This is a genomic window from Xanthomarina sp. GH4-25 (assembly GCF_045363175.1).
GTDB lineage: Bacteria > Bacteroidota > Bacteroidia > Flavobacteriales > Flavobacteriaceae > Xanthomarina.
The window spans coordinates 461,374-519,044 of the sequence record NZ_JBJFLO010000001.1 but is presented as its reverse complement, the minus strand read 5'-3'; the positions used below and the strand labels follow the sequence as shown (position 1 = coordinate 519,044).

At 35.1% G+C, this 57,671-nt stretch carries 46 protein-coding genes (2 of these 46 only partly in view); 21 read left to right on the top strand and 25 right to left on the bottom strand.

Going from position 1 to position 57,671, the window contains the following annotated elements; all coding sequences use genetic code 11:
• The 3 genes from ACI5KZ_RS02395 to ACI5KZ_RS02385 all read right to left on the bottom strand — a co-directional run.
• Positions 1–1,228, bottom strand: partial view of a polysaccharide ABC transporter ATP-binding protein gene (locus ACI5KZ_RS02395; RefSeq protein WP_406846767.1) — the 5' portion only. The gene continues 2 nt to the left of window position 1, outside the view; 1,228 of the gene's 1,230 nt are visible here — the first part of the coding sequence; it begins with the start codon at positions 1,226–1,228; the stop codon is cut by the window's left edge — 1 of its three bases falls inside, at position 1.
• A gap of 97 nt (positions 1,229–1,325) precedes the next feature.
• Positions 1,326–2,171, bottom strand: coding sequence for an ABC transporter permease (locus ACI5KZ_RS02390; RefSeq protein ID WP_406846766.1), 846 nt, complete (start codon positions 2,169–2,171; stop codon positions 1,326–1,328).
• A gap of 495 nt (positions 2,172–2,666) precedes the next feature.
• Positions 2,667–2,864, bottom strand: a complete 198-nt coding sequence (locus tag ACI5KZ_RS02385; RefSeq protein WP_406846765.1) for a hypothetical protein — start codon at positions 2,862–2,864, stop codon at positions 2,667–2,669.
• 781 nt (positions 2,865–3,645) lie between these two features.
• Between ACI5KZ_RS02385 and ACI5KZ_RS02380 the strand changes: the two genes are divergently transcribed.
• The gene (locus ACI5KZ_RS02380) at positions 3,646–4,395 is read left to right on the top strand and encodes a hypothetical protein (protein WP_406846764.1); all 750 of its coding nucleotides are present in this window, start codon (positions 3,646–3,648) and stop codon (positions 4,393–4,395) included.
• Between the two features lie 1,254 nt (positions 4,396–5,649).
• Here the strand turns inward: ACI5KZ_RS02380 and ACI5KZ_RS02375 are convergent.
• From ACI5KZ_RS02375 to ACI5KZ_RS02360, 4 genes are all read right to left on the bottom strand, one after another.
• The gene (locus ACI5KZ_RS02375; protein WP_406846815.1) at positions 5,650–6,630 is read right to left on the bottom strand and encodes an SDR family oxidoreductase; all 981 of its coding nucleotides are present in this window, start codon (positions 6,628–6,630) and stop codon (positions 5,650–5,652) included.
• Positions 6,631–6,721: 91 nt separating this feature from the next.
• Positions 6,722–8,011, bottom strand: a complete 1,290-nt coding sequence (locus ACI5KZ_RS02370) for a nucleotide sugar dehydrogenase (RefSeq protein WP_406846763.1) — start codon at positions 8,009–8,011, stop codon at positions 6,722–6,724.
• Between the two features lie 114 nt (positions 8,012–8,125).
• Entirely contained in the window at positions 8,126–10,600 is a 2,475-nt protein-coding gene (locus ACI5KZ_RS02365; RefSeq protein ID WP_406846762.1) for a polysaccharide biosynthesis tyrosine autokinase, read from the bottom strand.
• Positions 10,601–10,603: 3 nt separating this feature from the next.
• Positions 10,604–11,398: a polysaccharide biosynthesis/export family protein gene (locus ACI5KZ_RS02360; protein WP_406846761.1), complete on the bottom strand. Its 795-nt coding sequence runs from the start codon at positions 11,396–11,398 to the stop codon at positions 10,604–10,606.
• 107 nt (positions 11,399–11,505) lie between these two features.
• Between ACI5KZ_RS02360 and ACI5KZ_RS02355 the strand changes: the two genes are divergently transcribed.
• From ACI5KZ_RS02355 to ACI5KZ_RS02330, 6 genes are all read left to right on the top strand, one after another.
• Positions 11,506–13,368, top strand: a complete 1,863-nt coding sequence (locus ACI5KZ_RS02355; RefSeq protein WP_406846760.1) for an ABC-F family ATP-binding cassette domain-containing protein — start codon at positions 11,506–11,508, stop codon at positions 13,366–13,368.
• Between the two features lie 205 nt (positions 13,369–13,573).
• Positions 13,574–14,341: an O-methyltransferase gene (locus ACI5KZ_RS02350; protein ID WP_406846759.1), complete on the top strand. Its 768-nt coding sequence runs from the start codon at positions 13,574–13,576 to the stop codon at positions 14,339–14,341.
• Between the two features lie 197 nt (positions 14,342–14,538).
• A complete protein-coding gene (locus ACI5KZ_RS02345; protein WP_406846758.1) occupies positions 14,539–15,111 on the top strand; it encodes a cob(I)yrinic acid a,c-diamide adenosyltransferase in 573 nt (190 codons plus the stop codon).
• Between the two features lie 160 nt (positions 15,112–15,271).
• The gene (locus ACI5KZ_RS02340; RefSeq protein WP_007648604.1) at positions 15,272–15,493 is read left to right on the top strand and encodes a DUF2795 domain-containing protein; all 222 of its coding nucleotides are present in this window, start codon (positions 15,272–15,274) and stop codon (positions 15,491–15,493) included.
• A 161-nt stretch (positions 15,494–15,654) separates the two neighbouring features.
• The gene (secA, locus tag ACI5KZ_RS02335; RefSeq protein WP_109307913.1) at positions 15,655–19,011 is read left to right on the top strand and encodes a preprotein translocase subunit SecA; all 3,357 of its coding nucleotides are present in this window, start codon (positions 15,655–15,657) and stop codon (positions 19,009–19,011) included.
• Positions 19,012–19,228: 217 nt separating this feature from the next.
• Positions 19,229–24,136, top strand: coding sequence for a malectin domain-containing carbohydrate-binding protein (locus ACI5KZ_RS02330; RefSeq protein ID WP_406846757.1), 4,908 nt, complete (start codon positions 19,229–19,231; stop codon positions 24,134–24,136).
• A gap of 127 nt (positions 24,137–24,263) precedes the next feature.
• On the opposite strand, the gene ACI5KZ_RS02325 is transcribed toward ACI5KZ_RS02330, so the two are convergent.
• From ACI5KZ_RS02325 to ACI5KZ_RS02315, 3 genes are read right to left on the bottom strand one after another with little or no spacing between them, the layout of a single operon-like run.
• Positions 24,264–25,736 carry a hypothetical protein gene (locus ACI5KZ_RS02325; RefSeq protein ID WP_406846756.1) on the bottom strand — a complete coding sequence of 491 codons (1,473 nt, stop codon included), beginning with the start codon at positions 25,734–25,736 and terminating at the stop codon, positions 24,264–24,266.
• 13 nt (positions 25,737–25,749) lie between these two features.
• Complete coding sequence (locus ACI5KZ_RS02320; protein ID WP_406846755.1) at positions 25,750–26,340, bottom strand: hypothetical protein; 591 nt, start codon at positions 26,338–26,340, stop codon at positions 25,750–25,752.
• A complete protein-coding gene (locus tag ACI5KZ_RS02315) occupies positions 26,324–26,875 on the bottom strand; it encodes an RNA polymerase sigma factor (RefSeq protein ID WP_109307909.1) in 552 nt (183 codons plus the stop codon). The genes ACI5KZ_RS02320 and ACI5KZ_RS02315 overlap by 17 nt, the downstream gene beginning before the upstream one ends.
• Positions 26,876–27,050: 175 nt before the next feature.
• Here ACI5KZ_RS02315 and ACI5KZ_RS02310 point away from each other — a divergent pair, with 175 nt between their 5' ends.
• From ACI5KZ_RS02310 to ACI5KZ_RS02290, 5 genes are all read left to right on the top strand, one after another.
• Positions 27,051–27,605, top strand: coding sequence for a DUF2911 domain-containing protein (locus ACI5KZ_RS02310; RefSeq protein ID WP_109307908.1), 555 nt, complete (start codon positions 27,051–27,053; stop codon positions 27,603–27,605).
• A gap of 150 nt (positions 27,606–27,755) precedes the next feature.
• Positions 27,756–28,826, top strand: coding sequence for a methylmalonyl Co-A mutase-associated GTPase MeaB (gene meaB / locus ACI5KZ_RS02305; protein WP_406846754.1), 1,071 nt, complete (start codon positions 27,756–27,758; stop codon positions 28,824–28,826).
• Between the two features lie 143 nt (positions 28,827–28,969).
• The gene (locus ACI5KZ_RS02300) at positions 28,970–29,683 is read left to right on the top strand and encodes a glycosyltransferase family 2 protein (protein WP_109307906.1); all 714 of its coding nucleotides are present in this window, start codon (positions 28,970–28,972) and stop codon (positions 29,681–29,683) included.
• The gene (locus ACI5KZ_RS02295) at positions 29,683–30,303 is read left to right on the top strand and encodes a lipid-A-disaccharide synthase N-terminal domain-containing protein (RefSeq protein WP_109307905.1); all 621 of its coding nucleotides are present in this window, start codon (positions 29,683–29,685) and stop codon (positions 30,301–30,303) included. Before ACI5KZ_RS02300 ends, ACI5KZ_RS02295 begins: the two co-directional genes overlap by 1 nt.
• The gene (locus ACI5KZ_RS02290; RefSeq protein ID WP_406846753.1) at positions 30,300–31,937 is read left to right on the top strand and encodes an ArnT family glycosyltransferase; all 1,638 of its coding nucleotides are present in this window, start codon (positions 30,300–30,302) and stop codon (positions 31,935–31,937) included. The genes ACI5KZ_RS02295 and ACI5KZ_RS02290 overlap by 4 nt, the downstream gene beginning before the upstream one ends.
• Positions 31,938–31,967: 30 nt before the next feature.
• Here the strand turns inward: ACI5KZ_RS02290 and ACI5KZ_RS02285 are convergent, their stop codons facing one another.
• From ACI5KZ_RS02285 to ACI5KZ_RS02275, 3 genes are read right to left on the bottom strand one after another with little or no spacing between them, the layout of a single operon-like run.
• Entirely contained in the window at positions 31,968–32,549 is a 582-nt protein-coding gene (locus ACI5KZ_RS02285; protein WP_109307903.1) for a phosphatase PAP2 family protein, read from the bottom strand.
• Between the two features lie 29 nt (positions 32,550–32,578).
• Positions 32,579–32,806 carry a hypothetical protein gene (locus ACI5KZ_RS02280; RefSeq protein WP_109307902.1) on the bottom strand — a complete coding sequence of 76 codons (228 nt, stop codon included), beginning with the start codon at positions 32,804–32,806 and terminating at the stop codon, positions 32,579–32,581.
• Between the two features lie 39 nt (positions 32,807–32,845).
• The gene (locus ACI5KZ_RS02275) at positions 32,846–34,222 is read right to left on the bottom strand and encodes an MATE family efflux transporter (RefSeq protein WP_109307901.1); all 1,377 of its coding nucleotides are present in this window, start codon (positions 34,220–34,222) and stop codon (positions 32,846–32,848) included.
• 120 nt (positions 34,223–34,342) lie between these two features.
• Here ACI5KZ_RS02275 and ACI5KZ_RS02270 point away from each other — a divergent pair, with 120 nt between their 5' ends.
• Positions 34,343–35,281 carry a TolB family protein gene (locus tag ACI5KZ_RS02270; protein WP_406846752.1) on the top strand — a complete coding sequence of 313 codons (939 nt, stop codon included), beginning with the start codon at positions 34,343–34,345 and terminating at the stop codon, positions 35,279–35,281.
• A gap of 5 nt (positions 35,282–35,286) precedes the next feature.
• Here ACI5KZ_RS02270 and ACI5KZ_RS02265 read toward each other — a convergent pair whose 3' ends face one another.
• The 12 genes from ACI5KZ_RS02265 to bshC all read right to left on the bottom strand — a co-directional run bounded on the left by ACI5KZ_RS02265 (position 35,287) and on the right by bshC (position 51,383).
• Positions 35,287–36,228: a nitronate monooxygenase family protein gene (locus tag ACI5KZ_RS02265; protein ID WP_109307899.1), complete on the bottom strand. Its 942-nt coding sequence runs from the start codon at positions 36,226–36,228 to the stop codon at positions 35,287–35,289.
• Entirely contained in the window at positions 36,228–37,829 is a 1,602-nt protein-coding gene (locus ACI5KZ_RS02260) for a S8 family serine peptidase (RefSeq protein ID WP_406846751.1), read from the bottom strand. Before ACI5KZ_RS02260 ends, ACI5KZ_RS02265 begins: the two co-directional genes overlap by 1 nt.
• Positions 37,830–37,853: 24 nt before the next feature.
• Complete coding sequence (mnmA, locus tag ACI5KZ_RS02255; RefSeq protein ID WP_406846750.1) at positions 37,854–39,047, bottom strand: tRNA 2-thiouridine(34) synthase MnmA; 1,194 nt, start codon at positions 39,045–39,047, stop codon at positions 37,854–37,856.
• Between the two features lie 292 nt (positions 39,048–39,339).
• A complete protein-coding gene (locus ACI5KZ_RS02250; RefSeq protein ID WP_406846749.1) occupies positions 39,340–40,044 on the bottom strand; it encodes a toxin-antitoxin system YwqK family antitoxin in 705 nt (234 codons plus the stop codon).
• Positions 40,045–40,132: 88 nt separating this feature from the next.
• Positions 40,133–42,037, bottom strand: coding sequence for a membrane protein insertase YidC (gene yidC, locus ACI5KZ_RS02245; protein ID WP_406846748.1), 1,905 nt, complete (start codon positions 42,035–42,037; stop codon positions 40,133–40,135).
• A 107-nt stretch (positions 42,038–42,144) separates the two neighbouring features.
• The gene (locus ACI5KZ_RS02240; RefSeq protein ID WP_109307894.1) at positions 42,145–43,785 is read right to left on the bottom strand and encodes a CTP synthase; all 1,641 of its coding nucleotides are present in this window, start codon (positions 43,783–43,785) and stop codon (positions 42,145–42,147) included.
• 125 nt (positions 43,786–43,910) lie between these two features.
• On the bottom strand, positions 43,911–44,141 hold the full coding sequence (locus ACI5KZ_RS02235; RefSeq protein WP_406846747.1) for a DUF3820 family protein: 231 nt from the start codon (positions 44,139–44,141) through the stop codon (positions 43,911–43,913).
• A gap of 2 nt (positions 44,142–44,143) precedes the next feature.
• Positions 44,144–44,701 carry a hypothetical protein gene (locus tag ACI5KZ_RS02230; RefSeq protein WP_406846746.1) on the bottom strand — a complete coding sequence of 186 codons (558 nt, stop codon included), beginning with the start codon at positions 44,699–44,701 and terminating at the stop codon, positions 44,144–44,146.
• A gap of 52 nt (positions 44,702–44,753) precedes the next feature.
• On the bottom strand, positions 44,754–46,670 hold the full coding sequence (locus tag ACI5KZ_RS02225; protein ID WP_406846745.1) for a LysM peptidoglycan-binding domain-containing protein: 1,917 nt from the start codon (positions 46,668–46,670) through the stop codon (positions 44,754–44,756).
• A gap of 141 nt (positions 46,671–46,811) precedes the next feature.
• Complete coding sequence (gene guaA / locus ACI5KZ_RS02220) at positions 46,812–48,347, bottom strand: glutamine-hydrolyzing GMP synthase (protein WP_406846744.1); 1,536 nt, start codon at positions 48,345–48,347, stop codon at positions 46,812–46,814.
• Positions 48,348–48,403: 56 nt separating this feature from the next.
• Complete coding sequence (locus ACI5KZ_RS02215; protein WP_109307889.1) at positions 48,404–49,774, bottom strand: aminotransferase class V-fold PLP-dependent enzyme; 1,371 nt, start codon at positions 49,772–49,774, stop codon at positions 48,404–48,406.
• A 4-nt stretch (positions 49,775–49,778) separates the two neighbouring features.
• The gene (gene bshC / locus ACI5KZ_RS02210) at positions 49,779–51,383 is read right to left on the bottom strand and encodes a bacillithiol biosynthesis cysteine-adding enzyme BshC (RefSeq protein WP_406846743.1); all 1,605 of its coding nucleotides are present in this window, start codon (positions 51,381–51,383) and stop codon (positions 49,779–49,781) included.
• Positions 51,384–51,500: 117 nt separating this feature from the next.
• Between bshC and ACI5KZ_RS02205 the strand changes: the two genes are divergently transcribed.
• The 8 genes from ACI5KZ_RS02205 to ACI5KZ_RS02170 all read left to right on the top strand — a co-directional run.
• Positions 51,501–52,082, top strand: a complete 582-nt coding sequence (locus tag ACI5KZ_RS02205; protein WP_406846742.1) for a tRNA-(ms[2]io[6]A)-hydroxylase — start codon at positions 51,501–51,503, stop codon at positions 52,080–52,082.
• 104 nt (positions 52,083–52,186) lie between these two features.
• Entirely contained in the window at positions 52,187–52,723 is a 537-nt protein-coding gene (locus tag ACI5KZ_RS02200; protein ID WP_406846741.1) for a DUF2975 domain-containing protein, read from the top strand.
• 3 nt (positions 52,724–52,726) lie between these two features.
• The gene (locus ACI5KZ_RS02195; protein ID WP_109307885.1) at positions 52,727–52,933 is read left to right on the top strand and encodes a helix-turn-helix transcriptional regulator; all 207 of its coding nucleotides are present in this window, start codon (positions 52,727–52,729) and stop codon (positions 52,931–52,933) included.
• Positions 52,934–53,259: 326 nt separating this feature from the next.
• Positions 53,260–55,005, top strand: coding sequence for an amidohydrolase family protein (locus ACI5KZ_RS02190; RefSeq protein WP_406846740.1), 1,746 nt, complete (start codon positions 53,260–53,262; stop codon positions 55,003–55,005).
• A gap of 33 nt (positions 55,006–55,038) precedes the next feature.
• On the top strand, positions 55,039–55,914 hold the full coding sequence (locus tag ACI5KZ_RS02185; RefSeq protein WP_406846739.1) for an AraC family transcriptional regulator: 876 nt from the start codon (positions 55,039–55,041) through the stop codon (positions 55,912–55,914).
• Between the two features lie 288 nt (positions 55,915–56,202).
• Complete coding sequence (locus ACI5KZ_RS02180; protein ID WP_109308133.1) at positions 56,203–56,916, top strand: pirin family protein; 714 nt, start codon at positions 56,203–56,205, stop codon at positions 56,914–56,916.
• A 42-nt stretch (positions 56,917–56,958) separates the two neighbouring features.
• Positions 56,959–57,243 (top strand): GNAT family N-acetyltransferase, encoded by a 285-nt coding sequence (locus ACI5KZ_RS02175; protein ID WP_406846738.1) that lies wholly within the window; start codon positions 56,959–56,961, stop codon positions 57,241–57,243.
• 25 nt (positions 57,244–57,268) lie between these two features.
• Positions 57,269–57,671: the 5' portion of a YceI family protein gene (locus tag ACI5KZ_RS02170; protein WP_406846737.1), read on the top strand. The gene runs 119 nt beyond the window's last position; only the first 403 of its 522 coding nucleotides appear in the window; it begins with the start codon at positions 57,269–57,271; its stop codon lies off the right edge, out of view.

Sequence of the window (57,671 nt, the reverse complement as noted above, 5' to 3'; positions counted from 1 at the left end):
AATTTAAAATATTTTCAAATGTTGATTCCAAATAAAAAGGAGGCCAAATTTCTTCTTCGTCCAATACTTGAAAAGACAAGACACCATTAATGCGCAACATAGGTTCTTTGGAGCTTTTTTTAGCAACAGAAATATTTATGGTATAAATACCTTTAGATAATTGAATCTTTTTGTGCAAGATAGCAAAAGAGATGGTGTTATTATAAATTTTTAAATCGGTTTCCTTATTGCTTTTTAACAAGGCTACTGGTCTTTGTTCTTTATCGAAAATGGAAACAAAAAACAATGGCATATCGATATCATACGCCAGTTTAAAAGTAAATTTAAGTTTTAAATCTGCTCCCCAATGTAACTGTGGTATCACATTCTCAGTGTTTTGGTTACAGTCTAATTTAGCTTCCAATAAAGATATTTGATGGTCTGTAAAAACAACATTGGTGTCGTTATTTGTAAACCTAGTATAATATAAATCAATAGCTTTACCAACATCCAACCCTTGAAACTGAGAGATACCATGATCCATTAAAATCACTTGGTTGCAAATACGAGATATCATTGGCATAGAATGAGAGACAAAAAGAATGGCAGTTTGTGGCAAAATAGTATCAATGGTTTTAAAACACTTTAGCATAAAACCCAAATCCCCTACAGCCAATACCTCGTCTATAATCAAGACATCTGGTTCCATTTGTGCAGCTACGGCAAAACCCAAACGCACTTTCATCCCAGAACTATAGTTTTGCACAGGCATGTCTATAAACTCTTGCAGTTCTGCAAAATCTATAATGGCCTCTAGCTTCGAATCTATTTCTTTTCTTGAAAAGCCTAGAATAGCCCCATTATTATAAATATTTTCACGGCCACTTAAAATAGGGTTGAAACCGGCACCCAATTCAATAAGGGCTCCTACGCGTCCTTTTATGGTTACTTTACCAGCATCTGGATTAATAAGCCCATTTAATATTTTTAAAAGAGTTGATTTTCCAGCCCCATTATGACCTATCAAACCCAAACACTCCCCACGACGTAACTCAAAGCTAATATCTTTTACTGCCCAAAATTCTTTAGGCCTAAGCTGTCTTTCAGCTTTATTACCGGTAATATTAGAAAACAAATCTTTAACACCATACCACAAACTGGTCTTCAAATCTTTACAGTACTTTTTGCTTAAGTTTTCTACTTTTACAAGCACTTCGTTATCAATTATTTTAGGCGTTTCTTTAGACATGCATATATCCTTTTTATTTCTCTTAAATCTTAAATTTTAAATTCATAATTCTGCAGCAAATTCAACTAGTCCCTTATCCCTTTTCACTTTTTCCTTCCTAGGCACTCAATCGCTCAACTATTATAGGTATAGATATTTTATAAAATAATAAAGACAAAATGCCTAACGGAATACAACATCCTAATACCAATAAAAAATAGCCAAGATGTTCTGGTGTATGACCTACAATAAGATCTCTCCCCGTCAATATAACTGGCGTTAAAGGATTTAATTCCATTAGTGTTTTCATAATCCCTTCTTTAGGAATAGCATAAACAACGGGAGTGACATACATAACAAACTGCATTCCAAACTTAACTATTCTACCTATATCTGTATATAGAATACCAATAGGCGTTAAAAACAAACCAATGGTTGTTCCAATAATAATAGCTCCTAAAATAGCTAATGGAAACAACAACAAGCTCCAATGAAAACCAACGCCATAAATAAAAACAAATACTAATAATAAAAGTATTTTTATGGAAGTTGTAAACAATAACTTATAAATACCAGAAATAATTAAAGCCTCTTTAGGAAAATTTATTTTAGATAAAATAGAACGTGCCCCATTGGTACTGGCTGTAGGCGAGTCTATAGAGTCTGTTAATATAGACCATAATAAGGTGCCTGAAAAGGCATATAGAGGATAAGGAATTCCGGTATCTGTAAGTTGAACCGTTCCTGAATTATTTAAAAATATCCAAACAAAAGCTGTTGCTAGAGGCATGACAAAAGCCCAAAACACACCAAGGTATGATTGTCTGTATTGTGCCTTAATATCTCTTGTGGCCAATTGTCTGGCTAAAAACCTTGAACTGTAAATAGCAGTAACACTTTCTTTTAACAGTTTTGCTAAATTTATATTATTTTCTTTTTGGTAAACCCGAGTTTCTAGAGCCATGAAAATTTCTTGATGCTTTAATACTAGTGCAATTTTTTGCTTTTGGCTAATATAAACAAAGCCATTTTAAAAATAAAACATTACCAAGATTAGAATTGAAAATTATTAAATCCCCCTTTGCCAGCCATGTCATTGCGAGCAGGATCGAGGGTTAAGTAATAGTCCAGTGGACTATTTTACCGAAGAGGCCAGATGGCGCAGTAGAAAAGCAAAGAATCCCCTTGTCATTCAGAGCAGGATCGAGCGTTAAAAAATAGTCCTGTGGACTATTTTAGCGATGAGGCCAGATGGCGCGTTGGAAAATTAAAGAATCTCTAATGTCATTCAGAGCACCATTGTCATTCAGAGTGAAACGCAGTGGAACGAAGAATCTCTAATGTCATCCAGAACATCATTGTCATTTAGAGTCTCCTTGTCATTTAGAGTCTCCTTGTCATTCAGAGCGTAGCGAAGAATCTCTACTTCTTTTTTCAATAGAAAACAGAAAACAGACAACTACCCCTCCTTGACCCCCTTATTAATCATTAAAAATACATCTTGATAGGGCAATCCCAAATAATCACAAGCTTCACGAATGGTTACTAATTGGTGTTTGTCTTTTTTATGTAAAAGCTTAATATCCCGAATCACATCACGAGCATACCTATCACCTTTCCCGGTAATAAAAGCAATCTCTTTGCTATAGATACACATACGATAATACATAGAAAACAATAAATAGGTTCTACAAAATCCATGATTTTGATTAGTTTTTAATCTTAGTTTATTTCTTAGGGAGGAGTGTTTCTATTACTATTTTCAACGTAATAAATAATCATTTTCTTACATTATTAAGAAATATTTAACACGACCAAAATACAATTCCTAATTTTTACCTTAAAATTCAAAGTATAAAGCCAATCATTAACGAATACGGCGACTTAACAACACACAACCCAAAACTGATAACTGACATCTCACAACCGATAACAGATAACACATAACAGAAAACCGACTCCCCACGTCACTTCGAGTGAAACCGAAGAATGAGGTTTTGTATCGAGAAGCAACTCTCAACAGAAAACCCACAACCAATAACCTATATGAATGCTTCATAGATACTGTATGGATACTGTATGGATAATGTATGTGATATCCCATTCATACAAAAGACTACAAAATGGTATAAAACGGTAAAAACAGGCACGGTTATCAGCAAAAGTAAAAAAGCAACGGTAACAGGAATATCTGAACCTTTTCCTACGATATCAATCAAAACATACGTCATCAATCAAAAACAAGCAACTCGGCAATTCCAACATGGAGGTAAAGCTCTTTCTATATAACTTTAAATGACAGTTACAAAAATAGAATTCAGTAATTAAAAACAGCGATCGATGTTTAGTGCACCTGAAAGACATTTGGTAACAAAAAATAATGTTTAACAAAGCGACTCACAGAAACAAAAAGTGATTCGTGATAATTCATAAAAATTATGCCAAAATTAAAAAGCATAATCAAGATCGAAGGAACCCTGGACGATCTTACCTTTTACAAGGGCAAAGAAGGGTATTTAGTTAGAACCAAAGGAGGCGTGAGCAAAAAAAGAATCAATAGCGATCCAGCTTTTGCTAGAACTCGTGAAAATGGGACGGAGTTCGGACATTGCGCTACTAGTGGTAAAACACTAAGACGTGCTATTATTAGCCTGTTATCAGATGCAAAAGATGATAGAGTAACATCGCGTTTAACACAAACGATGTCTTTAGTTAAAAATCAGGATCTAATATCTGCTCGTGGACAAAGACAAGTCTCAATTGGTTTAGCAACCCCTCAAGGGAGAGCAGATTTAACAGGGTTTGATTTTAATATAGAGGCTATTTTAAGCTCTGTATTGTTATCCGATTACACGCTTAACCCAGCTAATGGGGAAGTAGAAATTATTGATTTCATGCCCATCCAGAATCTACATACCCCAGAAGGTGCAACACACGTGAGTTTCACCTCTGGATTTTTAAATTTAGATTTCGCTACAGGCGACAAAGACTTACAACTAAGTCCGGTGCAAAATATGATTATTGATGGCACAACATCAAATGTCGTATTAACACCAGCTGGAGTCCCTGTAGGTACTGGAAACGAATTGTTCTTTTTAAAAGTAGCATTTTTTCAAGAAATCAATGCCATTCAGTACCCACTGAACAACGGAGCCTACAATGCACTTCAAGTCATTGAGGTCTTATAACCCTTTGGGTGTCGTAGTTAAAAGCGAACATGAAAGTGTTCGCTTTTTTTTATGTCATTCAGGTCGCCCTTGTCATTCAGAGTCCCCTTGCCATTCAGAGCACCATTGTCATTCAGAGCATAGCGAAGAATCTCTGACTGTCTACACTATAGATTCTTCAGTCGCAAAAATGCTCCTTCTGAATGACACAACCATTGTCATTCAGAGTGAAACGCAGTGGAACGAAGAATCTCTAATGTCATTCAGAGCCCCATTGTCATTCAGAGTGAAACGTAGTGGAACGAAGAATCTCTCATGTCATTCAGAACACTATTGTCATTCAGGGTGAAACGCAGTGGAACGAAGAATCTCTAATGTCATTCAGAGTCCCCCTTGTCATTCAGAGTGAAACGCAGTGGAACGAAGAATCTCTAATGTCATTCAGAGCGCCATTGTCATTCAGGTCGCCATTGTCATTCAGAGTGAAACGCAGTGGAACGAAGAATCTCTCATGTCATTCAGAGTCCCCTTGTCATTCAAAGTGAAACGCAGTGGAACGAAGAATCTCTCATGTCATTCAGAGCCCCCTTGTCATTCAGAGCATAGCGAAGAATCTCTCATGTCATTCAGAGTCTCCTTGTCATTCAGAGCAGGATCGAGCGTAAAAAAATAGTCCTGTGGACTATTTTAGCGATGAGGCCAGATGGCGCGTTGGAAAATTAAAGAATCTCTAATGTCATTCAGAGCGCCATTGTCATTCAGAACACCATAGTCATTCAGAGCATAGTGAAGAATCTCTCATGTCATTCAGAGTGTAAGCGAAGAATCTCTGACTGTCTACTCTATAGATTCTTCAGTCGCAAAAATGCTCCTTCTGAATGACACAATCATTGTCATTCAGAGTGAAACGCAGTGGAACGAAGAATCTCTAATGTCTTTCAGAGCGCCATTGTCATTCAGAGCAGGATCGAGCGTAAAAAAATAGTCCTGTGGACTATTTTAGCGATGAGGCCAGATGGCACGTTGGAAAATTAAAGAATCTCTAATGTCATTCAGAACACCATTGTCATTCAGAGCACCATTGTCATTCAGAGTGAAACGTAGTGGAACGAAGAATCTCTCATGTCATTCAGAGCCCCCTTGTCATTCAGAGCGTAGCGAAGAATCTCTCATGTCATTCAGAGTGTAAGCGAAGAATCTCTGACTGTCTACACTATAGATTCTTCAGTCGCAAAAATGCTCCTTCTGAATGACAAACACCTATATCCCTTATGCCTATGAATTAAAATAATCCCAAGTGATTTTGAGGCCTTGTCCGACTGAATATTCTGGTTGGTACCCCAACAACTTCTCAGCCTTAGAAATATCAGCCAAAGAATCTCGCACATCGCCTTGACGGTCTGGTCCATGAATGGCTTTTAAATTGGCATTTGCTGCTTGATTTAAGGACTCCCATAAATAATTGACTGAAATACGTTCGCCACAAGCCACATTAAACACCTCGTTACTGGCTTCTTTGGAAGCAAAAAAGCCTTTTACATTGGCTTGAACGGCATTGGCTACAAAGGTAAAATCGCGGGTTTGTTCGCCATCGCCATTGATGGTTGGTGCCTTTTTATCTTTTAGAGCTTGCATGAATAATGGAATCACGGCTGCATAAGCCCCATTCGGACTTTGCTTAGGACCAAACACATTAAAATAGCGTAAGCCAACCACATCGGTGCCATAGGTTTTACCAAAGACATCGGCATAGAGTTCGTTTACATACTTAGTTACCGCATAGGGTGACAATGGTTTTCCTATATGCGCTTCTACTTTAGGCAAGCTTTTGCTATCGCCATAAGTGGAACTGGATGCTGCATAAACCATACGTTTTACGGTAGAACTATCCTTTAAAGCGATCATCATGTTTAAAAAGCCAGAGATATTCACGTCATTGGTGGTTGCAGGATCGTTTATAGAACGAGGCACAGAGCCTAAAGCTGCTTGATGACTCACGTAATCGATGTCTTCCAGAGCTTGTTTGCAGGTTGCTAGATCTCGAATATCGCCTTCTAATAATTCAAAAGCAGGGTTTGCTTCAAATTCTGTGAGGTTCTCTCGATACCCATTAGAAAAATTGTCTAATACTCGTACTTTTTTAGCGCCGTGTTTTAGGAGGTATGCTACTAAATTAGAACCGATGAACCCGGCTCCACCGGTAACTAGAAATTTTAAAGTTGATAAATCTTGATTGTGATATGGGTTTTTATACATGATTATATACTTATATATTATTGTCATTGCGAGCGCTTTTTTTTAACGTCATTGCGAGCCTGCCTGCCGGCAGGCTCGCAATGACAGTAAATTACAACCTCCCGTCCACCGTATGCTTCGGTAATAAAGACTTGACATCGAAAATAACTCCAATGGGAGATTTTAACTTTTGTAAATTTATTTTAAGAAACTCTTTATGGCTAACAGCCAAAACAACGGCATCATAATTTTCGCTGATTTCCTTCTTATCACAAAGCAAATCAAAACCATACTCTTCTTTTACCTCTTCTGATGAGGCCCATGGATCGAATACATCGACATTAACATCATAGCTTTCAAATTCTCTAATGATATCAATCACTCTGGAATTACGAATATCCGGACAGTTTTCTTTAAAGGTGATTCCTAAAACCAACACCTTTGCCCCTTTAATAGTCGCTCCTTTTTTAATCATCATTTTCACCGTTTCTGTGGCAACGTATGATCCCATGCTGTCGTTCATCTTCCTTCCAGCCAATATAATCTCTGGATTGTAACCCGATTCTATGGCTTTTTGAGCCAAGTAATATGGATCGACCCCAATACAATGTCCTCCAACCAATCCCGGAGTAAAATTGATAAAATTCCACTTGGTGCCTGCAGCTTCTAATACGGCTTTGGTATCGATGTTTAGGAGCCTGAAAATTTTAGAGAGCTCATTGACAAAAGCAATATTAATATCGCGTTGTGAGTTTTCAATCACTTTGGCAGCCTCAGCCACTTTAATGGAAGGCGCCATGTGAGTCCCTGCTGTGATGATGGATTTATATAAATTATCGATGACTATGGCAATCTCTGGTGTGGAACCAGAGGTGACCTTTAATATTTTAGTAACCGTGTGTTTTTTATCTCCCGGGTTGATACGCTCTGGAGAATACCCTGCATAAAAATCGGTATTGAAGGTTAATCCTGAAACAGCCTCTAAAATTGGCACACAGATATCTTCGGTAACACCCGGATATACCGTGGATTCGTAAATAACGATATCGCCTTTTTTTAAGACAGCTCCAATACTTTCACTGGCTTTTATTAGAGGTGTGAAAATGGGTTTATTTAACTCATCTGTTGGGGTTGGCACCGTAATGATGTACACATTTGCCTTTTTTAAAGCTTCTAATTGATTGGTGACATAAAGACCTGTCTGCCCGTTGTTATCTACAGACAACACCTGCTTTAAATAAGTGTCTTCTACTTCCAAAGTTCGGTCTGTACCTGCTTGTAATTCGGTAATCCGTTTGACATTGATATCGAACCCAACTACGGGGTATTTTTTGGCAAATTCTACCGCTAAAGGCAAACCCACATAACCCAAGCCTATAATGGCAATGTTATCTGTACTCATACTTATATATAATTAATTAATAGCTTCTTGTTTTATTGGCAATGATTTCATGCGTTTATGACATTCGGATCCATGTTCTCGAAACATCAAACACTCTCTACACACAACTGCCACCTATATTCTTTTTAAAAAGGCTTTCACCTTTTTAAACACACTTTTATTTCCGGACTCATGATAGGCATTGCCATAAACGCCATAGCCATAGCCATAGCCATAACCATAGCCATAGCCATAATTATGATTGGTTTTATGCTTGTAAAAGTTTAAGACTATATGGATGTTCTTAATTTCTCCTGCACGGTGTTTGGCATTGATGAGTTGTAACATGCCTTTCTTTGTATAGTCCAAACGTACCATAAAAATAGAGGTGTCTGCATATTTTACCAACTCCAAAGCATCGGTCACCAAGCCTAAGGGTGGTGTATCTAATATAATAATATCGTATTCCAGACGTAACTTCTCAATAAGCGATTTTAGCTTGTCCCCCATCAATAATTCGGAGGGGTTTGGAGGAATAGGCCCAGCAGGAACCACATCTAAATTTTCAATATGGGTGTGATTATTGACCTCTTCAAACGATTTTTCACCAATAAAATAATTCACAATACCATTATCGTTTGTTAAACCAAAATCGTCAAAGATTTTGGGCTTCCGTAAATCCAGGCCTAATAAAATGGTTTTCTTCCCACTTAAAGCATAGACCGTAGCAATATTGATGGAACAAAAGGTTTTTCCTTCACCAGACACCGAAGAAGTAATCATGATGGTTCTCCCCCCTTCACTGGGTTGTTTGTTTAAAATAAATTGCAAACTAGACCGGATCGAGCGAAAGGATTCTGCCACCGCAGATTTAGGTTTCTCAAAGACCACCAAATTATTATGATACCGGTATTTACCTATCAAACCAATGATGGGGATATTGGATAAGCGTTCAATTTCATCGGAGCCATGGATGGTATTGTCCAATAAAAAGATGATAAAGATGAGAAACATAGGAGCAAAAAAGCCAATCATCAAGGCCATCATGTAATTTAATGACTTGTTTGGACCTATCAAACCACCCCCAATATCTTTGGCTTCATCTATAATGCTTATATCCGAAATGTTAGCTGCTTTGACAATGGCAGCTTCACTGCGCTTATCCATATAAACATTATAGGCTTCCTGGCTGATATCTAATTTCCGTTGAATTTTTAAATACTCCTGCTGATCTTCTGGTAATTCGCTTAATTTGCCTTCAAAGATGGCAATGTTTCTATTCAAGGTGTTTAATTGAATGTTGATGGTGCTTTTAGTGGCTTGAATGGTTTCAAGGAGCACATTTTTTTCAGCATCGATCCGTCTGTCAATATCCTTAAAAAGGTCAGAGCCCTCTCGGGTGGTGTATTCCAAACTTTGACGCTCAATGGCCAAGCCTGTTATTTTACCCACACTAGTCAAAATGTTTCCTTCACTTATACCTACTGAAGTAGGTGCTGCTATTTGTGTATAATCCGTCTTCGTTCTTAAATATTTTTCTAAAGAATTTAAATAATTCAGTTTGGCCTCTTCCGTTTCTTTTTGAAGTTCAAAACCTTTCAATTTGGAAGAGATATCATTCATTTCTGCCCCTACATCGAAAACCTTGTTTTTCTTTCGAAAATCATTCATCTCCTCAGACACATCTTTTAAACTGACATTGACTGCTGCCAAACTGCTATCGATGAATTTGATGGTGTTTTTAGCATACTGATTTTTACGCTCTAACTCTGTGCGACTCAATATAACCGTAGTGGCATTTAAATAATCGACAATTTTTGCTTTATTGGTACCCCCAAGAGTTAACACTAAAACTGATGCTGAATTACTATTAAAAGGCGTTACTGCTATTCCTCTTTGATATGTATTTACTATGCCATCAAAATTTGAAAAGCGAATATAAAATTCAGAATTTGGACTAATTAGTTTATTAGGTCTTAATTCCAGGGTGCCACTGAAAAAGGGTAAATGTACTGGTTCTCCTATTTGAAAGGTTTTATTAAAAGCTCCAACAGGTAAGTTTATAGGCAGCTTCTGTTTAGTATCATACCGTTGACCTGAACCATGTTCCTTTTCAAATTGTGTAAAAATTTCATAAGTTGTATCATTTAAAAAACGGATTCCAATATATTGCCCTAAAACCTGAGGTTTTTGCATATCGAGCTGGACTTCAAAAGGGGCTTGTTTGTAGATATCTAATTTTCTGTATTTTCCTTCGACTAAATACTCCATATAATACTGCAAGGAATCCACTACTTTTTCATTGTGCGTTCTTGTCTTTAAAGTAGTAATAGTCTTTCCCATTTTTCCTGATACCCCTCCCCAATTAAAAGAAATACTGGTATTGGCAGTAAAAAATGGGTTTTGGTCGTTCTCAACCGAAATTAATGAAGATAATTTGAAGACATTCTGCTTACGGACATTGATAAAATAAGCGATGATCAATGCTGTGCCAATGCATAACAAAACTAGCTTCCATAAATTAAGCACTTTAAATAAAAAGCCTCTAAAATCGAAACTCATTTGTTTTGATTCACTAGAATCTATGTCGAAATTTTCCTCTGTGGACATGGATTATATTTTATCAATTAATAAAAGGGTCGTTGTCACTAAAGACAAGGCTGTGATAATGGTGGCCATAGTTTGCATTCCTGTAGTTCCAGTGCCCCAAGACTTTTGTTTTAAGGGCTTAACATAAATAATATCGTTGGGCTGGATGTAATAATAGGGCGATTGCATGACTTTTATATCCAATAAATTCACGTGATGAATTTGTTGACCTTGTGGGTACTGCCGGATAATCAACACATCTTTTCGGTTTCCAGTAATCTCAATATCTCCAGCATTGGCCAAAGCCTCAAAGATATTGACTCTGGCTTGGTATAAGGTTTTAGTTCCAGTATTTCCTACTTCTCCATTAACAGTATATCTTAACCCTGTTAGCTTGACAGAGACAAAAATATTAGCCGTTTCTTTAAACTCTTCTTCTAATAATTTTTTTTCAATGAGTTGCTCTATTTCCTCTGTGGTATAGCCCAAGACATTGATTTCCCCTAAAACAGGAATACGAATATTTCCATGCAAATCGACCGTAAACCCATCAAAAAAAGCACGCTCGTCACCAGAGGCATTTAATTTTTCTTCACCAACCGGGTTGAAAATCTGAATATTTTCTTGATCCATAGCCTTGACCCGAATATTTAAAATATCGTTAATTTGAATGCGATAAGGCTTTTGTGTTTCAGTAATCACTTGCGTGCTGTCTGTAGCGGTTTCTAGGTTTTGCAAATAGACCAAATCTTTGTTTGGAATACAAGACATCAATGCCAGAGTGACAATCAGGCACACAAGACCGAAGGGCTTCTTCATGAGGTGTTTTATAGTTTATTCACAAATATAACTTTTCGATAGGAATATCAAAACTAATGTAGTTAATTTTGGTTTTTATACGTTTATTTGCAAAAAACATAGCTCTCTTGAATTATCTTACTGTTGAAAACATAGCGAAATCTTATGGGGAGCTAAATCTCTTCCAAAATCTTTCTTTTAGTATCCATAAAGACCAGAAAATAGCTTTTGTTGCTAAAAATGGTACTGGAAAAACATCTATTTTAAACATGCTGTCTGGGAAAGACACCCCAGATACAGGAAGCATTATTTATAGAAAAGACATTCAGGTGGCCTTTTTATCTCAAGATCCGGAACTGAACAACAACCTCACGGTTGAAGCGGCTATTTTCGATACTAAAAACCCCATCTTAGATGTTATTAAAGCCTACGAAAAAGCTTTAGAAACCCCTGAAGATGCTGAATCTTACCAGAAAGCTTTTGAGGAAATGGACAGCCATCAGGCTTGGGATTTTGAAACCCAATACAAACAAATATTATTTCAGCTCAAACTGGAAAATCTCAATCAAAAAGTGAGCACGCTTTCCGGTGGTCAGAAAAAAAGACTGGCCTTAGCCATAGCACTTCTTAAAAAACCAGACCTGTTGATTTTAGATGAGCCTACCAATCATTTAGATTTAGAGATGATTGAATGGCTGGAAGATTTTTTTGCCAAGGAACAAATGACTCTGTTTATGGTCACCCACGACAGGTATTTTTTAGAACGCGTGTGCAATGAAATAATCGAGCTCGATCAAGGGCAACTATATACTTATAAAGGAAATTATTCGTATTACCTTGAAAAAAGAGATGCCCGAATAGAAAATGAAGCGGTAGAGCTTGGCAAAACCAAACAGCTCTTTAAAAAAGAACTGGACTGGATGCGCAAGCAGCCCAAAGCCAGAACAACGAAGTCGAAATCGCGTATTGACGATTTTCACGATATCAAATACAAAGCACAGCAACGCCGTAACGACCATGAGATTCAACTGGAATTAAACATGGAGCGCTTGGGGAGTAAAATTATTGAACTTCATAAAATTTCTAAGTCTTATAAAGACAAAGTCATCTTAGACGGTTTTGATTATATCTTTCAGAAAGGAGAACGTTTGGGGATTATTGGAAAAAACGGCACTGGAAAGTCGACCTTTTTAAACCTCATCACCCAAACCCAACAACCCGATTCTGGAAAAGTGGTTTTAGGAGACACTATTAAAATTGGCTACTATACACAAGCGGGGATTACAGTAAAACCCAATCAGAAAGTGATTGATGTTATTAAAGAATTTGGGGAGTATATACCACTAAAGAAAGGCAAACAAATTAGTGCACAACAATTGTTGGAACGTTTTCTATTTGACCGTAAAAAGCAATACGATTTTGTTGAAAAACTAAGTGGTGGCGAACGCAAACGTTTGTATTTATGTACGGTTTTAATACAGAATCCTAACTTTTTAATTCTGGATGAGCCTACAAACGATTTAGATATTGTTACCCTAAACGTCTTGGAAAGTTTCTTACTGGATTTTCCAGGTTGTTTGATTGTGGTCTCTCACGATCGGTATTTTATGGATAAGGTGGTGGATCATTTATTTGTTTTTAGAGGCGAAGGTGTTGTTGAAGATTTTCCTGGAAATTATAGCGACTATAGAACGTATGAAGATAGTCGACTGCAGGAACCTGCGAGCAACGATTCTAAAAAAGACAAAAAAGACTGGAAAAAGGAGAGCAATAACAAGCTCTCTTACAACGAACAGAAAGAGTATAAAAATATTGAAAGTAAGTTAAGCTCCTTGGAATACGATAAAAACGCTTTGGAAGCCAAGTTTCACGATGACAGTCTGAGTCCTGAGCAGATTCAAGAACTCTCGCAAAAGCTCCAAACCATTTTAGACGAGATTGAGGACAAAGAACTGCGATGGTTTGAATTGAGTTCGAAGCTGGAGGAGTGAAAATAGTTTGCAGTCTCAGTCGCAATGAATCAAAGAGTCGATGTGTCAATAAAACAATATAAAACAAAAAAAAGACCGTCATTGCGAGCGAAGCATGGCAATCTCATGATGCTTTCGCAATCAAGTAACAGATTGCCACGTCATTCCTATCGTCACTCCCCCGCAATGACATCAAATTTTATACTATGAAATTACTAGTTTAAATATGTTTTACCAACAAAAACAATACATACAATTCCTATTAAAGTCCACCAACCAACATGGTGTTCACTCGCCTTTTGTGTATGATTTGGTAACTAAGTGTTTTTATAACAAGACCCAATATCCTGAGTATCGAGACTTAAAAGCCTATAGAAAAGCATTATTAGCCAACAAAGAATTACTTAAAATTACAGATTTAGGGTCTGGCTCCAAAGTCACAAATAATAGCTCTAGAGCTATTTCTTCTATTGCCAAACATTCTGGAACTAGCTTTAAAAGAGCCAAACTACTTTTTAGGCTCTCTAACTATTTTGAATATCAAAATGTCCTGGAGTTAGGAACCTCTTTAGGAATAGCCACTCAAGCACTACATCTTGGGAACCCAAAAGCAAACATCACTTCCATTGAAGGCTGCCCTACGGTTTCGAAGACTGCTAAAACCTATTTAGGAGATCACGCCTCAATAAATTTCTTGGTAGGTGATTTTGACACGCATTTAGATGCTCTTGAACAGACGACTTGCGATTTTGTGTTCTTTGATGGCAACCATGACAAAGAAGCAACCTTAAGATATTTTGACAAACTCCTGCCAAAAATCCATAATGACACCCTTTTTCTTTTTGATGACATTTATTGGTCTGAAGGCATGACAGAGGCCTGGGAAACCATAAAGAAGCACCCACAAGTTACAGTTACGATCGATACGTTTTTTTGGGGATTGGTGTTTTTTAGAACCGAACAGGTGAAGGAGGATTTTGTAATTCGATTGTAATACCTCAATCAACAAACTACACAATGTTATTGCGAGCGAAGCGTGGCAACCTGTTTAATACGGCTTCCCATTCATGAGATTGCTTCGTCCGCTGTCGTCGCAATGACAGCAAGTTGGCTCATGGCTCTTAAATAAAGTATCCTACTTTTTAACTTATAACCTTTTGCCTTTTCACTTTTTACTTTTAACTTTATCACATGAAAATTTACACAAAAACAGGAGATAAAGGAACCACGGCGCTCTTTGGTGGCACCCGAGTTCCAAAGCATCATATACGTATTGAAAGTTATGGCACAGTCGATGAACTCAACGCACATATTGGTTTATTAAAAGACCAAGATATTCAGCAAGCTTACAAAGATTTGTTATCGCATATACAAGATCGGTTGTTTACCGTTGGGGCTGTTTTAGCCACGGATCCAGAGAAAGCCATTCTTAAAAGTGGGAAAGAACGCTTGAATATTCCAAAGATATCAGACGAGAACATTGTCCGTTTAGAAAAAGAAATGGACAACATGAATGACAGTCTCCCTCCTATGACAAACTTCGTGCTTCCTGGCGGGCATCAAACGGTGTCATTCTGTCATATTGCACGCTGTGTCTGCCGTAGAGCTGAACGTTTAGCCACTGCTTTAAACGAATTGGAGCCTATTGAACCCAATACCCTTATGTATTTAAACAGGTTATCTGACTATCTTTTTGTCTTGGCACGAAAGTTGTCTTCAGACTTAGAAGCAGATGAGATTAAATGGATTCCCGAAAAATATTAATCTGTTTGCTTTTTTAAAAATCACTGAATAAAACACCTTTTGTTTTTAATTAAAAACAGTGAGAAAAAACGTTCTTTTTATTGATGTGTAATTAATTGCTTTTTTTCTTGTATATATGAACTAAAAATTTATTTTTGCAGAAAATTAAAACAATTAAAAAATGTATTGGACATTAGAATTAGCATCTTACTTAAGTGATGCGCCTTGGCCAGCAACTAAAGATGAATTAATTGATTATTCAATTAGAACTGGAGCACCATTGGAAGTCGTTGAAAATCTTCAGTCTATTGAAGACGAAGGCGACCAATATGAATCTATCCAAGAAATTTGGCCGGATTATCCAACAGACGAAGATTACCTCTGGAATGAGGATGAATACTAATAAGTAAAAAATTATTAAAAAGTCTCGTCTAGAGACTTTTTTTGTGTCTAATTTTTCGGGAAACTTAATAACAAACCGTACCTTTGAGGGTTGTAAAACCGCTACAGGGACACAATTATATTTTATCAGTTTATAGCTGATTCAACTAAAAATAATAACACATGACATTTTTAGATTCTGTACTAAAAGTATTTGTCGGCGATAAGTCGAAACAAGACGTTAAGGCAATCATGCCTATTGTCAACCAAATTAAAACTTACGAAGCTGCCTTAGAAGCGCTTTCGCATGATGCCTTACGAGCAAAAACTATTGCTTTTAAAGCCCAGATAGCAGAAGCCAGGAAGCCATACAACGAAAAAATAGAAGCTTTACTAAAAGATGCTGAAACGACCGAAGATATTGACCTTCGCGAAGATATTTATCTAGAAATAGATGGCATTAAAGACACGATATATGAGGTAACCGAAGGGGTTTTAAACGACATCTTACCAGAAGCATTTGCCGTTGTTAAGGAAACCGCTAAACGCTTTGTTAATAACACAGAGATTACCGTAACGGCCAGTGCTTTCGATAGAGAAGTTTCTGGAGAAAACGACTATGTTACGCTGAATAACGATCAAGCCATCTGGTCAAACTCCTGGGATGCTGCTGGAAAACCTATTACCTGGGACATGGTACACTACGATGTGCAGTTAATTGGAGGTATTGCCATGCACCAAGGTAAAATTGCCGAGATGCAAACTGGTGAAGGTAAAACCTTAGTGGCTACACTACCTATGTATTTAAATGCCCTTGCAGGCAAAGGCGTTCACTTGGTTACTGTAAACGATTATCTAGCCAAGCGTGATAGCGCCTGGATGGCACCTATTTTTCAATTCCATGGTATGAGTATCGACTGTATCGATTACCATCAGCCTAATTCTGCTGCACGTAAAAAAGCGTATTTAGCAGATATTACCTACGGAACAAATAACGAATTTGGTTTCGATTACTTACGTGATAACATGGCACATTCGCCAGACGATTTGGTACAACGTCCACACCACTACGCTATTGTCGATGAGGTCGATTCGGTATTGGTTGATGATGCGCGTACCCCATTAATTATTTCAGGACCTATTCCACAAGGAGATAGACACGAGTTTACAGAACTTAAACCAAAAGTTGAAGATATTGTTGATGTACAAAGAAAATATTTAACAGGTGTTTTAGCTGAAGCTAAAAAACTTATTGCTGAAGGTGATACGAAAGAAGGTGGATTTAAACTTTTAAGAGCTTATAGAGGAATCCCTAAAAACAAAGCCCTTATTAAGTTTTTAAGTGAAGAAGGGATCAAGCAACTGCTTCAGAAAACTGAAAACCATTACATGGCAGATAACAACCGAGAAATGCCTAAGGTAGATGCCGAGTTGTACTATGTGATAGAGGAAAAAAACAATCAGATTGAACTTTCAGATAAAGGGATTGAATATTTATCGGGGAAAGACAATCCAGATTTCTTTGTGATGCCAGAAATTGGTATTGAAATTGCCAAAATAGAAGCACAAAATTTATCTTCAGAAGAAGAAGCTAATCTAAAAGAAGATTTATTTAGAGATTTTGGGGTGAAGTCTGAACGTATTCACACTTTAAATCAGTTATTAAAAGCTTACGCATTATTTGAAAAAGACATTCAGTATGTGGTTATGGACAATAAAGTAATGATTGTCGATGAACAAACTGGACGTATTATGGATGGCCGTCGTTATAGCGATGGATTACACCAAGCCATTGAAGCCAAAGAGAATGTGAAAATTGAAGATGCCACCCAAACCTTTGCGACGGTAACACTTCAGAATTACTTTAGAATGTACAGAAAACTGTCTGGTATGACAGGTACTGCTGTTACTGAAGCTGGTGAATTTTGGGAAATCTATAAATTAGATGTGGTTGAAATTCCAACCAACCGACCTATTGCACGTGATGACAGAGACGATTTGGTTTATAAAACCAAACGTGAAAAATACAATGCGGTTATTGATGAGGTAACCAAACTTTCGGAAGCAGGAAGACCTGTATTAATTGGTACCACTTCTGTTGAGATTTCAGAGCTTTTAGGTAAGATGCTTAGCATTAGAAAAATATCTCATAATGTCTTAAACGCCAAACAACATAAAAAAGAAGCAGACATTGTTGCTGAAGCAGGAAATTCGGGACAAGTTACTATTGCAACCAATATGGCTGGTCGTGGAACCGATATTAAATTAAGTGAGGCTGTTAAGAAAGCTGGCGGACTTGCTATTGTGGGTACCGAACGTCATGATTCCCGACGTGTCGACAGACAGTTACGTGGTCGTGCTGGACGTCAGGGTGACCCAGGAAGCTCGCAGTTTTATGTGTCGTTAGAAGACAATTTAATGCGTCTTTTTGGTAGCGAACGTATTGCCAAAATGATGGATCGCATGGGATTACAAGAAGGTGAAGTGATTCAGCATTCAATGATTTCAAAATCTATAGAACGTGCACAAAAGAAAGTAGAAGAAAACAACTTTGGAATACGTAAGCGTCTTTTAGAGTATGATGATGTTATGAACTCGCAACGTGAAGTGGTTTACAAACGTCGTCATCACGCTTTATTTGGAGAACGTCTTCGTGTGGATATTGCTAATATGATTTACGATACTTCGGAAGGGATTGCAGAAGCTAATAAAGCAGCTAACGATTATAAAAACTTTGAATTTGAATTGATTCGTTACTTCTCGATGAGCTCCCCTATTTCGGCTTCAGATTTTAGTAAATTATCGGTTCAGGATATTGCTTCAACGGTATATAAAGAAGCCTTTAAGCATTACAGAGAAAAAATGACGCGAAATGCTGAAACAGCTTTCCCTGTTATTAAAAATGTGTATGAAAATCAACGTGACAAATTTAAACGCATCGTCGTTCCTTTTACAGATGGTGTAAAAACCTTGCAGGTTGTTACCGACTTAGAAAAAGCTTATGAAACGGAAGGGAAACAGTTAATTACAGATTTTGAAAAAAACATTGCCCTTGCTATTATAGATGACGCTTGGAAAACACATTTACGTAAAATGGATGAGTTAAAGCAGTCGGTTCAATTAGCCGTTCATGAGCAAAAAGATCCATTATTAATCTATAAGTTTGAAGCTTTTGAGTTATTTAAAGGCATGATTGACCAAGTGAATAAAGATGTCATTTCCTTTTTGTTTAAAGGAGAGCTACCATCTGAAGAATCTAATGCGATTCAAGAAGCCAGACAACCTAGAAAAAAGGAACATTTGAAAACTCAAAAAGATGAGATTCCAAATCTGGATGAACGTTCTGCACAAAATAGAGCAGCTGGTAATACACAACGTCAACAGGAGGTTGTAGAAACCATTGTTCGAGACCGACCAAAAATTGGTAGAAACGACAAAGTGACTATCAAGCATGTGATGAATGGTGAAAATAAAACGCTTAAATACAAACAAGCCGAACCTTTGATTGCTAAAGGAGATTGGGTCCTTGTTGAAGATTAAGAATACCCACTATAAATGCATAAAAAAAGTCAAGCTTAGCTTGGCTTTTTTTTATTGAATTCACCTTCATAACCGATATATTTTCGTTTTAACGAAAAGATTTTTTAAAAAGCAGTCATTTTACAAAAAATCATTAATTTCATCATCAAATTTCTCCTCAATTACGAACGAATATTATTTTTTCGATTAATAGCAAAACACTGAAAAAATTTAAGTTATGTCTTTATTTTTTATAAAAATATTTAAACAAGTATCTGTTTATCTTATACTTACAAGCTTTTTATGCTTATCAACAACGCTGCAATCTCAAACCATTAGTTTTGGATCTTCCGGATTAATTGATGCCAATGTATTAAACCCAACGTCTTTAGATTTTGGGCCTGACGGACGACTATATGTGTCGCAACAAAACGGTATTATCTGGGCCTTTACGGTTGAAAGAGATTTAGCACCTCAAGGAAGTGGTACGTATACCGCTACAGCTTCGGAACAAATTACAAATGTGCGCTTAGGGATTCCTAATCATACCGATGCAGGAATATTCAATCCTAGTCAACAACGTTTAATTACGGGAATTATGACAGCCGGAACGGCCTTAAATCCTATATTATATGTTACCTCATCTGATTATCTTGTTGGTGGTGGCTCTGAAGGAAGTGATTCAAATTTAGACACCAATTCCAGTATGCTATCCAAATTAGAATGGGATGGATCTCAATGGGTAAAAATCGATTTAATTAGAGGTTTACCCCGTTGTGAAGAAAATCATGCCATTAACGGATTAGATATGTTTGAACGAGATGGCAACACCTATTTATTAATTGCACAAGGCGGCCAAACCAATAAAGGAGCCCCTAGTAATAACTTTGCAGGAACTCCAGAATACATGTTATCTGCAGCCATACTTATTGTTAATTTAACGCAATTGGAAAGTATGCCTGTTTATACTGATCCAAGATATGCTACTGATTATGTTTACGATTTACCTACGCTAAACGACCCAACACGAATTGATATTGATAATACGCATCCTGAATTCCCGTATCCTTCTGGACACCCTTTGTACGATAAGATTATCGATTTAGGAGATCCGTTTGGTGGAAATAATAGTTTGAATCAGGCTTTTCCAGAAGTGGGTGGCCCCATACAAATTTTTGCTCCAGGGTTTAGAAATGCCTATGATATATTGGTCACTGAAAATGGTCGCGTTTACACATCAGACAATGGTCCAAATTCACTTTGGGGAGGCGTACCAAGAATCTATGATAAAGCAACAGACACCTATTTAGGTGATGAAAGCACCATGATTTACGACCCATTAAATCATTATATAAAAAATGAAATTAATGAAAGTGGTAGTAATTTAATTGGTGATCCCTTACATTTTATTGGTACGACATTAGATGCCAATGGTTCTTATTATGGTGGACATCCAAACCCGATATTAGCATTTCCTTCGAAAGCAAACGTGATTACTTACGAAGATATTTCCGGTTCCTGGGTCGCTACAAACACCTATAATTTCACCTCATTACTAACCGATGTTTCCGGGTATTTTAACGCTTCATTCACTCCGGCTAATTTTCCTGAACAACCAGAATTAGGAGAATATTTAGTAGATGAGCCTATTGGAAGTTCTAAAATAAACATTCTAGATGTAGTCAATTCCTCCACTAATGGCATAGCAGAATATACGGCTTCAAATTTTGGAGGCCTTATGCAAGGAAATATTTTAACCGCTTCTTTTAGTGGCGATATTAACCGGTATGAATTAAATGCCTCTGGGGATACCGTTTTAGTCCATGAAGCTACATTTAGTGGTTTTGGGAGTATTCCTTTAGATGTCATTGCTCAAGGTGATAGTGATATTTTTCCAGGAACTGTTTGGGCAGCCACCTATGGCTCTAATAATGTGACGGTTTTTGAACCATCGGATATTAATTGCCTTCAACCAGGAGATGTTGGGTATGATGCCAATGCTGATAATGATGGAGATGGTTTTACCAATCAAGATGAGATTGACAATGGAACCAACATTTGTTCTCAAAGTAGTAAACCAACAGATTTTGATGGCGATTTTATTTCAGATTTAAACGATCCTGACGATGATAACGATTTGGTATTAGATATTAATGATGCCTTTGCTCAGGATCCCGATAACGGGACAACAACTAATTTGCCGATTTTTTATCCGTTTTGGAATAACGACCCTGGAACTGGGATGTTTGGTTTGGGATTTACCGGACTGATGTTAGACCCAACTGGAGCCACAGATTATCTGGACCAATTTGATATTGAAGATATGTCTTTTGGTGGTGCAGCTGGAAAAGCCACAGTAGATGAAGTGACTGGTGGTGATGCTTTAGAGGCAAATAACAATCAAGATTACGGTTTTCAATTTGGTGTTAATGTCGATTCAAATTCAAATACATTTACCATCCACTCTAAGATTGAATCTCCTTACTTTGGTGCCAACGGTTCACAAAACGACCCAGTTGATTACCAGTCTTATGGGATTAGTTTTGGAAATGGAGATCAGGATAATTACATGAAAATTGTATTAATGAATGGTGTATTAAATAATGATGCCGAAAACGGACTTCAAGTTCTTTTAGAGGATAATGGTGTCGTGACCAGCGATACCAAATATGATATTCCAAACATCACTAACGCCAGTTCCATAGGCTTATATGCATCTATAGATCCTGCAGCAAATACGGCTCAAGCTTTTTATTCTATTGATGATGGGCAGACTTTAGTGTTGCTGGGCTCTCCTATTACCTTGCCGACTAGTTTTCTTGACGCTTCAGATAATAAAGGACTTGCCGTCAGTTTAATTTCTACTGCAAGAACTGACTCAGCAGCTGATTCTTTTACAGCTACCTGGGATTATATTAAAGTTTATGAAAACCTAGATGGCGTATTATCCATCATTCCAGATGTTTTAGACTTTGGCTTAACACCAGCAATCAATTCGCAACGCACAAAACACATCACTATTAATAACGATGGTGGTCCAACAGATAGTGTTATTACCGTTACTGGTTTTAATTTTACCGGTACAGATGCAGCCTTATTTTCCAGTGATATTAGTTTTCCTTTTGATATCAATCCAGGAACCTCAGTTATTGTTCCAATAGATTTTGATTCTGATGCGATTTTAGGTGATAAAAATGCTACATTAAACGTTCTTCATTCTGGAATAAATTCGCCATTAGCTTTACCTTTAACCGGTGAAATTACAGATGCCTTTACGCCAATAGTTAGAATTAATGTAGGTGGGACAGCAGTTACAGCCTCTGATGGTGGTCCAGAATGGGAAGACAACACAGCTTTTGTTGGTCCTTCTTATATTTTATCTTCCGGATCTCCTTATTCTATTTTAAATATGAATTATAATCTAAAAGATGCTTCCATACCAAGTTATGTATCTGAAACAGAATATAATGACGTTATGCGTATTCAAAGAGGAAATAGCAATGAAGAATTTCCAATGATATTTACCGTTCCCTTACCGAATGGGGAGTATATCGTAAATTTATATTTTGCAAATTTATACAATGGGACTTCAGGACCAGGTGAACGTGTTTTAGATGTAACTATAGAAGGATTAGTTAGAAGCAGCAATTTAGATCCGTCTGCAGAATTTGGACATCGAAGAGCAGGAATGGTACAATACAATGTGACTTTAACAGATGGAAATCTGCAAATGGGCTTCTTAACAAAGATACAAAACCCGATTATTAATGCCATTGAAATATTAGGGTTGCAATACTCTGAATTGACCGTACAACCTATTGCAGATAGAACTGGTTGCGAATTTGACATTTCCGATTTTTCTGCTGAAGGTTCGGGTGGAAACCCTAACGCAAATTTAGTATACTCCATTAGTGGCCAGCCACAAGGCATTGATATTGAACCTACCAATGGGTTGGTTTTTGGAATTATTGATGAGACAGCAGTAACTGGCGGACCTAATAATGATGGTGTGTATCAAGTAACTGTAACGGTGTCTAAACCTGGAAGCCTCGATGTTTCCACTGATTTTCAATGGACAGTTGTAGAAGATGCTGAAGCTCCAGTGATTACTTGTCCGACAGATATTACAGAGCTAGTCTTAACAGGAACTCTTGAAACTACTATTGCAATTACAGAACCAACAGCTACAGATAACTGCTCGAACACCTTAACATACTCTGGTGTTCGCCAGGATGCTATGGCCTTAACAGATCCGTATCCATTAGGAGACACCACCATTACATGGACAGTTACCGATGGCGCTGGAAATACGTCTATATCTTGCGATCAATTAATCACAGTTCAAGCTTCTGGCCCGATATTGGTTTCGCCTAAAGCCTATTTACAAGGAGCTGCATTATTTCCAAATATTGGAGAAGAAACATTGATGCGAGATGACCTAAGAGTAGCCAGTTTGATACCAACGACCTCTCCTTATACCGATGCAGCAACCATAGCTGCTAGCGTTTTAAATACAGGGGGCACCTCTGGTGTTGGACCTATAAGTGACGATATTGTCGATTGGGTTTGGGTCGAGTTAAGAGATGCTACCACCAATACTACAATTATTGAGAGTCAGTCGGCTTTATTACAACGCGATGGAGATATTGTGACTTTAGATGGTTTATCTGCATTGACATTTAACCAAATAGAAGATGCTTATTATGTGGTAATTAAACATCGGAATCATTTAGGTGTCATGACAGCAACTGCTATAAATTTATTAGAAAACACAACGGTTTTAGATTTTACAGATGCTAACAATCCAATAACCTATGGAGCACATGCCCAAGTTATCTTAAACTCGGTGACAACAGCGCTTTGGACTGGTGATGTGAATAGTAATCATCAGATTAAATTCTCTGGAGTTGACAATGATAATAATGCTATAAAAGATGCCATACTTACCGATCCAGCAAATGGCTTTAATTCGGTAACATTTGTTTCTTCGGGTTACCTTCTTTTCGATCTAGACCTTAATGGTTCAGGGAAGTTTTCTGGAGCAAGTAACGATGGTAATATTATTAAGGATAATGTGTTGGCACATCCAGCTAACGGGTTTAACTCATCCACTTTTAGTATTAACGCTACTGTGCCAGAAAATTGAGACTCATGCATTATTTTTAAAATCGGCTCAATGGTTTTAATAGAAATGTAATAGGAAGATAAAAAGGAGTACGATATGGGCCTCTGAAGAGAAAGTGAGGAGCTTTTTTGATTTCTTTAAAAAACGTTTAACGCAATTCTACTTCACTGTATTTTGCATTAACAACAATTGTTTTGTTACTTGTTAAATTACCTGTAGAAAACGATGCATTAACTTCGTCTGTTGTTTTTTTAGGGTGTTTTAAACTGGAGTATTTGCCTTTATATTGTAAATTATAATCGGTCTTTGGCAAACTTACTCTCGCATTAGAGTTTTCTAGAATGATATTTAGATTATTAAAAGCATCGGACATGCTTTCGATAACTAGGTCGCCAAAACTACCATCTATAATCGCATTCCCTTGTAAGGTTCCAATATTTATATTCGATGAATTGGCACTCAACACCAATCTATTTACAGTATTTATAGTTGCGTTTTCTACATAGTTTAATTTTAATTCTCCCATGATCCAATTGGATATGATTACTGGAGAATAAGAAGCATTGATGGAAGTCTTGCTTCCATCAATGCTATTTGCTACTAATTTGGTATGAGATATATCTGCTTTCAGATTTTGAATTAAAGAGGCCATAATTAGCTCGCCATACTTTACATTTACTTTTAGTTTGGCGCCTTTAGGCATTTTAATTTTTATTGTTTTTTTAATTTTAAGATTGTTTACATCTGAACGGGATTCTAATAGGGACTGCTGTCTATTTTCCATAGCCTGTTGTCTAGCTTCATGAGCTTGATGTCTATTATTCATTGCATGGTTTCTATGGTCTTCGGCTTCCATTCTTGCTTCCATAACTCTGGCTTGTTCTTCCATTTCTTTTCCAAATTGTTCTCCCCAAGCTTCCATTTCTTTTCCAAATTTCTCACCAAACCTTTCTCCAAATTGTTCTCCCCAAACTTCCATACGTTTTTGAAATTCTTTCATTTCATCACTGGACTCCACTTGTTTCGCCCAGGCTTTCATTTGCTTGGCATAAGCTTTTCCATATTTTTCGCTAAATTCTTTGCTCCATTTTTCCATATAAGCGTCGCCTTCTTTTTCATATTGCTCGTAATCAAAATCAGAGTTTGTCATCCCTTCAGGTAATTCAGGCAATTTTGGCATTTCTGGCATTTCTGGCATTTCAGCTAGATGTAAAGACTCGAAAAGTCCTTCCATTACTGGCATGTTTGCCAATTCAAATTCTAAATTTTGCAAGGCGTTTAAAGATTGCTCATTGAAAAGTCCGTTGGTATGTGCCCATGATTGATGATTTGCTCCAGAAGAAATGGAGACAAAATCGTTAGCACCTTCCACTTGAATTTTCCAAGCATCTAAATGTTTCTTAAGTTCTTCTTTACTTAAAGAACTACTTTCTACATAAGCTTCTATCTCGATAATATCTTTATTCCAAGTATCAATTTCAATATTGGTATAATTTGTATTGAGATCTATAGTTACATTATCTGCAACTTTTATAGACTGCGATATTTTATCAAGTTTTTGTTGTGCCGACATACTTAAGACACTTAAAAAACATAAGCCTGTTATTATAAATTGTTTCATTTTTAAGATTGTTTTATACATTTGTTCGTTTATTGATTGAATCTCTTGTTTGCAAGGTTTGCAGTTGCTCTTTTAGACGATACATGAGGTTTAAACGAAACTTTAAATTGGTAATCAAGGCATTTACTGTTAATTCATTTGGTCCAGAACGCGTCAGTTCTATCGAGATCTGTTTGTATTCTTTGTTTAAGGTTTCCAACTGATTGATATACCCATCTATAAGCTCTTTATTTTCTGGTGTCATTTTCACTTTAGACAATTCCAAATTGATATTTGCCAAATAATAATCTTCTACCTTTTTTAAATCTGGAGAAATATCTCCTAAACTTTTGGTAGGTGTGTTATCGGTTATATTTTCGGTGTCTGTTTGTGTCTCTACTACCCGAATAGTTGCTGGCTTATTAAAAAAAGTATAAGCGCCAAAGCTTAAGCCCAAAACCACAACCACACTAGCAGCAATACGCATCCAAGAGCCTGTTGGTTTTTTTCTCTCAGAAAATTCAGCTTCTAATTTATTTAAAAAACGCGCTTCGTGTCCTTCAGACATTTTATCTGTAGCTTGCTTGTTGTCGTTTTTAAATAACTCTCTAATATCTTGTGCCATCTTTTTTATGTTTTAACAGTTCCTGCAATTTTAATTTTCCTCTGTAAAGCTGTGTTCTAGAAGCTACTTCCGAAATCTTTAAGATCTCTGAAATTTCTTGATGGTCGTAGCCTTCTATTAAAAATAACATGACCACATATCTGTATTTTTCAGATAAATTACTCATCGCCTCTTTAATTTCTTCTAGAGTTATCGCATCGTCTACTAACCATTTGTCATCCTCTTTAGCATCGATAACTTTAAGGTGCACCTCTTCTAATTCAACCAAACGTTGATTTTTAGATTTTAAAGCATCGATACTCGTGTTGATAACAATACGTTTTAACCAAGCACCAAAAGTGACCTCTGCTTGATATTGATGAAGTTTCGAAAAGGCTTTAATAAAAGCATCCTGGACCACATCTTCGGCTTCGGCATTGTGTTTTACAAATCGTTTGGCAACAACATACATCCCTTGGCAGTACTGGTTGTATAACTGCATTTGTGCTTTCCGATTGTTCTGCTTGCATTTTTCAATGATATCACTCTGAAACATGCGCTACTTTTGGTTTTTTGGGTTAGTTCACTTTAAAGACGACAAAAAAAATGGGTTGTTGCAAAAAATGAAAATTATTTTTGAAGATATTGAAAATAATTCAAAAGAAATTTGCGTTTCACTTTTACTTAATATATCTTTTAAAGTATCTTTATAACTCAAAAAAATAGCTAAAATGAATAGATTTTTAAAATGGATTATTGGGCTTTTGGTGCTTGTTGCTGTAGGTGTGTTTGTGTATTCTGTTTTAAACGATGGCTTATTAAAAAAACCATTAAGTCCGAAAAAAATTGTCAGTTTTAAAGTTGATGATGTAGAATTAAAAGTATTTTATAACAGGCCTTCAAAACGTAATCGTGATATTTTTGGTGCTTTGGTTCCTTTTAATCAAGTTTGGCGTACGGGAGCCAATGAAGCAACGACTTTTGAAACTAATAAAGCTTTAAAAGTAGGTAACGATTCTCTTCCAGCTGGAAAATACACTTTATGGACCGTTCCAAACGACTCCACCTGGCACGTGATGTTTAATAAAAAACAGTATTCCTGGGGTGTTGATATGGAAATGAAACCTATGAGAGAACCAGAATTTGATGTGGTAGACATTGAAGTTCCTGCACAGAAGATAGATACAACCGTTGAACAATTTACCATTGGTTTTGATAATTCTACAGATAACTTATCTTTAACAATGGCCTGGGATCATACGAAAGTAGTTGTGCCTTTGAAATAGCATTTGGTTTTTGATATAAAACTCTAATTGAAGTATTCTTTATGGCAAGCCATTTGGAATTTAGTTTTTTCATCCAAAAATATAATGATATCTTTATCTTTCATTGGTGAATTAAATTCTAACATTTAATTTTTGAACAAACGCAACTTTGTGGCTAAAGAAAAAAAATCGGCATTAAAAGAAAAAAAAGGCATTCAGGCACCTGAAAGCATCAACACTTCTTCTATAGATAAGTTAAAATCTAAACGCCACAAACAGCCTAGTGCTGAAGACTTAATCTCTGGTATTTTAAAGGGTGACATGACAGCTTTAAGTCGGGCCATTACCACCATTGAAAGTAAAAACCCATCGCATTTCGAAAAAGCTAATACCATAATTACAGGTTGTTTACCTCATGCTAATAAATCGATTCGTATTGGAATTACTGGTGTTCCAGGTGTTGGAAAAAGCACTTTTATTGAAGTTTTTGGTTCTCATTTAACCGATTTAGGTAAAAAGGTAGCCGTCCTGGCCGTCGACCCGAGTAGCTCTCTAACCAAAGGAAGTATTCTTGGAGATAAAACACGTATGGAGGCCCTTGTTAAAAATTCCAATGCTTTTATTAGACCATCGGCTTCGGGGGATTCCCTTGGTGGTGTTGCCAGGAAAACACGTGAAACCATTATTTTGTGTGAAGCAGCTGGTTTTGATACTATTATTATTGAAACCGTTGGTGTTGGACAAAGTGAAACTGCTGTCCATAGTATGGTAGATTTCTTTTTACTGCTAAAATTAGCAGGAGCTGGTGATGAATTGCAGGGAATTAAACGTGGTATTATTGAAATGGCCGACCTTATTGCCATTAATAAAGCAGATGGCGACAATATTAAATCTGCTAAATTAGCGAAAGTGGAGTTTAACCGAGCCTTACACATACATCCAAAAAAATCTTCGGAATGGCAACCTAAGGTATTGTTATGTAGTGCTCTAAAAAATGAAGGGATAGAAGCCATATGGGAACAAATTCAAGATTATATTCACCAAACAACAAAGAATCATTATTTTCAATACAAACGAAGTGATCAAAATAAGTTTTGGCTAATACAAACCATTGAAGACCATTTAAAGTCTCAGTTTTTTAATAATAGCGACATGAAGTTGGCTCTAGAAAAACAATTGCAGCTCATTGAAGAAAATAAAACAACTCCTTTTGCAGCAGCAGATTACTTACTTAAGTTGTAAATTGTTTGTAATTACGTAAATTGTTAATTCCGTAATAATATTCCAATATTTAAACGAATCATTTAACGATACAGAAACATTTTTTTTCTCTAAGATTAGAATTCTATAAAAAAGAATACATTTGTAAAACCAACAATCCATTTATGAATTACGATTTTACCATTATAGTTCCAGTATATAATGAAGAAGATAATTTAATTCGTGTAGAACAAGCTTTACTAGACTATATTTCTATAGCTACTAAAAAAACTAAAATTTTATTTATTAACGATGGTTCTAAAGATAAAAGTCAAGAACTCATTGAAACTATATGCAATAGACAGACAGAGTTTGCTTTTATAAGTTTTAAAGAAAATAGGGGTTTGAGTGCTGCAATAAAAGCTGGGTTCGATTACACTGACACAGAGCTCGTTGGATATATAGATTCCGATTTACAAACAGCTCCTGAGGATTTTAATTTGTTACTTGAACATATTGGGACCTACGATTTGGTAACTGGGGTTCGAGCCAATAGAAAAGATCGTTTTGTAAAAAACATGTCGTCTACCATTGCCAATGGCATTCGTCGAGCTTTTACACATGATGGTATGGACGATACTGGTTGTCCGCTAAAAGTTATAAAAACAGATTATGCTAAACGCATTCCCATGTTTAAAGGGTTGCACCGATTTTTACCAGCCATGATTTTATTGCAAGAGGGTAAAATTATTCAGATTCCAGTGCAGCATTTTCCAAGAATCGCAGGAACGGCAAAATTTGGATTGTGGAACCGTTTACTTGGGCCATTAATGGATTGCTTTGCTTACTTGTGGATGAAGAAAAAATACATCAATTATTCTGTAGCTAAAAAAGGATAATGGATAGCTGGATTATATATGGTATTGGGTTTCTAGCACAGATTTTATTCTCTTCCAGACTGATTATTCAATGGTTAACTTCTGAAAAGAAAAAACAAGTTACGACTCCAACCTTATTTTGGTCTTTAAGTTTAATTGCCTCTTTTTTATTATTTATTTATGGGTATTTAAGAAACGATTTTGCCATTATGTTTGGTCAAGCCCTTACTTATTTTATTTATATTCGAAATTTACAGCTTCAAAACCAATGGCAGCGCTTGCCTAAATTGGTCCAACTCTTTTTATTTTTTGTTCCTATTTTAATTGTCATTTTCTATTACAATAACAACGTGATAGATGTTGAACTGTTATTTAAAAACGAAGCCATTCCTTTTTGGTTATTGACTTTAGGGATTGTATCTCAAATAGTCTTCACCCTTCGTTTTGTATATCAATGGATTTATTCTGAAAGGCGTAAAGAATCTGCCTTACCCCTTGGTTTCTGGGTATTAAGTCTGGTTGGTTCTATATTAATTTTAACTTATGCTGTTTTTAGAGAAGATCCTGTTTTATTTGTCGGACATATTCTAGGAACCGTTATTTACATTAGAAACCTTGTTTTATTAAACAAATCGAAATGATAAAACTTTTTAAAAAGTATCCTATTTTAAGTATTGTAGTTTTCACACTTATCATGCTCTTACCAAATTTGAATGTGATAGACGTTTCTATTATGGAAGCTAGAAACTTTATTACAGCCCGAGAGATGGTAAATGATGGCAACTGGGTATTAACTACCATGAATGGTGAACCACGCTATCAAAAACCCCCATTACCAACTTGGTTAACAGCTATTTCTGGAATGACTTTTGGTTTAAATAGCACTTTTGCTTTAAGGCTTCCTGCTATTTTATTTATCATGGTTATTGGTATTTATGTCTTTAAAATATCTAAAATAGCAACTGGAAACATTAGCCTAAGCACTAGAAATGCTTTTATAGCATTAACATCCTTTTATATTATTGGAATTACAATTGAAGCACCCTGGGATATTTTCACCCATGGCTTTATGTGTGTGGCCATTTACCATTTATTCTTAGTTTTTGAAAAAGCAACAAATTATTGGAAACATTCGCTATTAGCAGGGTGTTTCTTGGGCTTATCCTTTTTATGTAAAGGGCCTATTTCTATGTATGCATTAATGCTCCCATTTCTACTAGCCTATGGCTTTACGTTTAAATTTAAGCAGGTAAAGGCTAAAGCTTTTTCGTTTGTTAGTATTATAATTCTAGCTTTGGTTGTTGGTGGCTGGTGGTATTTGTATGTGAGGTTTCAAGACCCTGAAACCTTCAACGCCATTACAGAAAAAGAAACCTCAAACTGGTCCAGTTATAACATTAGACCGTTTTATTATTACTGGAGCTTTTTTGTACAAAGCGGTCTTTGGACAATTCCAGCATTTATTAGCTTGTTATATCCTTATTTAAAATCCAGAGTTAGTCATTTAAAAGCCTACCAATTTAGTTTGCTTTGGACTCTTTTTGCCGTTGTTTTACTATCAATTATTCCTGAAAAAAAATCAAGATACTTGATGCCTGTTTTAATTCCTTTAGCCATCAATATTGGTTTTTATATTGATTACTTAATTAAGCATTTTAAAACATTGACGGATAAAAAAGAAACGTTTCCTGTTTATTTTAACTTTGGCTTGATAGCTTGTATTGGACTTTGTTTCCCGGTTTTAGGATATTTTTTCTTAGGGGATAACTTATCTGATCATTTATTCGCTTATATCTTAGCATCAGTCGTGTTGTTTTCTATTGGCATTTTTCTTTTGTATTATTTAAAAAAGAAAGACTTAACTAAGGTATTTGGATTCACTGTCCTCTTTTTTGCCTGTGTTATACTGACAGTATTACCACTAACAAAAGGGTATACAAATGACAATTACAACCCCATTTCAAAATTAAAAACAGAAGTGGAAGAACAAAGAATCACCTTGTATGGAGAAGGATATATTTCACCTGAAATGCTATGGTATTATGGAGAAAAAATTCCATTCATTTCTATTCATGAAGGTTTAGAGAACTTACCCAAGGATAAAAAGTTTGGACTATTAACTAAAGACGCCTTTAATAAAAAAACTTTGGAAGCTTTTGAAGATGTGTTCCATATAGAGAAAAAAACAACTTATAATTTAAATCGCTTTCCTGAAAACTCTAAACAATATAATGACAGACTTATAAATGTCTATTACGTTTTTGAAAGAAAATAATTTCCCATCTAAATAGCCACTACAACCACATCAAACAACTGTATAAAGTTTATATTTGTGTTTTAAAAACTGACTTAATTTATAAAATATAAACCCAGAAAAAGCTCCAAAAGCAAAGCCACATAAAACATCTAATGGGTAATGAACCCCAATATATATTCTACTGTACCCCATTAAAGCAGACCAAAACAGCAATATAAAAATAAGATACTTGTATTTCTGATTTAATAATAAGCCTGCAAAAACAGCTACAGCCATGGAATTTGAAGCATGGCCAGAGAAATAACCAAATTGGCCGCCACAACCCTTTTTAACTATTCTCATAAACTCTTTTACACCCTCTTGATGGCAAGGTCTTAAACGTTCAAACCCATCTTTAAATAAATTGGTGATTTGATCTGTAAAAGTGACCATGAGAACTATAACCACTAAGATTATTAAAAACATTCTTGGTGTATGTTGTTTAAATATTAAAAACAATAAAATAGCGTAGAATGGAATCCAGTAAAATTTTGTGGTATAAAACATCCAAAAAGCATCCCAAGTGGTGCTTCCTAAATTATTAAGGTATAAAAAAAGTTCTGTATCTAATTGTAATAATTGTTCTAACATAATAAAAGTGCCTATAGTCCTTACGTTTTTTAATCTTCGTAACGTGAAATTTCTCTATCATAAAAATCGTTTGCCTGTTGGATCAATCCTTCAGCCTCAATCTCTAGTTCTTTTTGGTCGTGTTGATCGAAATCTTCAAGCCATTCCACCTCATCATTCTCCAGGTTGATTATAAATCTAGGGAATTCTGTATGTATGACAAAAATAGCTGTCGGGTAATCGGTATTATCGCCAAGTAAAAATTTAGGAAAATCCATATTGTTAGTTGTTAGTTGTTAGTTGTTAGTTGTTAGTTGTTAGTTGTTAGACAAAATTAACTTTTTTGTTAGATAATTAAATCGAATATACAATAAAATAGCGGCTGTTGTTAGGCCTGCTAAGAGTCCCAGCCAAATTCCAAAACTACCATAGGTCTCCTCTTTTCCTAGGAAAAAGCTTATAGGAAAACCAATAACCCAATAAGAGATAAAGGTTATGATTGTTGGTATTTTAACATCTTGCAAACCTCTTAAAGCACCTAACATAACCACTTGAATACTATCACTGATTTGAAAAAATGCAGCTGCAATTAATAGTTTAGATGCAATGCTAACAACTTCTGTGTTGTCTGCTAGATTATCTAAATCGTTGAAATCGACATAAATTTTTGGTAAGTGTTGATGAAATATAAAAAATATCAGTCCGAAAAAAACAGCAAAGATAAATCCTAATAAAAAGATGGAGAAAGCAATTCTTCTCAATTCAAAGTAATTTTTTAATCCTTTTTGGTTTCCAACTCGAATCATGGATGTCACACTTAATCCCATAGCAACCATAAAAGTCATAGACGATAGGTTTAAAGCAATTTGATTTGCTGCCTGTGGATTTTTACCCAATAATCCACTTAACCAAATAGCTGCCGTAAATATGGCCACTTCAAAAAACATTTGCATGGCACTTGGCGACCCTAAATTCATCAATTTTTTTAGCATTACATTGTTTAAAGTGAAGAACTTGATATTTGTTACATAGGCTTTAGATTTTTCTTTTCCTTTTAGCAACCACCAGATATAAATTACCATAACAATACGTGATGCTAAAGTTCCATAAGCAGCACCTACAATCCCTAGTTCTGGAAATCCGAACTTTCCAAAAATGAGTAGATAATTAAGAATAACATTAATCACATTTGCTAAAATAGTAGCATACATAGGATATCTTGTCATAGACAATCCATCACTAAACTGTTTGAATGCTTGAAAAATAATTAATGGAATTAATGAAACTGCTACTAAATCTAAATATGGTATGGCTAATTCAACAACCTCAATAGGTTGTTTCATTAAATACATAAGAGGTTTGGCAAACATTAAAATTATAAATAATGTAATCCCTAAAACCGAACATAAAAATAAACCATGTTTAAATGCCGATTTGCCATTTGAAAAGTTTTTAGCTGCATCTGCTTCTGCCACTAAAGGTGTGATAGCTGTTGAAAAACCAATCCCTAAAGACATGGCAATAAACATAAAACTATTACCTAAAGAGACTGCTGCCAATTCTGCTGTACCCAATTGCCCAACCATAATGTTGTCAATAAATTGTACAAAAGTATGGCCAAGCATGCCTAACATGACTGGAGCCGAGAGCTTCCAATTATATTTAAATTCTTTGGTGTAGTTGCTTAATACCATTTGGCAAAAGTAGTATTTAGGTTTTTGTTAAACTAACTAAGGTTGTATTTTTATGTTAGATTAACAAGGTTTTAAGATGTAAAATAAAATTCCTGCAGTATCTTGTTTCAAAATATTTATATGAAATTCAACATCTTCATTTTGTTCATGTTTTATATTATTTTAGGTTTTTCTCAAGAAACTCCTAAACTATATTTACCCGATATTACTAACGATTTTCCAAATGTTAGAGATTTTGCTTTGTCGCCAGACGGCACTGAAATAATGTTTACAGCGCAAAGTGTTATGGGAAATCTATCTGCAATTGTTTCATCAAAAAAAATTAATAACATGTGGTCCAAACCTAAGGTTGTCTCTTTTTCAGGGCAATTTTTTGATTTGGAACCTTTTTATTCTCATGATGGTTTAAAACTTTATTTTGTGTCTTCTAGAGCTTTAGACAGATCAGATTTAAAAGCTAAAGATTTTGATATTTGGTTCGTGGAACGACAGACTCTTTCTGATACCTGGTCTGAACCAATAAACTTAGGAAGTCCTATAAACACAGAGCATGGAGAATTCTTCCCATCTATTGCAGCGAATGGTAATTTCTATTTTACACGTGATGACACAGATTTAAAAACTAAAGACGACATTTATGTTAGTGAGTATAAAAATAACAGCTACCAAACTCCTAAAAAACTACCATCTGCTATAAACTCTGAGGGTTATGAATACAATGCATTTATTGCTCCAGACGAATCCTATTTGCTTTTTGGAAGTTATAATAGAAAGGATGGTTTAGGGTCTGGCGATTTATATATTAGTTTTTTAACAGAAGAAGGCTGGACAATTGCTAAAAATTTAGGTGATACTATTAACTCAGACAAAATGGATTACTGCCCTTTTGTAGATACCAAAACAAACACCTTATATTTTACTAGTAAACGAGACAATACCAATGTACTACAAGACAATCCTTTAACTACAGTAGAGCTTCATAAAGAATTAAACAAAGCAGATAATGGTTCTAGTAGGTTGTATCAAGTTTTTATTGATAATTTGTTGAAAAGTAACTAACTTATTTAAAGTTTAGTAATATTCTCCTTAGCTTTCTCAAATTCCAGCATCATGTCTGCCACAATTTGAGCAGCTGGTTTGATGTCGTGTATTAAGCCTGCTATTTGTCCTATTTCCAGTTCGCCATCGTCTAAATCGCCTTCAAACATCCCTCGTTTTGCACGTGCACGACCTAACAAGTCTTTTAGTTGTTCTGGTGTTGGAGCAGTTTTATACAATTCCTGAATGTCGTTAAAGAATTTATTTTTCACCAATCTTACTGGTGCCAATTCTTTTAAAGTTAATTGGGTATCGCCTTCTTTAACATCAACAACCACCTGCTTAAAATCTTGATGTGCCGAACTTTCTTCGCTAGCCACAAATCTACTTCCAACTTGAACACCATCTGCTCCTAACACCATGGCTGCCAACATGGCTTTTCCTGTAGCAATTCCTCCAGCTGCAATTAACGGAATTTGTAATTGTTCTTTTACCATAGGAATTAAGGTCAATGTGGTTGTTTCGTCTCGTCCGTTATGTCCTCCTGCTTCAAAACCTTCAGCAACCACAGCATTTACACCAGCTTCTTGAGCTTTTAAGGCAAACTTGACGCTACTTACCACATGAACAACCGTTATGCCTTTGTCCTGTAACCAAGTGGTCCAGGTTTTTGGGTTACCTGCAGATGTAAAAACAATCTTGACACCTTCTTCAACGATTATATCCATGATTTCTTGAATGTTTGGATACAACATGGGTACGTTTACTCCAAACGGTTTATCAGTAGCTTTTTTACATTTTTGAATGTGCTCTCTTAAAACTTCAGGATACATAGACCCAGCGCCTATTAATCCTAAAGCTCCGGCATTACTTGCTGCTGAAGCTAAACGCCATCCAGAATTCCAGATCATACCTGCTTGGATGATTGGGTGTTTTATATTGAAAAGTTGTGTGATTTTATTTTGCATTATTTTTTGATAAGCTTTTTAGTTATGGTACTATTTTCTGTTTTTATATTTAATAAATAAACACCTTTAGCTAAATCAGACACATCGATTGTTGCTGATTGATACAAGTTGGTTTCAAGCACTTTTTTGCCTAAAATATTATATAAAACCACTTGAGTTTGGATGTCTGTTGCAGCTAAAGAAATATGCATCTTATTAGTTACAGGGTTGGGAAAGACTTTTATTTGATTTGGTGATGGTTGAACTTCTTGAATACTTAAGCCATAATTTAATGCCATAGCCAAATTAGGAATGCCATACCCTAAATAATAATCAGGTGAATGATATTGTGAAGCTGTTTCTCTTACCAGCTGCATAATTTCTGCATTGGTTAAATCTGGTAAAGCTTGCCACAAACACGCTAAAGCTCCAGCCATAATTGGCGCACTAAAAGAAGTCCCATTTGCAGTTCCAATATTATTACTGGATCTAATAACATAACTTGCTTGGCCTTGGGTGGCTACATCTGGTTTTTGTGTAGGTTGAAAGCTACTTCCCTGAGAGCTAAAACTGGCATAATTACCATTTGAATCTACTGCTCCAATGGTAAAAACTCCTGCAGCATCAGCTGGTGCATTTAATCCACTAGCTCCCGCATTTCCAGCAGAATTTACGACTAACATTCCTTTTTCAAAAGCAATATTAGCCCCTTTACTAATGTAAGTGGTGAGTCCGTCTAAATCTGCATCCGTATGTGTATAATTTGGGTTGTCGTAGGTTTTATAGCCTAAAGACGAATTGATAATATCAACACCTAAACTATCGGCACGTTCTGCAGCTTCCACCCAGAGACTTTCTTCAACAGGGTTTTCGTCTGGTGCATTTTCGGTTCTAAATAAATAATATGAAGCATCTGGTGCTGTACCAACATACTGGTTTTCTATATATCCTGCCATAGTACTTAGAACGAGTGTGCCATGAGAACTAGACGTGTTGGCATACACATTGGGATTTCTATCATAAAAATCATAGCCTCCTAATATGCGTAGACTATCTCTTAATCGTTGAAAACCTCCCATAGTATTTACATTAGGAAAACCAGCATCGATAACTGCAATGGTAATTCCTTTTCCAGATTTATTATCCAGATGCAAAGCATCGCCCTGAATCATTTCAATTTGATTGGCAGCTAAGCCATAATTAAATGTTGTTTTTGCTGCTTCTAAATTGAATTTATTTTTGGGAACAACTCCTCTAGCATTTAAATTATTATCTGCAAATACAATTTGATCTACATAAGCTAAACCAGATAAATTATTGATATCAGTTTCACTACCTCGAACATGAACGGCATTAAACCATTTAGATTTTGCCAAAACTGTAATACCTGTTTGTGTCTTTAATTGCGAAATATAGGTTTCGTTTACTGGCACATCACGTGCATCGATAGCTACTCCATGTGCTAATTTTCTATCTATAGCTTTTTGTGTTAAAATGAAAATTGGATTGGCAATTGATGCTGCAACATCTTCTTTATCTGCTAGATAAATCCATGCATCTTCTTGAGCAAATATATGAAGTTGAAAAAAAAACAAAAATAGGATAAGTAGTCTTGAGATCATGAGTCGAATGTTTACTCATGCAATTTATGAAATTACTCCTGAACCAACTAATTCATCTTTCAGATACCAAGCAACAAATTGTCCTTCGGTGATAGCAGATTGCGACTCCTGAAATTCCACATACAGCCCTGAATCAACTTTATAAAGTGTTGCTTTTTGTAGAGCTTGTCTGTAACGGATTCTTGCCATAACATCCATTGTTTCGTCTAAATGAAGCTTTAAATCTTCGCGAACCCAATGCAGCTCTTCATTTGAAACAAAAAGGACCTTTTTAAACAATCCAGGATGTTGATTCCCTTGTCCTGTGTAAATAACATTTGAATTAACGTCTGTGTCAATAACAAATAAAGGTTCGACAGTTCCACCAACAGCCAAGCCTTTTCGTTGACCTTTTGTGAAATAATGTGCTCCTTGGTGTTTTCCAACAATATTACCATCTTGAATATTAAAGCTCGCTTTTTTAGAGAAATAAGCTAATTCGGTTTCTTTATTTGAAAAGTCTGGAACTGTCTTATGAAATTCTGGATAGCTTTCAGGGATTTCTACAATGACACCTTCTTTTGGTTTTAGTTGTTGTTGAAGAAATTCTGGCAATCTAACTTTTCCAATAAAACACAAACCTTGCGAATCTTTCTTTTCGGCCGTAATCAAGCCTTGTTGCGCTGCAATCTCTCTTACCTCAGGTTTTTGTAATTCGCCTATTGGAAATAAAGCTTTTGCTAATTGGTCTTGAGATAACTGACATAAAAAATAAGATTGATCCTTATTATTATCTGCTCCAGCTAAAAGTTGATGGATTTGCTTACCATCTTTCTCTATGGTGTTTTTTCTACAATAATGCCCTGTAGCCACATAATCAGCTCCAAGTTCTAATGCTATTTTCATAAAAACATCGAACTTGATTTCCCTATTACAAAGGACATCTGGATTTGGTGTACGCCCTTTTTCATATTCATGAAACATGTAATCTACAATACGTTCTTTGTATTGCTCACTTAAGTCAACTGTTTGAAAAGGGATGCCTAATTTATCTGCAACCAACATGGCATCATTACTATCATCTAACCAAGGACATTCGTTAGAAATAGTCACTGAATCGTCATGCCAATTTTTCATAAATAAGCCAATCACCTCATACCCTTGTTCTTTTAACAGGTATGCAGCTACGCTGGAATCTACTCCTCCAGAAAGTCCAACTATCACACGTTTTTTCTTCATAATATCAGTTTGCAAAGATATGGATTTCGACTAAATTTATTGTCTCAAGCAAATCTTTAATTCATATTGTAGTATTTAACTTATTAACATCTAATCTGTTATCGTTAAATTCATCTTAAATCACTACTAACCATTGATTTTTACAAATATTATCTTTATTTTTACTAAACTTATGTTTAGGTAGAATCCCTACTTCGATTGATTAATAGCTTACTCAACTTGCGATATACCTAAAAAAGTGAAGCTCCTTATTTTATAAGGAGCTTTTATATTTTTAATACATTTATAAAAATTAGTCCTTCTTTAAATATGGATTTTTAGAGTAACGCGTAAAATCTTTTTCTTCTGTTAATTCTCCATCCTTATAATATTTCCAAACACCATCTTTTCTATCATTTTTATACTGGCCTTCTATTTCAATAGTACCGGCTGCATTATAAAATTTAGCTTCCCCATGTAGTTCTCCATTTAGGTAATTATACTCCTTTAGTTTCTTTCCAGATTCATTAAACCATATGGCTTTCCCATTAATTACATTGGCTTTGTAGATTCTTTTTTCTGCCAATTGACCACTGTTATAATACACCAAGCTTTCGCCTTCTAATTGTCCTTGATTGTTATAATGTTCTACAGTCATGACTTGTTTGGAATCTTTATGATAATAGATCCATTCTCCAATATGGTTTTTTCCATCCATCAAGCCTGTACTAATCACTTTCCCATTTGAAGCAAAGAAGGTGACTTTAGCTTTATTATCATGTTCATTAAATTGTTTGGTTGCAGTTAAAACAGCAGTCTTATTGATGTTTTTATAAAACTCAAAAAGACCAATTTCTTTTCCATGATTAAACTCACCCTGATAACGAATAATATTCGTGTTATCGAAATTCTTTTTCCAAATGCCATGGCGTTTCCCATTTTCATCCAACTGATTGATAGTTTGTGCCGTGATTAAGATTGGCATGACTAAAAATAAAGTGACTATAAAGTTTTTCATACTTATTAAAGATACGGTTTGATATTAAAACGATAAAATTGATATATTGTTATAAAACAAAAAAGCTGCCAAAGATGGCAGCTTTTAATTATTTTTTACGCTTTTGCTGCGCTTGTTTTTGTTGCTCTGCCTGCTCCATCATATCTGCCATTTTCTTTTGGAATTTATTCTGCTTTTTAGGTTTCTTTTTATTAACCTGAATTTGCGCATGAATTTTATCCTCATCCAAAATATAATTCTTAATCACCAACATAATTCCAATACTAATCAGATTTGAAATAAAGTAATATAAACTTAATCCTGATGCGTAGTTATTAAAGAAAAACAACATCATTAAAGGGGATAAATAAATCATATACTTCATCATCTTAGCCATATCTGGCATCCCTTCTTGTGTTGGTTGCGATGCCATTTGTTGTCCAGTTGTCATTTTCATATAGAAGAAAATAGCAATAGCTGCCAAGATTGGAAACAAACTCACGTGGTCTCCATAAAATGGAATTTTAAACGGTAAGTATGCCACAGCATCATAAGATGATAAATCGTCTGCCCACAGGAAACTTTTCTGTCTTAAATCGAAAGCAGTAGGGAAAAACATAAATAAAGCATAGAAGACTGGTAATTGGATAAGTCCAGGCAAACAACCACTTAACGGACTTGCTCCTGCTTTATTTTGAAGCGCCATGGTTTCCTGTTGCGCTTTCATTTTATTGTCTTTATACTTTTCTTTTATCGCGTCTAATTCAGGTTTTAAAACCTTTAGTTTAGCTTGAGATAAGAATTGCTTGTATTGTACAAACGACATTAGTAATTTAATAAGAATGGTCATGACAATAATAGCAATTCCGTAAGGTAAGAAACCACTTAAAAACCCAAATAAAGGAATAAATAAAGCTTTATTAATCCACCCGAAAATTCCCCAACCAAAAGGGATGCTCTCTTCTAAATTATCGTCGTATTTTTTTAATATTTTACTATCTGTTGGTCCAAAATAGAATTTTAAAGGCTGATTGATTTCACCAGCTTCAATCGTTAATGGAAACTTGGTGTAAAATTGCTTTGTAAAAACTGTATCGATATCTTCGTTAGCAACTAAATCTTTAGATGTAATTTTGACTTCTTTTAAGGGTTCTTTAGATACTAAAATTGAACTAAAGAAATGCTGTCTATAAGACAACCATTTAAGGTCTTCAACAGTTTCATCATCTTCACCTGCTTGAGAGAGTTTATCAATTTTTCCACCATCATATTGATAGGTTAAACGTGTATAACGGTTTTCGTAAGTAATACTTTGATCGTGACGATAAGTGTCTAAAGTCCAATCTAGATTCACTTCTTGTGAACTATTAATAACATTATTTAACCCTTGAGATTTGATGGTAAAGTCTACCATATAATCGTTTGGTTTCAACTCATAACGGTATTCTAAATATTTCTCTGGTGATACTTTAAGTTTCATAGAAACTACTGTATTCTCACCATTTTTAGTTACTGTTGGCTGAAAATAAAGGTCTTTAGTATTTAAAATTCGGCTATCTGTTGTACCAAAATTAATATTAAAATCTATATTACCATTTCTAACTAAATAAATTGGAACTGAATCGAAATCGACAAATTGTTTCAGCTTGATTTCGGTTAAATACCCACCTTTATTGCTAAATTTAAGTGCTAACACATCTGTTTCAACACTGGTTTCGTTATGGGTAGCCGAAGGAAGCGTTGAGGAATATGCAAACGCACCTAGTTTATTATTTAAAGCAACTAATTGTAAGGAATCTGTATGGGTTGCTGCAGTAAAATCTTCGGCAGTTGTAACCTTTGTATTCTCTTTTTCTGTTGCTTTTTTCTCTGCTTCTATCTGTTCTTGTTTGGCTTGTGCTTCAGCAGCTACTTCTTCTTCTGTTGGTTTATTGGTGTACATCATGTACACGAGTATTCCAAAAATAAGTACAAATCCAATAATTGAATTTATGTCAATTTTCTTTTCTTCCATAAGTAATCATGTCTCTTTCTTTTAATTAAAGAGGACTTTGGTGGTTAATTGATTCTTTCTATTTATTATTCTAAAAGACTTTGAATAAGTCAAAAATTAATCCAAGTTTATTTTTGTGCCATACTGACACTTGTATTACTTTTTTTATGTTTTAAAGCAGCTTTAATAAAAGCCACAAATAAAGGGTGTGGGTTAGCTACGGTGCTTTTATATTCTGGATGATATTGCACTCCAACAAACCAAGGGTGTTCTGGAATTTCAATAATTTCTACCAAACCAGTATCTGGATTAAGTCCAGAAGCTTTCATTCCTGCAGCTTGAATTTGATCTTTATAATCGTTATTAAATTCAAAACGGTGTCTATGTCTTTCAAGAATATTATTGGCTTTATAAATTTTTTGAGCTAAAGAGTCCATTTTTAAATCGCATGCCCAAGCACCAAGTCTCATTGTTCCACCTTTATCTGTCACGTTTTTTTGTTCGTCCATTAAAGCGATCACTGGGTTTGGTGTTTTTTCATCCATTTCTGTGGAATTAGCATCTTTAAGATTTAAAACGTTTCTAGCAAATTCAATAACTGCCATTTGCATACCCAGACAAATTCCTAAAAATGGCATGTTGTTTTCACGAACATATTTAACCGCTTCAATTTTCCCTTCAACGCCTCTTTCTCCGAAACCTGGAGCAACTAAAACACCATTTAAATGTGCTAGTTTGGCTTTAATATTATCTTCGTTTAAATATTCTGAATGGATAGGTTCAATATTTACTTTAACTTCATTTTCTGCTCCTGCATGAATAAATGCTTCTAATATCGATTTATACGAATCTTGTAATTCGACATATTTTCCAATTAAACCAATAGTAATTTCGGTTGTTGGATTTTTATGACGTTGTAAAAATTTGTTCCAATTGGTTAAATCAGGGGTGTGACTTTCTAAAGCTAATTTCTTTAAAACTACTTTATCTAAACCTTGTTCAAGCATTAAGTTTGGTACATCGTAAATGGTTGACGCATCGATAGATTGAATTACGGCTTCCTCGCGCACATTGCAAAACTTTGCCAGTTTGCTTCTTAATTCTTCTGGTAATTCGTGTTCTGTTCTGCACACTAAAATGTCTGCCATAACACCAGACTCCATAAGTGTTTTAACGCTATGTTGCGTTGGCTTTGTTTTAAGTTCTCCTGCTGCAGATAAATAAGGGACTAATGTTAGATGAATGACAATGGCATTATTATCTCCTAAATCCCATTTTAACTGTCGTACAGCTTCTACATAAGGTAAGGATTCAATGTCCCCAACGGTTCCTCCAATTTCGGTAATGACAATATCGAAATCTCCAGATTTCCCAAGAATTTGAACACGTTCTTTGATTTCGTCTGTGATGTGTGGAATAACCTGAACGGTTTTTCCTAAAAATTCACCTCGACGTTCTTTTTGAATAACACTTTGGTAAATACGTCCAGTAGTCACGTTATTTGCTTGGCTAGTAGGCACGTTTAAAAAACGTTCGTAATGTCCTAAATCCAAATCGGTTTCTGCACCATCATCTGTAACATAACATTCGCCATGCTCATACGGATTTAAGGTCCCTGGATCGACATTGATATAAGGATCTAATTTTTGAATGGTTGTCCTGTAACCTTGTGCTTGGAGTAGCTTTGCAAGTGAAGCTGCAATGATTCCTTTTCCTAAGGAAGACGTTACACCTCCTGTTACAAATATGTATTTTGTTGTAGTTGTCATGTTGCGTTGTTAAACGCCTGCAAATTTACAAAATTAAAAGAGTATAAAGGTATTGTTTGGTGTAATTTATTCGTCATTTTAATATGAAGGTTATCCTCTTCAAAATTAAACCCCTCAAACCATACTTATTTTGGGAATTGTCGTTTAATATTTCTTATCAGTTCCTCTAAGCCATTCAATTTAAGTTCGTAAACAGTTTCCAACATCTCCCCTAATTTTCCTTTGGGAAAGCCTTTGTTATGATACCAAACCACATAATATTCGGGTAAATCTATCAAGTAACGATCTTTGTATTTTCCATATGGCATTTTGGTATGTGCCAGTTTAATCAGGAAATCTCTATCTGGTTGTAACACAATTATTTTGAAGATTTAAAATTAGACAGATTAGATAGTTCCATACCTATTTGTTCTTGCCATTTGGCTTGTGTTTCTACATGTCTAGAATAATCTGTTTCAGTATCGTATAAATTCTGTCTGTTTTTCAAGTCTTTTTGAATTTGAAGATGCAGCGAATCTAAATTTTCTGCTAAATTTTCAGAAACGATTATTTGAGAAATTTGTTTTCTAAATTTCCTTACATACAATTCTGTAATATCAAAATGAAGTTGTTCATGAGACAGAATGTGAGCTGTTGCTCTTTCTGGTTTATACCAAGATTTATCAGGATAAAAAAGTGTTACAACCTTAGAAGTAAAACCTACAATTTGATTGTTGCTTTTCTTTATAGAATATTGAAAAGTCATACCAGAAGCCGTTATTGCTACAACATCTGTATTTAAATCTGGCTGATCTTTAAAATCGTTCCAAGATAATTTAATAGAATCATTCCATAGAATGGTGGGTTTTTCGATTTGTGAAAAGCAGAAAAAACTACAAGAAAAAAAAATAAAAACAAAGATCCTATTCTGCCACATGGTATGTGTATTTAGATTCAGGTTATTTAATCAAACATGCGACTTAAAAGATTTATTCTACTTCAACAATTTTTAAATTCTGATATTTAACCAGATAAACTGTATCGTTATAATAACCTCCTAAAAATTTCTTTTTATAGGCAAATTTGTTCTCCACATATTCTGTAAGTGGTGCTTCTGTTACAGATAGATACAAATCTTCAGAACTCACCAAACGCAATACCACATCCATAGTTAAATCGAAACCACGAACTGCAATTTTATTTGGTGTAATCCCATAACGTTTTTCGTAGGCCTTTACAAAAGCATTGTTGTCGTCTTCGTTATAAGATTTTGATATGGTAGGAAAGTGAAATTCTAAATGAGACAAGTGATAATTTGAAACCTCATCGTCTTCAAAAGCAGCATTCATATTGGTAGTTGCCAAGATAATGTTTGTATCCTTATTTTTCATAGAATTCAATTTACTTGTAACATTAGAAACAAATCCTGGATTATCGGATTCTAAAAACACCATGTTTTTACCTGGTTTTAAACGGCTAGCAATATCTTGATCTAAGATATAAAATGCATCTTCTCCTTTTTTATTTTTTCTAGAATACACTTGTGAAGCAGACAAAAACGTGCGTTTTAAATTATCGTTAACTTTGGTGTGTTTTGAGTCTGAAATGATAACCACGTTAGTAATTGTGCTATCCTTTTTAACAAAATCTATCATTTTATCATAAAGCAAAGATTCTGATGGTCGAGATTGAAATACGTTTTCAGAAAGTGTTACATTTTTAGTAATTGGTGATACTACTGGAATGTTATAAGCTTTTAATTCTGAAGCTGCTTTCTCAATATTATTTGGTGTAAATGGTCCAATAACCGCATTGACATCACTAAAAGAGTTTGTTTTTATAATATGTGAGACTTCACTCACCATATTTTTTGTATCGTAAACATCTACTTTTAAATTAACTCCTAATTTTTTTAGCGAATCTAATGCCATTAAAGCTCCAGAATGAAAATCTAATGACATGCTTAAATAGATATTAGTTTTCAACTCTCTTTTTGCGTCTTGAATGGAATCTCCATCTACTTTATTAAGCTGAAAAGGCAACATGATAACGACATGTTTACTCGTATAATTTTTTATATTATTTGTTAAATCAACGCCTTCTTCAGTAGAATCGGCATTTTCACCAACAGTAGCATTATAAGGAATTTTTAAAACCATTCCTTCTTTTAAACCAGATTCTTTTAGACCTGGATTTAAAATCTCCAATTGTTCTTGCTCTACATTTAGCTTTAATTTTAGCCTATAAAAACCTTCTTTTGGTAATACTTTATAATACGAATAAGCTTCATCAATTGGGTTTTCTTCTTTGAGATCAATATTTGGCACATTTATCTGATCACCAACATTTAAGACCTCTTTCATATCAGGGTTTAATGCCACTAATTCGTCTGTAGTAATTCCAAATTTATAGGCAATACGCCATTTACCTTCTTTTGGTAAAACTGTATATTTTTTTGTAGTTGATTCTGGTTCTGATACAATTAATACTTTTTTATACACTGGAATTTTTAACACATCTCCTTTTCTTAAATTATTGGCATAAAGGAAGGTATTGTGTTTTTTAATATCTGCTTCTTCAAGATCAAACTTTTTTGCTAAGCTATAAAGTGTTTCTCTTCGTTTTACTTTATGTTCTTTAAAACCAATCAATTCTTTTTCTATGGTAGCTTGAGGTGCCGGATTATAACCTTTAGATTTTGGAATAATTAATACCGAATTTGGTTTTAAACCTTTCTTAGCATCTGGATTTAACCCATAAATATCGTTTATGGAAACATGGTATAATTCTGCAATACTCTCAATGGTTTCCCCTTGTTGTATTTTATGAGTTTTAAAGTTTTGTGCTTTTGTTGAAGCACAACCAAATATTAAAACTAAAGTTAGAATATAAATTATTTTCTTCATACTATTAATTATATGGTCTAAATTGGCATTAGGCCTGTCTATTCTTGCTATCCAGTAAGGCTTTAAAACCTTTAAGTTAAGAGTTAAAAAATATGGACACGCTTCTTATATCTTATAACTCTAAGTAACGAAACTATAAAACTATTCCCACTCAATTGTAGCAGGTGGTTTAGAACTAATATCGTACACTACTCTATTAACGCCTTTTACTTTATTTATTATATCGTTCGATGTTTTTTGTAAAAACTCATAGGGTAAATTTACCCAATCTGCTGTCATTCCATCTGTACTTTCTACTGCTCTTAAAGCGACACATTTTTCATACGTACGTTCATCTCCCATGACTCCTACACTGTTAACTGGTAAGAGAATAGCTCCAGCTTGCCAAACTTTGTTGTATAAATTCCATTCTTTCAAGCCATTGATAAAAACAGCATCTACCTCTTGTAAAATACGCACTTTTTCGGCAGTAATATCGCCTAAAATTCTAATAGCCAATCCTGGACCAGGAAACGGATGACGACCTAACAAGGCCGCGTCCATATCCATAGAAGCTCCAACACGACGCACTTCGTCTTTAAACAACGCTTTTAGAGGTTCTACAATTTTAAGTTTCATAAAATCTGGCAAACCACCAACATTATGATGACTTTTAATTGTAGCACTAGGACCTCCAGTTGCTGAAACACTTTCTATCACATCTGGATAAATAGTCCCTTGAGCTAACCATTTAACATCTGAAATTTCATGAGCCTCATCATCAAAAACTTCTATGAACACGCGACCAATGGCTTTACGTTTTTCTTCTGGATCGCTTAGTCCTGCTAGTGCATCCAAAAAGCGTGCCGAAGCATCCACTCCTTTTACATTAAGTCCCATGCCCTTGTATTGTTCTAAGACATCGTGGAATTCATTTTTTCTTAATAAACCATTATTTACAAAAATACAATACAGGTTCTCACCAATGGCTTTGTGTAATAACATGGCTGCTACCGAAGAATCAACTCCTCCAGAGAGACCTAAAACCACTTTATCGTTTCCTAATTTTTGCTGTAACTCCTCAACCGTTTCTTCTACAAAAGATTGTGGTGTCCAGTCTTGTTCTACTTTTGCAATATGAACTAAAAAATTCTCCAATAGTTGTTTTCCATCTGTTGAATGGTAAACTTCTGGATGAAATTGAATGGCATAAGTTTCTTCATTTTCAATTTTATAAGCTGCATTTTGAACATCGTGTGTACTTGCTAATAAAACGCCATTGGCTGGAAGATGTTTGATTGTATCGCTATGGCTCATCCAAACTTGACTTCCTTCATTTATATTATTGAAAAACGATTCGTCAGGTTTTATGAATGATAAATTAGCACGTCCATATTCTCTGGTATTTGAAGGCGCTACTTCGCCTCCTGAAAAGTGTGCCAGGTATTGTGCACCATAACAAACGGCCAACAAAGGTTTTTTACCTCTAATTTTTGATAAATCAGGATGTAAGGCATTTTCGCCTCTAACTGAAAAAGGGCTTCCAGAAAGAATGACTGCTTTATAATCTTCTACATTGTTTGGAATTTTGTTGAAGGGATGAATCTCACAGTAAATGTTGAGTTCTCTTACGCGACGTGCAATAAGCTGTGTGTATTGCGAGCCGAAATCTAATATTAGTATGTTGTTGTGTTGCATGTGCAAAAATAGTAATTGATTTGTTAATTATTAGTTTCGTAAAGCTATTTTTGAAATTAATTCATAGACTCTAATATCATTCTGATATCCTCTTCTGTGGTATCAGGATTGATAAAGCAAAAACGTGAAACAGTTTCAAATGTATCGCCATTTTTCCATTTGGTTGGTGTTACTAAGGCAAAGCCTTTTTTATGATTTTCGTAGGTCCAATGTGTGTAATCTTCTGGTTGCCATCCAATTCTTCTGTAAAGCACACAAGACAAACTTGGTTCTCTAACCAATTCCACATTAGGGTTTTCTTCAATCATTTTACCAGCAATCTGAGCCAATTCAATACCTCTTTCTACAGATTGCTTATATCTATCTGTACCATGTGTTGCTAGTGAAAACCATAAGGGCAAGCCACGAACACGACGCGTTAATTGGATTTGATAATCGGTTGGATTAAAACCATGTGCTCCTTCATCTTTAAAAATATCTAGATACGATCCTTGTTGCGAGTGAGCATTTTTAGCTAATTCTGGATTTTTATAGAGAACAGCTCCACAATCGTATGGTGAAAACATCCACTTATGTGGATCGATGGTTATACTATCAGCTCTTTCAATACCGTTAAATAAATGTCTAACAGAATCGGCTGCCAAAGCACCACCACCATAAGCAGCATCTACATGAAACCAGATATTTTCCTTCTCGCAAATTTCAGCAATATCTTCTAAATCGTCTATTATTCCTGCATTGGTGGTTCCTCCTGTTGCCACAACGGCAAAGAGGCGTTTCCGTTGGTGAAAGTTTAGATTATCTATTGTTTCTCGAAGTGCAGTTCCTGTTAATTTCTCTTCAGAATCAACCAATAAGATATCTACATCTGCCACTTTCGCCATCGCTTTTATTGATGAATGCGCTCCAATAGACGTAATAATTAACCCTTTTTCTCTCAGATAGGTATCGTCTTCTCTCCAATGTTCTCTGGCAGTAACTATAGCAGATAAATTGGCTGCCGTACCACCACTTGTAAACACACCAAAGGCGCCTTCTGGCATTCCTGTTAAGGAGACTATCCACTTCATGGCTTCGTTTTCACAGAAAATTCCACCTGCTCCTTCCATCCAATAAGCCCCATGGATACTTGATGCAGAGGTTACTAAATCGAACATAATAGCAGCACGTGTTGGAGATGCAGGTACAAAAGCTAAATTTCTAGGATGATCTACAGGCACATTGGCTTTCGATAAATGTTCTTTCCAAAGATTAAAGGCATACTCGCCTCCAACGCCTTTTTCGGTAACTGTTTCACCAACTAATTCTTTAAGTTCTTCGTATTTTTTTGGTTTGCCAATAGTATGTTCGGTTGCAGAAATTCTACCTATGGCATATTTCATGACATCCAAGGTCATTTCTATAAGGTCCAGATCTATTTTGTGCATGGGTTTACTCTAAATTTAATATTAAAAACTCTCCTTTTAAAGGTTGCAAATTTAACATTAACTGCTGAATAAATTGGTCTCCATATTCTAAATAAAACTCAGAAAAGTTGGCCTGACGTTCTTGAAGACTTTGATTTGGAAATAACTCGTTTTGAAGTATGACCACACGATCTAAAATCTCCTTTAATTTCCTTTTTTGAGCTTTTAATAATCTTTTTTCAAGATTTTCAAGGCCTTTAATCTGTTTGACTTCTTGCGCTGAAACAGCTCCTAAGAAAGATTTGTCTGTTTTTTTAGCTAGTTCGTATAAATCTTCAAACTGTTTTTTTAAGAACGCTTTCTGGTTCGAAAAATCGATATCCACTTCTGAATATTTTCTGGTAACTTTTTCAATTAAATCAGTTTGATTTAGAAATAAATCTGAAATGGTAAGTTCTAACTTTTCAAGTTTATCTTGTTGCTTCTTTGAAACGATTAAAGCCGAATTCCGAAGCAATAACATAGGAAAAGGTACTTGCTGTGCTTCAAAATTAGATTTTAACTGAAACCAATAAGCCAATTCTCCTCCTCCACCAATATAACAGAGGTTAGGTAATACCACCTCCTGATATAAAGGTCTTAATATCACATTCGGACTAAAACGTTCCGGGTGCTCTAAGAGCACTTTTGTTATCTCACTCAAATCCCATACGATTTCTGTATTTAGGACTTTATATTTGTCATCTTCAAAAACAATACGCTCTCTTAGATTTTTTGTTATATAGAATAAATTAATTTCTCTTGGGTTGACTTGAATTTTGTAGTTTTCCGGTAAGTTGTTTATTTGTTGGTTTGTCTCTGAAACTTTTTTAAAGGATGTTTGATTAAGCAATTCATCTTTAACATAAGGACTGAATAATCTCTTTAATTCTCTATCATTTCCATCTAAAATAACCAATCCTGTTTCAGAAAATAATTCGTTTACCATATATTTGGTAGCTTCTGTTAGATTATTTTGTTTTGTATATGCATATTTGAATAACTTCTTTAATTCGTTTGCATTTTTACTAGTATTTAAATGAGACCCAAATAATTCTGAAATCTGTTCTAGACCTTCTAAATCTAATTCTCCAACTGCTCCTGAAGCATTTCTGTTCCATCGGATTTTTTTACCCTCAAAATTGAAATAATTAATTTCTTCAAAATCATGATCTTCCGTTGCCATCCAATAAATAGGTACAAAATTTTGTTTTGGATATGCCTGTTTTAATTCTTTACACAGATTGATGGTAGAAATTATTTTATAGAAAAAATACAAAGGTCCCGTAAATAAATTTAGCTGATGACCTGTTGTAATGGTAAACGTATTCCCATCTTTTAATGCCTCAATATTTTTTTTTGTTTGCGTTGAAACATCTACATTTTGATAATGTTTCTTTAAACTTGAGACCAAAGTCGTTCTAGATTGTTCTTGAAAAGACACTCTCTTTTCATCAATTTGAGATTTAAAATTCTCAAGGTTTGGGAACCTATTATAGAACGGTTTTAGCTGCTCTTTTTCATCTAAATAATTGCAAATTAAAGTTGAAAAATAATTGGTGTCTATAAACGGAATACAGTCTGATGGCATAGTGACGTTTTGCAAGTTTTTAAAAAGTAAAGATACGGTTTCTTGTCTTAAAAATAACTTAAAATATATGAGGTTACTAGCTAGAAAGATTGCCTATCTTTACTCAAAATTACAAATATGCTTGGTTTAAAATTAGCAACAGATCCTCGTTGGGTAGACATTGTAGAATCTAATATTGAAGAAATATTAACCGATCACGCATGGTGCGAGCAGAAAGCGGCTACAAATGCCATTACCATAATTACGTTGAATTCGGAACATGAAGATTTAGTAACCGACCTGCTTGCTTTAGCAAAAGAAGAGTTGGAACATTTTGAAATGGTTCATGAAATTATAAAAAAACGAGGTTACAAACTAGGTCGCGAACGCAAAGACAGTTATGTAAATGAGCTTTATAAATTTATGAATAAAGGAGGCAACAGAGTTCAAAGTATGGTAGATAGACTTTTGTTCTCTGCCATGATTGAAGCTAGAAGCTGTGAACGCTTTAAACTTTTATCTCAAAAAATTAAAGATCCAGAACTCTCTAAATTTTATCATGACTTAATGATAAGTGAAGCTGGACATTATACCACCTTTATTGGATTTGCTAGAAAATACGGCCAAGATGTAGACGTTGATAAACGCTGGAAAGAATTGATTGATTTTGAAGCAGAGGTGATTCAAAGTTATGGGAAATCGGAAACGATACACGGATAGAGCTAAATCTAAAATAACTAACATTTACTAAATAACAATCTATATTTATTGTTTTTCAATAAATTTTTATTGATATTTGTAACATAATTTAATTCACTCAAATTATGTCACATACAAACAACCTCGTATTTAAAGGTCTAAAAATTGTTTCTTGGATCATCTTCGTTGGCTTATGCATTGAAGCAGGAGGCCTTCTTGTCAATTTCTTTTTCAATATATTCAATCCAGATTTTGTCCAAAACTTATATCAAAAGTTGGACTTAAGCGATCTGTATGAAAGCAGTCAATGGGCTTTTTACAGCATGTATAGTTTTATTTTATTTATCGCTATTCTTAAAGCTTATCTATTTTATCTCGTTATAGTATTGGTAACCAAAATTGATTTAGTAAAACCATTCAACAGCTTTGTTTCAAAGCAGATTGCGCAAATAAGTTATTACACATTCTCCATAGGATTATTAAGTTTTATAGCACGACAATCTGCTAAAAACTTGCAACATTATGGATATCAAACTGATATGTTAAACGAGTTTTGGACAGACGGTCAAGCTTTTATCTTAATGGCAGCTGTTATCTATATTATTGCAACTATTTTTTCAAAAGGAGTTGCATTACAAACCGAAAACGACTTAACTGTATAAGCTATGGCTATAACTGTAAATTTAGACGTGATGATGGCCAAACGGAAAATGTCATTAAACGAACTTTCAGAAAAAGTAGGATTGACCCTAGCCAATTTATCTATTCTTAAAACAGGAAAAGCCAAGGCCATTAGATTTAGCACCTTGGAAGCTATTTGCGAAGCCTTGGATTGTCAGCCAGGAGATATTTTGGAATATAGTAAAGCATAAAATTGAAACTTTTGAAGATATCAGACGAATATTAATATTTTTTAGATCTCTGCAATCAAACCTATAAGTGTAACCTTTTAAGGTTTTTCCCATCAACACAATAAATAATGCGACATGAAAAAGTTACTGGTTTTAATTATTTTGAGTACCACACTATTAAATTGTTCCAATAATGATGATGAATGTGGCGATCTTTCCATTTCTATCCTTTAAAATTTCTCATATAAAATTGTTAGCTTTGAAGTAACGTCAACTGATGATTGGACTTTAAGCTCTTTCATCGCTGTTGAAAATCAAATACAATTACAACTACGTCCTCAATTACTATGAAAAATAGAACACTTATTAAAAACGGCTTATTGTTCTCTGGTTGTCAAAATGAAAAAGCAAAAATTCAAGATATTTTAATTCTTGAAAATGGTGAAATCGGTAACATAGGAATCATTGAAGCAGATGAAGAAGCGCACATAATTGATGCCAAAGGAAAATGGGTGGTTCCCGGTTTTGTAGATTCGCATACGCATTATGATGCAGAATTAATTGCTTCTCCAGGACTTAAAGAATCGGCTAGACATGGTGTTACGTCCATTATTTTGGGGAGTTGTTCGGTGAGTGCTATTTACAATTCGCCTGAAGATATTTCGGACTCCTTTACCAGAGTTGAAGCCATTCCAAGAGATATTATGTTGCCCTTACTTCAAAAAGAAAAAACGTGGACCAATGCCAAGGAGTGGAAAGCCTATATTTCCAAATTACCCTTAGGCATTAATGTGGCTTCCTTTGTAGGGCATTCAGATTTACGCATGCATGCCATGGGTATTGAACGTTCTTTACAAGATAATGAAACCGCTACAATAGAGGAACAAGACCACATGCTCCACATGCTGAATGAGGCTTTGGATGCGGGTTTTATAGGGTTGTCCACTATGGATAATCCATGGGATAAAATGGATGGCGATCGGTATTGGTCGCATAAAACACCATCATTTTACTCGTCATGGAAAGAACGAAAAAACCTGATTGAATTACTGCGAAAACGCGATGCCATTTTACAAGGCGCGCCAAATCTAGTCACCAGAATTAATGCCATTAATTATATGTTGGCCAGTTCAGGAGTCTTTAGAAAACCACTTAAAACAACCATGATTGCCATGATGGATTTAATTGGCGACCGCTATATTTATCCATTAATTTCAACAGCAAGTAAAGCTATTAATACCATAGCCAATGCAAACTTTAGAATGCAATCGCCGCCTTGCCCATTTACGGTTTATTACGATGGTGTAGACTCTGTGATGTTTGAAGAGTTTCCTAGTGGTGAAGCCATGAGGCACCTAGCCAAAAATTTAGACGAAAGAAACGACTTGATTAGAGATCCTGAATTTAGAGCGGCCTTTAAAAAGGAAATAAAGAAAAAATTTGCGCCCAAAGTTTGGCATAAAGATTTAAGCAAAACCTTGATTATTGATTGTCCAGATTCGAGCATGATTGGTAAAAATTTTTATGATCTTGCTGAAGAACACCAGCAGCATCCCGTAGATTTCTTTTTGGACACTATAATTCAATATGATAAAAAGATTAGATGGACAACCACCATTGCCAATGATCGCGTTGAAAAATATGATGGTTTGTATAATCATAAACATAATTTAATTAGCTTCTCGGATGCTGGAGCCCACTTAAACAATATGGCCTTCTATAATTTTCCGTTGAAAATGATAAAAGTCGTCCAAGAATCTATAGATGCTGGCAAGCCAATTATGTCCATGGAAAAATGTATCTGGCGATTAACAAAAGAGCAAGCCGATTGGTTTGGTTTAGATTGTGGACACCTAAAACCAGGTAAAATAGCCGATTTGGTAATTATTGATCCTAATAAATTTGATGCCATTACAGAAACTGTAGAAACAGGACAGATTGAAGAATTTAATAATTACGACCGACTTGTGAATAGAAATCACGGAACCGTTTCCCGAGTTATGGTTGGCGGAAAAACTATTTTTGAAAATGAAAATTTTGTATCGGATTATGCCACCACTAAAAAGTATGGTAGATTTCTAGAGAAACAATAAAACGGATAACAACAGAGATATAAGTTATTATACATGAGCACAGTCAAAATTTATCAGGATGTTAATAGAGAAAAGGAAAGCGCCAGTTTTGGGATTTCCAAAATGGAAGCTATTTACACCAAACGAAATGGAGAAGTTGACGAGCCTCACAGACATAATTATTACACGGTTTTAATAATCCATAAAGCCAAGGGACAACATAAAATTGATTTTAATACTTACGATTTAGCAAACCAACAAATTTTCTTTGTAGCTCCCGGACAAGTACATCAAGTTATAGAAACAGAACAATCGTTTGGGTATGCCATGACATTTTCCAATCAGTTTTTAGTAGAAAACTCTATTCCGCTATCCTTTATTGAAAGTTTGAATCTCTTTCACAATTACGGACAAAGCCCTCCATTAGAGCCAAATAATGATCAATTTAAAAATATAGAACATTTTGCGCATCAAATTTTCAATTTATTCAATAGTAATGCAAAAATGAAATCCTTATCTATTGGTTCATTTTTAAAACTCTTACTGATAGAGTGTAATAATATTTGTTCCATTAACCCTATTGAATCTGATGTTGACACCTCTGGAGATAACCTGATTAGGACCTTTAAAAATACGGTAAACAATCACTACAAAAAAGAGCATTCTACCACTTTTTACGCCAATGCGCTTCATATAACACCAGATCATTTAAACCGAACTTTTAAAGCTAGAATTGGAAAAACTGCCAAAGATTATATTCAAGCCCGAATTATAACTGAAGCTAAAAGGTTACTCTATTTCACCGATTTAAACACGAAAGAAATAGCCTATGAATTAGGATTCAATGAGCCTGCCAATTTTAGTGCATTCTTCAAAAAGCATACACAGGTATCGCCTTCAAGCTTCAAGAAAAACGAGATTACATCATAATTTAGAGCCGTATATCGGATTTTCATAAGCTTATCCCCTTTTTTCATATTCCACAGGTTTCCAATTGGTTATATATTTGTATCATACTTTTAAAGCAACGATATGAACCGTAAGAAATTTATAAAAAATGCCCTTTTAACTGGTGTTTTTGGTGCTATTGCTCCGCAAACCTTTAATGCAAGCACGAGCAAAACCACAAAATCCACTTACAACACATTAATGCAACAAGTAGGATTTAATCATCTGCCTTCCGATCAGGTAGGTTTAACAAACAAAAATATACATACTATGAATACAATAATTCACAGAGCAGAAACACGAGGCGCAGCAAATCACGGTTGGTTAAACTCACACCACACGTTTAGTTTCGCAAATTATCACAATCCAGAAAGAATGAATTTTGGCGTACTACGCGTATTAAATGATGATACGGTAGCTGCAGGCATGGGCTTTGGAACACATCCTCACGACAATATGGAAATTATCTCCATTCCTTTGGCAGGCGATTTGGAACATAAAGACAGTATGGGAAATGTGGCTGTCATTAAAGAAGGTGATGTACAAGTATTAAGTGCTGGAACTGGTGTTACGCATTCCGAATACAATAAAAACAAAGACAAGGAAGTGAAATTTCTACAAATTTGGGTATTTCCTAAAACCAAAAATGTAACGCCACGATACGATCAAGTTTCTATTAGAGATATTTCTAAAGAAAATGAATTTTACCAAGTGCTTTCGCCTAATAAAGATGATCAAGGCGTTTGGATTAATCAAGACGCGTGGTTTCATTTAGGAAATTTCACCAAAGGAAGCACCGATGAATACAAAATCAAGAAAACAGGTAATGGCGTATATGCGTTTATTCTGGAAGGTGCTGTAGAAATTAACGGCGAAAAGCTTTCCAAACGAGATGGTATGGGAATTTGGGACACAGATAGCATTACTGTAAAAGCATCAGAAAATGCCCGTGTTCTTTTAATGGAAGTACCCATGACCATGTAAGCGCAACCCTTTAAACATTTTTTATAACCTTAAAAAAACACCATGGAATTAATAATTAAAGAACAAGAGAACAAAGGCTTTGCAATGGCTAGGGAAAATAATAAAAGAGCAGGATTAATGACCTATTCCATTGCAGGTGAACAGCATATAATTATTGATCACACAGAAGTTGATCCTGAATTTCAAGGCAAAAATATTGGAAAACAATTGCTCTACAAAATTGTAGAAATGGCAAGAGAAAAAAATATTAAAATTACACCTCTTTGCCCTTATGCCAATGCACAGTTTAAAAAGCTTGCAGACATTCAAGACGTATTAAAAAAATAATAAATAACAATTAAAAACGATAACAATGAAAAATAACACAAATTGGTCTATTGACACCGCACATTCAGAAATTGCTTTTAAAGTAAAGCACATGATGATTTCAACAGTAACTGGTCATTTCGAAGATTTCCAGGCAACTGCAAAAACAAATGGCGATGATTTTAACAATGCTATTTTAGAATTTAGTGCCAAAACAGCATCTATTAACACTAAAAATAAAGATAGAGACACACATTTAAAATCGGATGATTTTTTCAACTCTGAAAAATTCCCTGAAATGACTTTTGTTTCAAAATCTTTTAATGGTGATACATTGGTAGGCGATTTAACAATAAGAGACGTAACCAAAGAAATTACGTTGGACGCCGAACTTAATGGTATTGCAGTAGATCCTTACGGACAAACAAAAGCTGGATTTGAGATGACAG

Bases quoted from the DNA above. Each gene is read 5' to 3' on its own strand.
- ACI5KZ_RS02390 (WP_406846766.1), bottom strand. From the start codon at position 2,171: ATGGCTCTAGAAACTCGGGTTTACCAAAAAGAAAATAATATAAATTTA.
- ACI5KZ_RS02385 (WP_406846765.1), bottom strand. From the start codon at position 2,864: ATGTGTATCTATAGCAAAGAGATTGCTTTTATTACCGGGAAAGGTGAT.
- ACI5KZ_RS02380 (WP_406846764.1), top strand. From the start codon at position 3,646: ATGCCAAAATTAAAAAGCATAATCAAGATCGAAGGAACCCTGGACGAT.
- ACI5KZ_RS02375 (WP_406846815.1), bottom strand. From the start codon at position 6,630: ATGTATAAAAACCCATATCACAATCAAGATTTATCAACTTTAAAATTT.
- ACI5KZ_RS02370 (WP_406846763.1), bottom strand. From the start codon at position 8,011: ATGAGTACAGATAACATTGCCATTATAGGCTTGGGTTATGTGGGTTTG.
- ACI5KZ_RS02365 (WP_406846762.1), bottom strand. From the start codon at position 10,600: ATGTCCACAGAGGAAAATTTCGACATAGATTCTAGTGAATCAAAACAA.
- ACI5KZ_RS02360 (WP_406846761.1), bottom strand. From the start codon at position 11,398: ATGAAGAAGCCCTTCGGTCTTGTGTGCCTGATTGTCACTCTGGCATTG.
- ACI5KZ_RS02350 (WP_406846759.1), top strand. From the start codon at position 13,574: ATGTTTTACCAACAAAAACAATACATACAATTCCTATTAAAGTCCACC.
- ACI5KZ_RS02345 (WP_406846758.1), top strand. From the start codon at position 14,539: ATGAAAATTTACACAAAAACAGGAGATAAAGGAACCACGGCGCTCTTT.
- ACI5KZ_RS02340 (WP_007648604.1), top strand. From the start codon at position 15,272: ATGTATTGGACATTAGAATTAGCATCTTACTTAAGTGATGCGCCTTGG.
- secA (WP_109307913.1), top strand. From the start codon at position 15,655: ATGACATTTTTAGATTCTGTACTAAAAGTATTTGTCGGCGATAAGTCG.
- ACI5KZ_RS02330 (WP_406846757.1), top strand. From the start codon at position 19,229: ATGTCTTTATTTTTTATAAAAATATTTAAACAAGTATCTGTTTATCTT.
- ACI5KZ_RS02325 (WP_406846756.1), bottom strand. From the start codon at position 25,736: ATGAAACAATTTATAATAACAGGCTTATGTTTTTTAAGTGTCTTAAGT.
- ACI5KZ_RS02320 (WP_406846755.1), bottom strand. From the start codon at position 26,340: ATGGCACAAGATATTAGAGAGTTATTTAAAAACGACAACAAGCAAGCT.
- ACI5KZ_RS02315 (WP_109307909.1), bottom strand. From the start codon at position 26,875: ATGTTTCAGAGTGATATCATTGAAAAATGCAAGCAGAACAATCGGAAA.
- ACI5KZ_RS02310 (WP_109307908.1), top strand. From the start codon at position 27,051: ATGAATAGATTTTTAAAATGGATTATTGGGCTTTTGGTGCTTGTTGCT.
- ACI5KZ_RS02300 (WP_109307906.1), top strand. From the start codon at position 28,970: ATGAATTACGATTTTACCATTATAGTTCCAGTATATAATGAAGAAGAT.
- ACI5KZ_RS02295 (WP_109307905.1), top strand. From the start codon at position 29,683: ATGGATAGCTGGATTATATATGGTATTGGGTTTCTAGCACAGATTTTA.
- ACI5KZ_RS02290 (WP_406846753.1), top strand. From the start codon at position 30,300: ATGATAAAACTTTTTAAAAAGTATCCTATTTTAAGTATTGTAGTTTTC.
- ACI5KZ_RS02285 (WP_109307903.1), bottom strand. From the start codon at position 32,549: ATGTTAGAACAATTATTACAATTAGATACAGAACTTTTTTTATACCTT.
- ACI5KZ_RS02280 (WP_109307902.1), bottom strand. From the start codon at position 32,806: ATGGATTTTCCTAAATTTTTACTTGGCGATAATACCGATTACCCGACA.
- ACI5KZ_RS02275 (WP_109307901.1), bottom strand. From the start codon at position 34,222: ATGGTATTAAGCAACTACACCAAAGAATTTAAATATAATTGGAAGCTC.
- ACI5KZ_RS02270 (WP_406846752.1), top strand. From the start codon at position 34,343: ATGAAATTCAACATCTTCATTTTGTTCATGTTTTATATTATTTTAGGT.
- ACI5KZ_RS02265 (WP_109307899.1), bottom strand. From the start codon at position 36,228: ATGCAAAATAAAATCACACAACTTTTCAATATAAAACACCCAATCATC.
- ACI5KZ_RS02260 (WP_406846751.1), bottom strand. From the start codon at position 37,829: ATGATCTCAAGACTACTTATCCTATTTTTGTTTTTTTTTCAACTTCAT.
- mnmA (WP_406846750.1), bottom strand. From the start codon at position 39,047: ATGAAGAAAAAACGTGTGATAGTTGGACTTTCTGGAGGAGTAGATTCC.
- ACI5KZ_RS02250 (WP_406846749.1), bottom strand. From the start codon at position 40,044: ATGAAAAACTTTATAGTCACTTTATTTTTAGTCATGCCAATCTTAATC.
- yidC (WP_406846748.1), bottom strand. From the start codon at position 42,037: ATGGAAGAAAAGAAAATTGACATAAATTCAATTATTGGATTTGTACTT.
- ACI5KZ_RS02240 (WP_109307894.1), bottom strand. From the start codon at position 43,785: ATGACAACTACAACAAAATACATATTTGTAACAGGAGGTGTAACGTCT.
- ACI5KZ_RS02230 (WP_406846746.1), bottom strand. From the start codon at position 44,701: ATGTGGCAGAATAGGATCTTTGTTTTTATTTTTTTTTCTTGTAGTTTT.
- ACI5KZ_RS02225 (WP_406846745.1), bottom strand. From the start codon at position 46,670: ATGAAGAAAATAATTTATATTCTAACTTTAGTTTTAATATTTGGTTGT.
- guaA (WP_406846744.1), bottom strand. From the start codon at position 48,347: ATGCAACACAACAACATACTAATATTAGATTTCGGCTCGCAATACACA.
- ACI5KZ_RS02215 (WP_109307889.1), bottom strand. From the start codon at position 49,774: ATGCACAAAATAGATCTGGACCTTATAGAAATGACCTTGGATGTCATG.
- bshC (WP_406846743.1), bottom strand. From the start codon at position 51,383: ATGCCATCAGACTGTATTCCGTTTATAGACACCAATTATTTTTCAACT.
- ACI5KZ_RS02205 (WP_406846742.1), top strand. From the start codon at position 51,501: ATGCTTGGTTTAAAATTAGCAACAGATCCTCGTTGGGTAGACATTGTA.
- ACI5KZ_RS02200 (WP_406846741.1), top strand. From the start codon at position 52,187: ATGTCACATACAAACAACCTCGTATTTAAAGGTCTAAAAATTGTTTCT.
- ACI5KZ_RS02195 (WP_109307885.1), top strand. From the start codon at position 52,727: ATGGCTATAACTGTAAATTTAGACGTGATGATGGCCAAACGGAAAATG.
- ACI5KZ_RS02190 (WP_406846740.1), top strand. From the start codon at position 53,260: ATGAAAAATAGAACACTTATTAAAAACGGCTTATTGTTCTCTGGTTGT.
- ACI5KZ_RS02185 (WP_406846739.1), top strand. From the start codon at position 55,039: ATGAGCACAGTCAAAATTTATCAGGATGTTAATAGAGAAAAGGAAAGC.
- ACI5KZ_RS02180 (WP_109308133.1), top strand. From the start codon at position 56,203: ATGAATACAATAATTCACAGAGCAGAAACACGAGGCGCAGCAAATCAC.
- ACI5KZ_RS02175 (WP_406846738.1), top strand. From the start codon at position 56,959: ATGGAATTAATAATTAAAGAACAAGAGAACAAAGGCTTTGCAATGGCT.